The organism is Streptomyces sp. SID3343, from assembly GCF_009865215.1.
GTDB lineage: Bacteria > Actinomycetota > Actinomycetes > Streptomycetales > Streptomycetaceae > Embleya.
Genome location: NZ_WWJX01001516.1, coordinates 1 through 40,711 on the forward strand (window position 1 = coordinate 1; position 40,711 = coordinate 40,711).

Here is a 40,711-nt window from a genome sequence, read left to right on the forward strand (position 1 = left end):
CGGTGGGGGCGACAAGGTGGTCGGGGTCGGGGACGGGGACGACAAGGGGGTCGGGGACGGCACGGCGGGTGGGGTCGAGGTGGGACGGGTGGTGGTCGAGGGCGGTGGCGAGTTGTTTGCGCGCGGCGTGGACGTGGCTGCGGACGGTGGAGATGGTCACTCCCAGGTAGTCGGCGACGTCCTGGAGAGGCAGTTGCATCACCAGGTGCAGGCGGGCGCAGGTCGCCCGCCTGGCGGGCATCGCGGCGATGGTCCGGTCCAGGACGTCCAACTGGGGGACGAGGACGCCCGGGTCGGCGGTGGTCGCCGCGGCGATGTCGGGGGCGCCGGGGGCGGTGAAGTCGGTGAGGATCTCGGGGGCACGGCCGCGGCGGCGGCGGATGTCGACGATCCGGCGGCGCAGGATCTTGTACGCGAGCGCGCGGGGCGGGCTCGCGTGACGCACGATCTCGTTCCAGCCTCGGGAGAGCACGAGCAGGACGTCGGCGACGGCTTCCTCTGCGTCCTGGGCCGAATCGAGGTGTTTCCAGGCGTGGTTGGTCAGCGCCTGTTGGTGATCGCGGCAGAACCGTACGAAGTCGCCGGGGGCGTCGCGCACGGGGCCGCCGGGGGCTGCGTGCCACCGTTCGTCGGGTCCGTGCAGGTCGCTGCGCAGGCGGCGTTCCTCAAGGGCGTCGGTGAGCATGCGCAGCGCGCGCTTGATCGGCGGGGAGCTTTCGCGCAGGACGTCGTCCCAGCCCTGGAACAGGGCCAGTAGGACGCCGTCGACGATGTGCTCGGCCTCGGGAAGTGCGCCGAGGTGGTCGAACGCGAAGCGGGTGAGCGTGAGTTGGTGGCTCTGGCAGAACGCCACGAAGTCGTTGCGCAAGAGGTCCACCAGATCCACGTCTACGGCCTGGACCTGCTCGGGAGGCTGGTCGGTCACCGTCCGCCGCCCTTCCCACGCGCCGGGCGCATGACTATGCACCCGTCGGCGTGGAAGCGGATCGGCTCCGGGTATGCCGAGCCGCGCAACAGGGCACCCAGCGGCGCGCGTACCACCACGATCAACACGCCTACGACCAGCCACAGTTGTCTGGCCTCGGGGCCGAGGAATTCGTTCAAGGCAACGGTTCCTTCCATGAAGTGCCGGCGCGAACTCCCCCGGCCGTCGACAGCGTGCGCCCGGAGGTGTCCATGAGGCCCGAAGACCTCTCACCCCGGATCTCGCTCGGGAGGGGCCCGGCGTCCAGGGCGCAACGGCAAAACCTGGCCTCCGGCGGCCGGACGACTACACGTTGTCGACCCACCTGGCAGGACACCGACGAGGTGGCCCGAGCACGCGAGTCGTCGGACCGGAATCCATGTGCGGGCCGGCGCGCACGGCTGGCCGGGGCACCCGTGAGTTCGAAGCCGGCGTGCGGCGCGGCCGTCGTCTGGTCGACGGCACACGGACGCCCTGCGGCGGCACACCACGCGGGGCTCGGGTACTGCGGCACCCGTCACTCGCGGCGCCCGGACGCGCGGCACCCACACTCGCGGCACCCACACTCGCGGCGCCCACACTCGCGGCGCCCACACGTAAGCCGGTGAACGGGACAGTCGCTCGGGACGCCGATACACGCCCCGTCGGCAGTGTCGCTCGACACAGTCGCCCCCGGCGGGGTGACTTGGTGTGCCGGCCACGGAAAAGGTGGTCGGGATTGGGCGTTTGGACGATGCCGACCGAGTGTGGGCTGTTCTAGCGTCGCCGACATGGCTATGGGAAGGATCCGACGTGAGCCGTGAACTGCACGCCCGCGCCGTCGTGGCGGATACGCACAACGATTTGCTGATGGCGGTGGTCGAGCGGCCGCCGGCTCGGTGGGCGAGTTTCTTCCGGGAGCAGTGGTTGCCGCAGTTGCGTGACGGTGGGGTGGGCATCCAGGTCCTGCCGGTGTTCGTGGACGAGCACTTCCGGCCCGAGGGGGCGCTGCGGCGGACGTTGCGCATGGTCGAGTGCGCGCACGCGATCACCGAGGGCAATCCCGAGGACGTGCGGCTGTGTCTGGACGGCGACGACATCGACGCCGCGCTGTCACAGGGTCGCATCGCGCTGGTACTCGCGCTGGAGAGCGCGCCCGGGGTGGAGGCCGACCTCGAACTCTTCCGTACGTTGTACCGCCTCGGTGTGCGCGTGGCCTCGATCGCCCACTGGGGTCGGTCCGCGCTCGCCGACGGCAGCGGTGAGGATGCCACCGGCAGCAGACTCACCGCCGCCGGCGCCGAGGCGCTGCACGAGATGGAGCGTCTGGGCATCATCTTCGACATCTCGCACCTGGGTGCCTCCGGAGTGGAGCACGTTCTGGAGCTCGCGACTCGCCCTCTGTTGGCGTCGCACTCGGGGGCGCGCGCGGTGCGCGACCATCATCGGAATCTGACCGACGAGCAGATCCGCGGGGTCGCCCGCACGGGCGGGGTCGTGTGCGTCAACTTCGTACCGGACTTCGTCTCCGCCGATCCCGACCGCCGGACGATCGACGGCATAGTCGACCACATCGAGCACGTCGTCGCGGTGGCCGGCATCGATCACGTGGGCATCGGCCCGGACTTCCTGCGCGAAGTCCTCGCGGACATCACCCCGCCGTGTTGCGAGGGCGCCGAGGTAACCGGGGTGGATACCTCCGCGACCTTGCCCGGGCTCGAAGGCCCGGCCGAACTTCCGGCGCTCACCGAGGTGTTGGTGCGGCGCGGTTTCGCCGAGAAGGACATTCTCGCGATTCTCGGCGGCAACGTGCAGCGGCTGTTCCGCGCCGAGCTGGGGCGGGGCCGATGACCGCCGCACGTGGTTTCGACGCCGCGGCGATGCTCGCCGACCTGGAGGAGTTGGTCGTCTGCGAGTCCTTCTCCGCCGACCTGCCGGCCGTCGAGCGCAGCGCGGACGTCGTCGCCGCCCAGGGCGCCCGGCTGCTCGGCGCCGAGCCCGAGCGGATCGTCATCGAGGGGGTGACCCACCTGCAATGGGTGTTCGGCACCCCGCGGGTGCTGTTGGTGGGTCACCACGACACGGTGTGGCCGATGGGGTCGCTGTCCACCCACCCGTGGTCGGTGGTGGACGGTGTCGCGCGCGGGCCGGGCGTCTTCGACATGAAGGCCGGGCTCGTGCAGATGTTCCACGCGCTGGCGTCACTGGATTCCCTCGACGGGGTCTACGTGCTGATCACCGGCGACGAGGAGGTCGGCTCGACCACGTCGCGCACGCTGATCGAGGACGCCGCGCGCGCGTGCTCGGCCACGTTCGTGTTGGAGGCGTCGGCCGACGGAGGCGCGCTCAAGACCGCGCGCAAGGGCGGTTCCCAGTACGAGTTGGTCGTGCACGGCAAGGCCGCGCACGCCGGGCTCGAACCGGAGAAGGGCGTCAACGCGGCGATCGAGGCCGCGCACCTGATCCTCGCGGTGAGCAACCTGGCGGACGTCGTCGACGCCGACGGCGTCGAGGGCGGACGTCGTACGACGGTCACTCCCACGGTCGTCCAGGCCGGGTCGGCGACCAACACCGTCCCCGCCCTCGCCCAGGTTTCCGTCGACGTCCGGGTGCCTACGCTCAAGGCGCAGGCACGCGTGGACGAGTTGATGCGGGGCCTGACCGCGACCGTGCCGGGGGCCAGGGTGGAGGTGCTCGGCGGTGCCAACCGTCCGCCGCTGGAGGACTCGGCGTCGGGTGCGTTGTTCGACCTCGCCGGCCTCGCCGCGACCCATCTGGGGCTGCCTCCGCTGCACAGCGCGGCCGTCGGCGGCGCTTCCGACGGCAACTTCACCGCAGGTGTCGGCTGCCCGACCCTGGACGGCCTGGGCGCGGTCGGCGGCGGCGCGCACGCCGACCACGAACATGTCATCGTCGCCGAGATGGTGCCTCGTTCCCGCTTGTTGGCCGCCTTGATCGAAGCGGTGCGGCGTGAGTGACCCGGCCGGCGCGACCCGCCCGCAGCGCCCGACGACCCGCACTGTCCGCACGCGTGACCTCGCCGCGTGACCTCGAACCTCTCCAGGAGACCGAGCACCATGAAAATCACCGGAATCGAACTTCGCCGGATCGCGATGCCGCTCCGGGCGCCCTTTCGCACGTCGTTCGGCGTGGCGACCTCCCGCGACATCCTCGTGCTTCGGGTGGTCACGCCCGAGGGTGAGGGGTGGGGCGAGTGTGTCGCGATGTCGGAACCGCGCTACAGCTCCGAGTACGTGGACGGCGCGGTCGAGGTGCTCAAGCGCTTCCTGATTCCCGCCCTGCCGGACAACGCCGACGCGCATGCGGTCAAGCGGGCCATGAAGCCGTTCAAGGGCCACAACATGGCCAAGGCCGCGTTGGAGACGGCCGTTCTGGACGCGCAACTGCGGGCGCGGGGGGAGTCGTTCGGGGCCTATCTGGGGGCCGACCGGGAGAGCGTGCCGTGCGGCGTGTCGGTGGGGATCATGGACTCGATCCCCGAACTCCTCGACTCCGTCGGTGAGTTCGTCGACGAGGGCTACGTGCGGATCAAGCTCAAGATCGAGCCCGGCTGGGACCTCGCGCCGGTGCGCGCGGTGCGCGAGCGCTTCGGCGACGACCTGCTGCTCCAGGTCGACGCCAACGCCGCCTACACCCTCGCCGACGCCCGACACCTCGCCGGGCTCGACGCGTTCGACCTGCTGTTGATCGAACAGCCGCTGGCCGACGACGACCTGGTCCAGCACGCCGCGCTCGCCCGGCGACTCACCACGCCGATCTGCCTGGACGAGTCGATCGAGTCGGCCGAGGACGCCGCCGCCGCGATCACCCTGGGCGCCGCGTCGATCGTCAACATCAAGCCCGGCCGGGTCGGCGGCTACCTGGAGGCCAAGGCCATCCACGACCTGTGCGTCGCCCACGGCGTCCCCGTGTGGTGCGGCGGCATGCTGGAGACCGGCCTCGGCCGCGCCGCCAACATCGCCCTCGCCGCACTGCCCGGATTCACCCTCCCGGGCGACACCTCCGCGTCCCGCCGCTACTACGACACCGACATCACCGAGCCGTTCGTCCTCGCCGACGGCCGACTCGACGTACCCACCGGCCCCGGCATCGGCATCGACCCGCTCCCCGAACTGCTGCGCGACGTGACGACGTCCAGCGAGTGGATCAAGCTCTGAGTCGAGCGAACGCGCGCCCGGTCGATCGGGGGAAGACGATCGACCGGGCGCACTCGCCGCCGTGGAGCCGGGCGGCAGCCGCATCCTGAGACGGAGTGGACGACCGTCGCCGGGTATGGAAGGTTCGACGTGATGCGACGTCGGAAGATTATTACCGGCAGCGTGCCGACACCGGGCTGACCAGGACGATCGACTTCCCTGCCGCCCACCGTCCGCACGCAGACCTCTCGCGCTTCGCGAGGGGTCTTTTTGTTTGGCCTCTCGCCCGACGAAGCCGCACCCGACGCCCCTCCACTTCGACAGTTCAGATCTCGACAGGAGTACAGCGACCCATGGTTGACGACGGCACTCAGGTCCTCGAAGCCCCGCGGTACGACGACCACTCTCCGACGATCGACGGCCGGCCAGGGTTCGACACGGTCAGGCTGGTGGCGCGCATGCGGCACGGCCGCGGCGGGCTCGCCCGGGTCGCGGCCACCGTGAACAACTTCGACGTCCGTCAACTGACCTACGTGTCGGCGGAGTTCGACGCGGCCACCGTCGATGTCGTGGTCCACGAGCGGGACGCGGCACGGGTCGAAGCCAAGCTTCGGCGCATGGTCGACGTGATCGACGTGGTGGACGTTTCGTCGGGCTGACGGGCGCTCCCCCGCCGTCTTCGTCGGTCCGCACACATCACCCGCCGGTGCTTCGTCGTCACGGCCGAGGGCGCGGCGCACACGCGGAAATAGCGTGGGAGTCCGCCTGTTCCTCGGCCTTGGAGAACCACCATGACCAGCGCACCGGTACGCACCGACGTCGGCGCCGTCGAGGACCGCCTTCGGGCCGTCTTCGAGGCCGCGGGGACCGAGGGGTTCCTGTACGTTCGCGACGTCGACGACGACGACGAGTTCACCTTCCAGGGTGATTCCCGGGTCGTGCTGGCGTCGGTGTTCAAGATCCAGATCGCTCTGGAGTACGCGCGCCAGGTCGCCGCGGGCAAGCTCGACCGGGCCTCGCGGCACGTGCTCGGCGACGCCTTCAAGGAGGGCACCGGCATCGGCACCGACAGCTTCGCGTACGACGTCGAACTGAGTGTGCGCGACGCCGCCCAGCTGATGATGACCATGAGCGACAACGCGGCCACCGACCTGGTGCTCGGCATCGTCGGCCGCGAGAACGTACGGGCGACGCTCGACGAACTGGGGTTCCAGAGCACCGGTGTCACCGGGTGCCGCGAGCTCTTCGACCAAGTGGCCCAAGAGCTCGGTCTCGACCGGGACAGCGACCTCGACCGGCTGGGCGCGGACATCACCCTCGAACAGATTCGTGCCCTGTCGGTCCGCGACCCCGGGCATGCCGCGACGAGCACCCCACGCGAGATGGCCAACCTGCTCACCGCGATCTGGCGCGACGAGGCCGGGCCGGCCGAGGCGTGTGCCGAGGTACGGGATCTGATGGGTCGGCAGATCTGGCCGCATCGTCTCTCGTCCGCCTTCGAGGACGAGATCAGGATCTCCGCCAAGACCGGCACCCTGTGGGGTGTGCGCAACGAGGCCGGGGTGGTCGAGTATCCCGACGGCAAGCGCTACGCGGTGGCGGTCTTCCTGCGTCCCGAGTCGATGGGTTTTCGCCTGCCGGCGGTCGACGCGGCGATCGGTCGCGCGGCCCGCGAGGTGATCGACCACCTGCGGTCGTAGCCGGCGGGAACGGATGCAGCGGGCCGCCGTCGAGGGGCGCCGCGAGTGCGCGAGAGCCACGGGCAGTGGCTCTCGCGGGCCGCTCCGATCGAGGGGTACGGCCGAGGAACGTCTCGCGCGGGGCACGATCGAGAGCCGGCTCGTGCGAGGTATGGCCGACAACGTCTCGCCCCGGGCGCGGCCCAGGAACGTCGGTGCACGACGTGCGGCCGAAGTCTCGCCGGGACCGCGCCCGGCCGGGCATCACGGGCACGCGCAACCGAGTGGGACCGGTCCCACGTCCCGGCCGGCCGCCGCGCGCTTTTCGCGCACCACCGCCGTGGTCACGTCGTCAACGCCGCCACCGACCCCCCACGGGCACCACGCCGGCCACGCCCGTCCTCGGGTGTCGGCCCCGGCAGTGGCCCCCGGCGCGCACGATCGAGTCGATGCCGGCGGTCCCCGCCGACCGAGTGGATCGGGGGACGTGCACCCACCCGTGACGTGGCTCCCGTCCGTTGCGCCGCATGGGCGCGGCCCGTGGAACACCCCCGCAGAGGATCGCCCGCGGCGGCCCGATTCGGCGTCGGTGATTCCGACAGGTTCGGCGGTGGTTCTTCGTCGGCGACGACGATTCGGGGATTTCGGGCGCTGCCTAACGTGATCGCTCACCGCGGCGCTCACCACCGCCGCCCTACGAGGAGGTACCCGATGACGGGACGTTCCGATGCGCCCTCGGCCGCGGCCGATGCGCAGGCCGCCGGCCCTGGCTCGCAGAACCCCGACACGACCCTCCCGTTGCCGACGCCCGAGTACCTCGCGACCCGGCTCGCCGAGCTGATCCGGCGGGGGAACATCCCCGGCGCGAGCGTCGCGGTGCGTGCCGGGACCGAGACCGTCACCGCCACGGCGGGCGTACTGGGCCTGGCGACCGGCTACCCGGTGACCGCCGACTCGGTCTTCCAGATCGGCTCCATCACCAAGGTGTGGACCGCGACCCTGGTGATGCAGCTCGTCGACGAGGGCGTGATCGATCTCGACGCCCCGGTGCGCACCTACCTTCCCGAGTTCCGGACCGTCGACGAGGCCGCCTCGAAGGCCGTGACGATCCGTCAACTGCTGACCCACACCAGTGGTATCGAGGGCGACATCTTCGACGACCACGGGTTCGGCGACGACGCGGTGGCGACGTACGTCGCGGGTCTGGCCGAGACCGCGCCGCAGATCTTCCCGCCCGGTGAGCGGTTCTCGTACTGCAACAGCGGAATCGTGGTCCTCGGCCGGGTCGTCGAGGTGCTGACCGGCCAGACGTGGGAAGCCACGTTGCGCGAGCGTCTGGTCGTGCCGTTGGGTCTGGCCCACGTGGCCAACGACGCGAACGAGGCGATCCTGCAACACGCGGCCATCGGCCACATGCCCGGCCCCGACGGCACGTTGGTCACGGTGCCGACCTGGCAGATGCCCCGGAGCAACTCGCCGGCCGGCTCGAACCTGGCCATGTCCGCGACGAACCTGCTCGAATTCGCCGCCGCGCACGTCAACCTCGGCCTGCTTCCCGACGGGACACGCCTGCTGTCGGAGTCCTCCGCCCTGGCGATGCGGGTGCCCCACGTCGACGTGCCGGGCCCCGAACCGATCGGCTCCGCATGGGGCTTGGGCTGGAACCTGTACGACTGGGCCGGCGGCCCGGTCGTCGGCCACGACGGCGGCACGCTCGGCCAGAGCGCGATGCTGCGGGTGGTGCCCTCGCGCGGCGTCTCGATCGCGATCCTCACCAACGGCGGCAATCTGCTCGTCATGTACGACCTGGTCCGCGAGTTGTTCGCCGGCCTCGCGGACGTGCGGGTCCCCGAGTTGCCGACGCCGCCCGCCGAGCCCGCCACCGTCGACCCGCGTTACTTCGTCGGCCGCTACGCCTCGCGGAGCTCCGCGCTCGACGTCACCGAGACCGAGGACGGGCTGAACGTGAGCATGCGGTTGCTCGGTTCGATGGCGGCCCTGGCGGGCGGTGACCGCGCCTCGGTCACCAAGGTCGTGGCGGCGGACGCCCGCACGCTCGTGGCCACCGAGCAGCAGGACGGGCGACACGCGGTGTACTCGTTCGTCGGCGACGGTGACCGCGCCGAGTTCCTGTACCAGGGCCGCGCCGTGCGCCGGGTGTCGGCCGGCGAGGCCGAGCAGGATGTCGCGGACCGCTCCGAAGAGGGGCACGAGTGATGAGACGGACCCCGCGCGTGGCCGCCACGGCCCTCGCGCTCGGCCTCGTCGCCGGCGGCTGTGGCGCCGATGCCGGCAGCACCGGCGCCGAGGGCGCGGTCGGCATCAGCATCGGCGGTGATCCGGCGAACCTGTCGCCGCTGACCGGCACCGCCTCGACCACGTTGCTGATGAATCGGTTCGCGTACGACCCGCTGGTGAACGTCGACGCGCGGGGAAACGTCGTCTCGGGAGTCGCCGAGACGTGGAGCGCCGACCTCACCTCGGCGAACTTCACCCTCAAGCGCGGGGTGACGTGCGTGGACGGTACGGAGTTCAAGGCATCCGACGCCGCCGCCCAGTTCAACTACATGGCGAACCCGGCCAAACCCTCGCCCCTCCTGGGTCTGAGTGTGCCCGTCGGCGTCGTCGCCACCGCCGACGACGCCGCCAACACGCTCTCGCTCAGGACCGAACAGCCCGTCGCGTTCTTCCTGCGGATGATCTCGCTCGTGCCGCTCACCTGTGCCAAGGGGCTCGCCTCGCCCGACGCGCTGATCAGCGCGTCGGAGGGTACCGGCCCGTATCGCCTCGCCGAGGCCGTGCCGAACGACCACTACACCTACGTCAAGCGCCCCGGCTACACGTGGGGACCCGACGGCGGCGGATCCGAGTCGGCTCCGGAGAAGGTCGTCTTCAAGATCGTCCCCAACGAGACGACCCGGGCCAATCTGCTTTTGGCCGGTCAGTTGGACATCGCGCGTGTCAACGGCGCCGACCGCCGTCGCCTCGACGCGGCCGGCGTCAAGTCGGAACTCGAACTGGTCCCGGTCGGCCAACTGTTGTTCAACGAGACACCCGAGCACCCCACGTCGGACCAGCGGGTGCGCTGGGCGCTGACCGCGGCGCTCGACCTCAAGCAGTTGGCGGCCGTGGCCACCGGCGGCAAGGCGCGGCCGTCGACCATCCTGGGGGCGAGCATGGCAGTGCCCTGCACCGGCGATTCGGTCACCCCCAACACCCCGCCGCACGACCGCGAGCGCGCCGCCCGAGCGCTCACCGAGGCCGGCTGGAAGAAGACCGGCGGCCGATGGACCAAGAACGGCGAGCGACTGTCGATCACCCTGTCGTTCCCCGCCGCGTCCGGCACCCCGCTCGTCTCCGCCGCCGAACTGGCGGCCAAGCAGTGGAGTTCGTTCGGCGTGCAGGTCGACCGTCAGCCCACCACCCCGGCCACGCTCGGCCAGATCCTGTCCGCCGGTGACTGGGACGTGTCCTGGACACCGATCGCGGTCGCCAATCCCGACATGAACGTGCCCTTCTTCTCCGGACCCCGGCCCCCCGAGGGGAACAACTTCGGCGGCGTCGACAACCCCGAGTATCGACGCCTGGTGTCTGTCGCCGCCACCAAGCCGGACACCGCGGGCTGCGCCGAATGGACCGCCGCCGAATCCGAGTTGGCCAAGCGCGTCGACGTAGTGGCCTTCGCGGACATGCTCATCCCTTATTTCACCAAGGGATACACCTTCAGCTTGGATGGAAACGGACTCTTGCCCACCTCTTTGCGCCCGGTAGGTGACCGATGAGCGCCACGACCATGGCCGCCCGCTTCACCGGCGCCCGCCCCGGCCCTTGGACCGCCTTCCTGCTGCGTCGTACCGGCCGCCTCCTGGTATCCCTCGTCGCACTGGTCACCGCGTCCTTCCTGATGATCCACCTCGTCCCCGGCGACCCGGTCCAAGCCGCCCTCGGCCTCAGCGCCTCGCCCGAGGCGGTCAAGGCCCGCAAGCACGAACTGGGCCTGGACCAGTCGTTGTTCACCCAGTACGGCGACTTCGTCCGCGGCATCTTCGACGGTGACCTCGGTCAGTCGATCACCGCCCGGGTCCCCGTGTCGCAGATGATCGGCGACCGACTGCCCGCGACGCTCGAACTCGCGGTCATCGCGTTCGTGATCGCGATGCTGGTCGCCATCCCGCTCGGCATGGCGATGGCCGTCTACACCCGCAACGGCCGTCGCCGCCGCGGCGAACTCGGTTTCATCGGCGTGACCGGGGCGATCGTGGCGATCCCCGAGTTCCTCCTCGCCGTCGCCCTCACCTCGGTGTTCGCCGTTTCGCTCGGCTGGTTCCCGGTGGCCCTGCGCGGCGGTCCCGACTCGTACGTGCTGCCCGTGCTCGCCCTCGCGATCACCCCGATCGCCGCGCTGTCGCGCATCGTTCGGGTGGAGGCGCTGCGGGTGTTCGACGCCGACTACATGCGCACCGCCCGTGCCAAGCGGCTGCCGGCCCGGTTGGTGTACACCCGCCACGCGTTGCCGAACCTGCTGACCTCCTCGCTCACCCTCGGCGGTCTGCTGCTGAGCGGAATGCTCGCCGGCACCGTCCTGATCGAGAACGTCTTCGCGTGGCCCGGCCTGGGCATGACCATCGTCCAGGCGATCCTGCAGAAGGACTATCCGCTCGTGCAAGGCATCGTGCTCGTGTACGGAGCAGCGGCCCTGGCGATCAACTTCACGGTCGACGTCGCCGTCGCCGCCGCCGATCCCCAATCCACCATTCGCGGGAGCTGACGATGCCCGACGCACCCCGATTCCGCCGCGCCCTGCGTACTCCGCTGGGCATGTCCGCCGCGGTCGCGACCACGATCATCGCGCTGGTCGCGATCTTCGGCCCGATGGTGTTCGGCGACACGGCCGACCGCATCGACACCGACCAGATCGGCCGCCACAGCGGCCTCGAACACCCCTTCGGCACCGACGCGTTGGGGCGCGACATCGCCGCCCGCGTGATGGTCGCCACCCGTCTCACCCTCGAACTGACCTTGTTCGCGACGCTGATCGCGGCCGTCGGGGGCATCGTCCTCGGTGTCCTGCCGACGGTCCTGGGCAAGCGCGCGGGTCGCCTCGTCACCGCGACCGTCAGTCTGCTCGTCGCCTTCCCCGGACTGCTGTTCGTCCTCTTCCTGGCGGTCATCTTCGGAGTGGGCACCTATTCCGCGGCGTTCGCCATCGGGCTCGGCGCCGCGCCGGCCACCGCCAGGCTCGTGCAGAATCTGACGTTGTCCATCGCCGGGATCGACTACGTGGCCGCGGCCCGCATCCTGGGCGTCGGCCGCTTCAAGATCATCGTCCGCCATGTGCTGCCCAACATCGCCGAACCGGTGGTCCTGTTCCTCTCCCAGACCGCTGCGGGCATCCTGGTCGCCTTCTCCGGCCTGTCCTTCCTGGGCCTGGGCGTACAGCCCCCCGACTACGACTGGGGCCGGCTGCTCAACGAACAACTCGACCGGGTGATGATCGACCCGATGTCGGCCGTGGGGCCGGGCTCCGCGATCGTGCTCACCGGCATCACGTTCGGTCTGATCGGCGAGGTCATCGCCAAGATGAGCGGCGGACGCACCGCCCCGCAGGGCGAGGTCGCCGCCGACCCGTCGGGCGCCGAGTCGCCGGTCGTCGACCGGGCACCCGAGGGTCTGTTGCACATCGACCACCTCCAGGTGCGTTTCCCGGGCGGCCACACGGCGGTTCGCGACGTGTGCCTGACCGTGGCGGAAGGCGAGGCCGTCGGCATCGTCGGCGAGTCCGGCTCGGGCAAGAGCCTCACTGCCCTCGCCGCGGCCGGGCTCGTCCCCCACCCCGGCCGAGTCGACGCTCACACCCTGCGCTTCGCCGAGCGCGACATGCGCACCCAGGCGCCGCAGGGTACGTCGATGGCCATGGTCTTCCAGGACCCGATGGCCTCGCTCAATCCGGCTCTGACGGTCGGCCGGCAACTCTCCGAGGTTGCCGAGGTCCACCACGGCGCGTCGCGTGCCGCGGCGACCGCCCGCGCCGTCGCCCGCCTGGGCGCGGTCCGCATCCCCAAGCCCGAACAGCGGGTGGGCCAACGCCCGCACGAGTTCTCCGGCGGCATGCGACAGCGCGTGATGATCGCGATGGGGCTGATGGGCGAGCCGCGGCTGATCATCGCCGACGAGCCCACCACCGCGCTGGACGTGACCGTACAGAGCCGGGTGCTCGGCCTGTTGCGCGACGTGCGCGCCGAATCGGGCGCCGCGCTGCTGCTCATCTCGCACGACATCGCCGTCGTCTCGCAGGTGTGTGATCGCGTCGTGGTGATGTACGCGGGCCGAGTCGTCGAGGAACTGCCCGTCGGCGACCTCGCGGCGGGCGTCGCGCACCCGTACACGGCCGCGCTGCTCGGCGCGATCCCCGACATGACCACGGACCGGGACACCCCGCTCGTGACCATCCCGGGGCGACCTCCCGAGCCCGGCGAGGACTTGGCCGGCTGCCCGTTCGCCCCGCGCTGTGAGCGGGCGAGCGACCGCTGCCGGACCGAGCAGCCGGTCCTGGAACCGATCGGTCCCGGTCGTCGGGTCGCCTGCTGGGACCCGGTCACCACCCACACTCCCGAATCGGAGGAGGCCCGATGACATCCGTGAGCCCCGTGCACTCGGCCGATCCCCCGGCCGCCGTGTCCCGCACGACGGGCGCGACGTCGGGATCGCTCGAACTGCGCCACATCACCGTGCGCTACGGTCGCGGTCGCGGCGCCGTGACCGCCGTCGACGACGCGCAGTTGGAGGTTCCGGCGGGCAGCGTGGTCGGGCTCGTCGGCGGGTCCGGTTCGGGCAAGTCGACGCTCGGTCGCGCGGCGGTGGGCCTGGTGCCGATCGCCGCGGGACAGGTTCTCGTCGACGGCGTCGACATGGGTCGCCGGCCGCGCCGGGGCCCGGTCCAGATGGTCTTCCAGGACCCGTTCGCCTCGCTCGACCCGCGAATGACCATCGGCGCCTCGGTCGCCGAGGCGGTGCCGCGCGGCGGCGATCGGGCGCAGCGGGCGAGCGAGGTCGCCCGGCATCTCGATCTGGTCGGCATCGACCCCGGCATGGGCTCGCGCCTGCCGCACGCCCTTTCGGGTGGCCAGCGCCAGCGGGTGGCGCTCGCGCGGGCGCTCGCGGCGCGTCCCGCCGTGTTGGTGGCCGACGAGATCACCTCGGCGCTCGACGTGTCGGTGCAGGGCGCGGTGCTCAATCTCGTCCGGGATCTCCAGCGCGAGCTGGGCTTCGCCCTGCTGTTCATCTCGCACAACCTGGCCGTCGTGCGCTACATCGCGGACCGGATCGCGGTGATGGACCACGGCGTGATCGTCGAGAACGGCCTCACCACGCAGGTCCTGGAGGACCCTGCGCACGAGTACACGCGCGCGCTCCTGTCGAGCGTGCCCCGGATCGGGCAGCCGCTGCCCGACGCGCAGGTGGAGGCACTGTGACATCGACACCGCAACGCGCCCGAGGCGGATGTCTCTCGCTCGACTCCCCGGACCCTCGTGATCCCCGTGAGCGGGCGGCGGCCGCCGCCGAGCGCGCGACGCAGGCGGCGGGCGTGGAGATCCGCGAGTTGCACTCGCCGGCCGACATGTTCGAAGCGTGTCGACTCTTCGAACGGGTGTGGCGCACCGACTCGACCAGTCCGTTGATGACGATCGAGCTGATGCTCGTGCTGGCGCATTGCGGCGGCTACGTCGTGGGCGGCTACGAGGGTGGGCGGATGACGGCGGCCGCCGCCGGGCTGCTCACCCCGACCGGCCTGCACTCGCATATCGCCGGTGTCGACGAGGGCTCGCGCGGGCGCGACATCGGCTACGCGCTCAAGACCCACCAGCGCGCGTGGTGCCTGGCGCACGACATCACCGAGGTCACCTGGACGTACGACCCGCTGGTCGGCCGCAACGCGTGGTTCAATCTGGCCAAGCTCGGTGCGATTCCGGTCGAGTACCTGCCGAACTTCTACGGGCGCAGGTCCGACGGGCTCAACGGGGACGCGCCGTCCGACCGGCTTCTGGTGCGGTGGGACCTGTCCACCGAGCGGGTCGCGCTCACGGGTGAGGGCGTGTCGCACGGGATCGAGCCGGATCCGGTGGTCGCCGGCGCCGAGGTCGGTGCCGGGGCGACCGTGGTGGGGCTGGACGCGGGGCCCGACGGGCGTCCGATCGTGGGGCGGCTCGACGGTGACGTCGTGCTCGTACGCGTTCCCCGCGACATCGAGACGCTGCGCGGGACCGATCCGGATTCGGCGGACGCGTGGCGGATGGCGATGCGGGACGTGTTGGGCGTGCTGATGGCCGAGGGCCGCGCCGTGTGGGGGTTCAGCCGGCAGGGCTGGTACGTGGTCGGTCGGAGCCCGCAGCCCTGACCGAACCACCCGGCGGCCCATGCCGCTTCGATGGGAACGGTCTCGGAGTCGGGCACGCGCGATGGTGGTTCGCGTGGCTCCGACTCCGAGACCGTTTCGGTGCGTCGGTGGGTGGCCACGGCGCGGCGCGTCGGGGTGTGGCCTGCGGTTTTTCGCCATGTGCGACCGGCCGTTCGAGGTGTGGGTCCGGTGTGGGAGCATCGTCGCTTCCGACTGCGACGGGGAAAGAAAAAGCCATGCTCATCTGGGGAAACAAGACCCTCTTCAAGACGCTGTCCGAAGGCGTCTTCCACTGTCCGCGATGCGGTGTCGCGCGCGCCTATCGGCAGCGGTTGGCCAGGCGCTGGTTCACCCTGTTCTTCATCCCGGTCTTCCCGTACCGGACGGACGACTCGCACGTCGAATGCACCACGTGCAAGGGGACGTTCCACGACGCGGTCCTCCAGCCGTCCGCCACCGCGTAGCACCGACCGGGCCCGAGGCGGCGCGTCGCCACTTGCGACGCGCCGCCTCGGGCTTTGTCGTGTGTCAGGGCTCTGTGGTTCGTCTGGGCTTGTCGTTCGTCAGGGCTTTGTCGCGTGGTCGTACGCGTCGATCACCCGGTCCAGGAAGGCGACCACGGTGGAACGCTCCTGCGGCGTCAGGGCAGCCGCGGCCTCGGTCACGCCGTGGACGATCGGGGCGACGTACGTGTAGGCGGTCGCGCCCCAGTCCTCGGCCGGGGTGACGATCACCTTGCGGCGGTCGGTGGGGTGGGGCTGCCGGGTGGCGTGGCCGCCGGCGACGAGTCGATCGACGATCAGGGTCGTCGCCGCGGTCGACGCCTCGAGGCGGCGGGCGAGTTCGGTGGGGGTCGCCGGGCCGACGTTGACGAGGTGGTCCATCACGGCCAGGCCGGCCGGGTCGACGTGCAGTCGGCGGCTCAGGTATCGCTCGAACCGCTGTTGACGCAGGGTCAGGTTTCGCAGTCGGTCGCGGAGATCCTCGCGCGCCGCGGTCGCGCCTTGTGCGTCGGGAGGCGCGGAAACGGAAGCCGATGCGGGCGCTGACGCGGGTGCGGAAGCGGTCGCCGATGCGGGCGCGTCGGCGTCCGGCGCGCTGCGCTCCGTCTCGGCCGTGGGTACGGCCGCGGAGTCCCGGTTGACATTCATGGGGCCGAGACTACTCTCGATATTGCTAAGAATATTGGTAATCAATGAGATGAGTCACTTTGCGCGCTGAACCGGTCGCCGAGGCTCCCTCCCGGTGGCGCTGGTCGATCCTGGTGGTCATGCTCGTCGCCGAGATCATGGACCTGCTGGACGCCTCGATCGTCAACGTGGCCGGGCCCGACCTCGAACGGTCCCTGGGCGCGAGCCCGGTGGGCCTGCAATGGGTGATCGGCGGCTACGCCCTCACGTTGGGCGCCGGGCTGATCCTGGGCGGTCGCCTCGGCGACCGATACGGACGTCGCCGGATGTTCCTGATCGGCCTGTCCGCCTTCACCACCGCGTCACTGCTGTGCGCGATCGCGCCGAACATCGAGTCCCTGATCGCCTTCCGTCTCGTCCAGGGCGCGGCGGGCGCGATGCTCCTGCCACAGGGTCTGGGGCTGCTGCGGGAGAACTTCTCCGGCGCGGAACTGACCAAGGTCTTCGGCGTGTTCGGCCCCGTCCTGGGACTGGGCGGCATCGTCGGTCCGGTGCTCGGCGGCGCACTGATCGAGGGTGACTGGTTCGGCCTCGGCTGGCGACTGGTCTTCCTGGTCAACGTGCCGATCGGCGTCGTGGCCCTGATCGTCGCCGCCCGCGTCGTGCCCAGGAAATCCGGCGACCGCAGCGTGTCCGTGGACGGCGTGGGAGCGGCCCTGGTCGCGGTGGCCTGCGCCCTGCTGGTCCTTGCGCTGAACCAGGGCCAGGACGCGGGATGGCCGCTGTGGACGTGGCTGAGCATGGCCGCCTCCGTGGTGGGCTTCGCGCTGTTCGCCCGCCGGCAGCGCAGCACCGCCGCACTCGGGCGCGAACCGTTGGTGACGCCCGCCCTGCTGCGCAAGCCCGCTTTCACCGCGGGACTGGGCGGGATCGCCCTGTTCTTCGCCGGGCTGATCGGCAGCCAACTCGTGCTGACCCTCTACCTCCAGATCGGGCAGCGGTTCACCGCCGGCGAGGCCGGACTGGGCAACCTGCCCCTCGCCGTGGGTACGGCGATCGGCGGCGCCGTCAGCGGCGCGTTCCTCGCGGACAAGGTCGGCCGCAAGGTCCTCCAGATCGGCCCGCTCGTCCAACTGGGCGGCGCGGCACTGCTGTGGTTCGAACTCGACGACGCGGGATCCTTCTCCGCGTGGGACATCGCCCCCGGGGTGGCCGTCTCGGGGATCGGCGCGGGAATGGTCATCGCGGCCCTGTTCAGCTTCATGCTCGCCGCGGTCGACGACGACGAGATCGGCTCGGCCTCCGGCGTACTGTCCGCCGTCCAGTCCATCGGCGGTTCCGTCGGTGTGGCCGTCTTCGGGTCGTTGTTCTTCGCCCGGGCCGAGAACGGCGACTTCGTCGGCGGGTTCCACCACGCGCTGATCGCCCAGGCGGTCGTTCTGGCGGCCTTTTTGGCCATCACGTTCCTGCTGCCGGAGAAGGCCCGCCCGGAGGGCGAACCGGCGGCCGAGGCCGAACCCGAGACACCCGAAACGCCGAAGAGGGCCGGCGTGTGACGAACCGTCGCGGCCGGGCGGGCCCGACATGAGAACACCTCCTCCCTGGTCGGTGGGGAGGAGGTGTTCCGCTCATCGTCGGGCTCGTCGCCCGAACCCACGCCGCCCGTCGAGGAGACGGTCGCCGTGCCACACCCCTGCCCCCACCGGGGCGTTTCGCACTCGCCCGATCGGGTGAAACCCCCGAGTCCGGCGCCGGGTCGGCGGGTCGGGGGGTTCGACGTCGGTCGGCACCCACCTACCGGAGTCGTTCTTCGAGCAGACGACGTCGTGGGGGCGGTGGTCAGCTGTGGGTGAGTTGTTTGTCCGGGGTGCGGGCGTGGGCCGTGTCCTCGGTGTGGCCCACTCGCCAGTAGCCCATGGACGCGATCGAGCGGCGGTCCATGCCGCGGTCGTCCTTGAGGTGGCGGCGGAGGGCGCGCACACAGCCGGCTTCGCCGGCGATCCACGCGTAGCCACCCTCCCGGGGCAGGTCGGTGTCGCGAACGGCTTCCAGGAGGGGGTTGCCGGTCGGCGCGCGGTCCCCCGGCTCCGGGTGCAACCAGTTCACCCGTACGCCCGGCGGGGCGGTCAGGTGTTGGCGGTCCGCCGAGGTGGCCACCTCGACGAACACGTGCCCCTGCGCGTCGTGCGGCAGCGACTCGACGATGGAACCGATGGCGGGCAGGGCCGCGTGGTCGCCGGCCAGCAGGAGCGGGCTGCCGGCGGGCGGCGCGAAGCTGTATCCACCGTTGCGCTCGCCGGTCGGGCCGAGCAGGTCGATCGTGTCGCCGGGACACGCCGAGCGGGCCCACCGGGACGCGGGTCCGCCCTGGGCGTGCAGGGCGAAGTCGATGTCGATCTCCGGGGGTTCCGTACGGTGGGCGCGCACGGTGTAGGTGCGCTGGTACGGGCGATCCGGCTCGGGGATGCGCTCCCATGCCTCGCGCCAGGTCAGGCCCCGCCGCACGATGGGCGGCGCCGGGCGACCCGCGCGGGGTACGAAGAGCTTGACGCGTTGGTCGGGCGCGCCGGCCACGAAATGGGCCAGGTCGGGACCGACCAGGGTGATGCGACTGGCGTTGCGAGTGATCGGGGTGTTGCGCACCACGGTCAGGTGGAAGGGCCGGTACAGCTGCGCGCGGCGTTCACGTTCGGTGGAGATTGGAACTCGCCCTCTCGGACACGAAGCGATGTCGGAGTTAGGTTAGCCTAACCATGGACCCAGGCATGCGCGGCTCGCCACTCGCCGGCGGAACCGGACCCGAACGGCCCCATCCGACACCGGATTTGGCCGCCAAGTATGCCTACCCTAAGTTGTTCCGCGTCCGGGACGGCGTGTCCGAGGGGGGACCGATCACGTATGCGGTTGTATCTGCTCGCTCTCAACCCCACCGACTCGGTGACCGAAGGCTTCCTGCCGGCCGCCGGCCGGCTGGGACTCGACGTCACACTGCTCACCGAGCCCGCCCACGCGGCACGCCATCGTGACCTGTGCGCGGGCGCGTTCGCGTCGGTCGAGGTGCTGGAGTGCGACGTCCGTGACTTTCGTGAGGTGGTCGGCCGGATCTCCGCTCACCATCCGCCTGCGGCGGTGTTCACCAACAGCGACCACCTCCAGGTTCAAGCGGCCTTGACCGCCGAGTACTTCGGTCTGCCCGCCAAGGACTGGCGAGCCGCGCTGCGGGCGAAGAACAAGGCGCAGATGCGGCATCGGCTCGCCGCGTCCGGGATCGACACCGTGTGGTCGGCCGAACTCGCACCCGCCCGGCGGGCCAAGGACCTGCTCACGCACACGCGCTGCCCGTACCCGTGCGTGGTCAAGCCGCGCGAGGGTGTCGCGGGCGAGGACGTGGTGCTGGTCGCCGACGACGCCGAACTGGTGGCGCGGTGCGACGAGATCCAGGCCCGACGGCCCGGCGCGGCGTTGCTGATCGAGGAGTTCCTGCCCGGCGAGCTGTACACCCTGGAGACTCTCGGCGACCGGCACGGCACCCGGGTCGTGGCCGGCTTCCACACCCACGTGTCGCCGCCGCCGTACTTCGTCGAACTGCGCCTGGACCTCGTCCCCGACCCGCCGCGCGCGACCACCGCCGCCGTGCTCGCCCGACTCGACGCGCTCGGGGTGGGGTTCGGGGCCTGCCACACCGAGTTCGTCGTCCACGACGGTCGCGCCCGGATCGTCGAGGTGAACTACCGCGCGATCGGCGACCAATGCGACCTGCTGCTTGCCGAACTCCTGGAAATCCCGCTGTTCGAGTACATCCTGCGCATCCACCTCGGCGAGGACCTCCCCGCCGATCTCGGCGCGCGTGGGGACCGACACGCCCGCGTGGACTACCCGTGCGCCGCACGCGCGGGTGTGCTCACGGCCGCCCCGGACCGCCTCGACGTCGCGGTCACGGACCCGGCGGGCGACGTCCGCCGGACCTACCGCCCGCTGCGCGCGATCGGCGAACGTCACGAGCACCACCACTCCAACCGGGACTACCTCGGCGTCCTGCGCACCACGGGCACCGATCGGGCCGCGGTGGACCGCGCGGCCGAGCAGTTCCTGACCGGGCGGCACTGGAGGATCACCCCGTGACGGATCGCGCCGCCGGCGACGCGTCCCCGTCCCGGGCGCGGGCCCTGGTCCCGCGCTCGCCCGACATGCCGTCTTCGACCGACCTCCCGGTCCGGGCCGACACCCTCGCCCGGATCGACGTCGCGCCCCCGACCGACGGATCCGACCCCGCCCTCCCGAGCACCCTCGACCCGGCCACCGGCCCCGTCGACCCGGTCGACGCCTCCGTCGACCTGCTCGACGCCCCCGTCGATTCGCTCGACGCGCCGGCCGACCGGGAAGTGCTCCGCCGGGTGCTGGACACCGTGCTCCGCGAAGACGTCCTGGCCCTGCGCTCGACGGCCGAACTCGTGCGGCGCCCGGACGGGCCGTGGCTGCGCCTGACCCGGCCGCCCCACGCCGGCGCCTGGCTGCTGCCGGTCCGGGCGGACGGATTCCAGTGCGAGTACGCCGCCCGGCTGCCCCTCCTGGAAGCCGAGGCCGACGGCGCCCGACGCACCGACACCGCCGGCGTCCTGGCGGCGCTGCGAGACCTGGCCGACCCGCAGGACCGGTCCGGCTTCGACGACTTCGCCCACGAGTGCCGGCAGGCCGTAGCCGTCGCTCGCCTGCACGAGAGCGCCGGCCCCTCGGTCCGGGCCGCGCTCGCCGACCGTCACGGCCCGGACCCCAGCGCGTGGACGGGCCTGCGCGCCTCCCCCGCCCTGGACACGCTGGCCGCCTACCTCCAACACCCCGTCTACCCCACCGCGCACGCCCGTTCGGGCCTCGACGCGGCGGCGCTGCGCGCACACGCGCCCGAGTTCCATGCCGCCTTCCAGCTGCGCTGGGCCGTGGTGGCGCGCGAGGCACTGACCCTTGCCGGCGCTCTGCCCGCATGGTGGCCCGACCCTGCGGCGCTCGGCCTGCCGCGACTCGCGGCGAGCCATCTCGCCCTGCCCGTACACCCGTTGACGTTCGACCGACTTCCCGATCCGGCGATCCGCGTCGAACGGCCGTACCTGGACGTGCTCCCCACGCTGTCGATGCGCACGGTCGCGTCTACCGCGGATCCGAGCGTGCACCTCAAACTCCCGCTGCCCACCGCCAGCCTCGGCCTGCTCAACCGTCGCACCGTGAGGCCCGGCTCGCTCGTCGACGGCGCGGCCGGCCAACGCCTCCTGGCCGCCGTCCTCGATCGCGAACCCCGGTTCCGCGACCGGGTGTTGCTCGCCGACGAACAGAGTTACCTGCACGCGGGGCACGAGTTGCTCGCGGTGATGGTGCGCCGATACCCACCCGTCCCCGAGGGCGCGCTCGTCCTGCCGCTCGCGGCGCTGCTCGCCCGCGGGCCCGACGGCGCCCTCGTCCTGGACCGGGTCGCCCAACGCTTCCACGGCGGCGACCGGTTCGCCCTGATCGACGCCTACCTGAGTCTGCTCCTGGACTGGCAGACCACGCTGTACCGCTACGGCATAGCGCTCGAATCCCATCCGCAGAACGTCTCGCTCGTGCTGACCGAGGGTCGGCCGCCGCGACTGTTGTTCAAGGACAACGACGGCCCGCGCGTCAACTCGGCCCGCTGCCCGCTCCCCCACGACGACTTCGCCGACCCCCGGACCCTCACCACGCACGACGGGCCGCTCGCCGACGTGTTCGTCACCATCACCGTGCACCTGTGCGCGGGCGCCGTCGCGTTCGCGCTGCCCCCGGCCGAGCGCGAGCGCGTACTCGACCTCGTGCGCGACCGCGTGGCCGCGACCGCCGATCCGGACCTGCGCCGCCGGGTCCTGGCCGCGACACGCCTGCCGGTCAAGGCGATGGTCACGGCCGGCACCCTCCTGAGCAAACAGCGCTCCGGCGCGGCCGACATCAACAAGCATTACGTCACCGGGCCGAACTACCTGCGCCGGCCGACCGCCACCCGGTGACGGTCGGGCCCGTTCGTAGCACGCACCACCCTCGAACCGCTGGAGTCGTCCATGCCGTTTCCGTCGGCCCGCCCCGGAGCCACGACCGCGCCCGCCTTGCCCGTCGCGGCCTCGCCTCCCTCGCTCCCCTCGGCCGAGGACGCGGTCGCGCACACCCTGCTCAACTGTCTGCACCGCGAAGTCTCGGGCCCGGAACGGCGAACGGCCGTGGAGGCCGCCACGGGTCGCTCCGCCGATGCCGGACACCTGCGGCTGCGGCTGGCCCGATCCGGCACCGTGCTGCGCGTACGACTACGGCGCACGTCCCTGCTCGGCGACCACCGCTTCCTGGGGCCGGTCGCCGAACGCAGCGGACACGCCTGGCACGAGCTCACGTGGCAGGATCTGGCCGAGCGCGTGCACACCGAACTGGGCCTGCGTACCGGGGTGGACAACGACGAGTTCCTGGGCCAACTGGCCGCCAGCCACGCGGGCGTGGCCGCCGGCCTGGGGCGGCGCGCGCCCGCCCCCGCGTCGCGCTACCTCGAATCGGAACAGGCCCTGGTGTTCGGGCACCGCTTCCACCCCACGCCCAAGGCCCGCAGCGGCGACCTCGCGACGTGGGCGGCCTACGCCCCCGAGGCTCGGGCGACCTTCCGACTGCGCCACCTCGCGGTGCGCAGCGAACTCGTCGCGCAGGACCGGGTTTCGCCGGCCGCCACCGCCGTACTCGACCGGCTGCGTCGCGTCCCCGACGGCTACACGCTGCTGCCCGCGCACCCGTGGCAGTACGAACTCCTGCGCGACGACCCGCGTCTGCGGGCCGCCCTCGCCCGCGGCGACGTGCTGGACCTGGGCGAAGGCGGCGCGCACTTCACCCCCACGGCGTCGGTGCGCACGCTGTCCGGCGCCGGGGCGTTCCTGAAATTCAGCCTGAACGTACGGATCACCAACTGCATCCGCAAGAACGCCGCGTACGAGCTGTCGGGCGCGGTCGCGCTCACCCGTGCGCTCGCGCCGATCCTGGGCCGGCTCGCTCGGCGGTTCCCCGGTCACGCGGTGCTCGGCGAGCCCGCCTATCGCAGCGTCTCCGCGGCCGTCGCGCCCGATCTGCTCGAAGGGTTCGGCGTGATCGTCAGGGAGGGTCTCGACGCGCACGTACGCCCGGGAGCCACACCGCTGTTGGCCGCCGCCGTGGCCGACGAATACCCCACCGGGGCCGCGCACATCTCCCGGCTCCTCGACGGCGGCGGGCCGCGCGACGCGCTGCGGTGGTGGGACGCCTACCTGCGCCTGCTCGTGCCACCCGTGCTGTCCGCCTACCTCGACCACGGCGTCGTCCTGGAACCGCACCTGCAGAACGTGCTCGTCGCGGTGGACGACGACGGGCTGCCCTCGCGGGTCCTGTTGCGTGACATGGAGGGCACCAAACTGCTCCCCGAACCGCACGCCGCCACCCTCGCCGCATTGCCGACGTCGGTCGCCGAACCGATGACCTACGGCGCGCGACGCGGTTGGGACCGGGTGACCTACTGCCTCCTGGTCAACAACGTCGCCGAGGTCCTGGCCGCGCTCACCGATCTGCACCCGCGCCTGGAGGCGCACCTGTGGGCCCGGGTGCGCGCGGTCCTGGAGGGTTGCCGGGCCGAGCACGGCGACCGGGCTCCCCTGCGGGCCCTCCTCGACGGTGCGCCGCTCCCGGCCAAGGCCAACCTGCTCGCCCGGTGGGAGCGCCGCGCCGATCGCGAGGCCGAATACGTCCGTATCCCGTCTCCGCTGGCCCGATCGGTCCTCGGCGGCGCCCTGCGCACCCGCGTCCGGAGAAGCTCGTGATCACCCCCGCCGTCCGGGCCCGCGTCGAGAACCTCGGCACCCACGAACTCCCGTGCTACCTCTACGACACGAGCGGTCTCCGCGACCATGTGGCGGCAGTACGGGCCGCGTTGCCGCGGCGCGTGGAGTTGTACTACGCGGCCAAGGCCAATCCCGCTCCCGAGATCCTGGCCGCGCTCGCGGGCCTCGTCGACGGCTGCGAGGTGTCCTCCGGCGGCGAACTCGCCCACGTGCGACGCCGACTGCCCGGCACCGCCCTCGCGTTCGGCGGCCCCGGCAAGACCGAGGCCGAACTGGCCGACGCGCTGCGGTTGGGCGTCGCACGCTTCCACGTGGAGAGCCGGCACGAACTGCACCTGTTGGCGGCGCTCGCGGCGCGGGTGGCGCCCGGGCGCGACGTCGACGTACTCCTGCGGGTCAACCTTCCGCTGGGTCCGGGCGTCCTGCGCGGCGCGGCGCTCGCGATGGGCGGCGATCCGTCGCCGTTCGGCCTGGACCCGGACGGCGTCGAGTCGTGCCTCGACGTCTTCGCCGGACCCGACGCGGGCCGGCTGCGCGTGCGCGGCATCCACGCCCACCTGGCCAGCGGCCTGGACGCCGAGACGCAGGTCGACGTCGGCGCCCGTATCGTCGCGTGGACGCGCGCGCTCGCGAACCGCAGGCGCGTGGAACTGCGCGAGGTGAACATCGGCGGCGGCATGGCGGTCGACTACGCGAACCCGACCGAGCGCTTCGACTGGCGAGCCTTCGGCGCGGGGCTCGCGCGCATCCTGGCCGACGACCCGGCACTGGTCCTGCGAATCGAGCCGGGCCGGGCCCTGACCGCCTACTGCGGCTGGTACGCGACGGAGGTCCTCGACGTGAAGCACAGTCACGGCGAAGCCTTCGCCGTCCTGCGCGGCGGAACCCACCACCTGCGCACCCCCGCCGCCAAACAACACGACCAACCCTTCACCGTGGTCCCCACCGCCACCGCCTGGCCGCACCCGTGGCCCCGCCCCGAACTGCACGAAGCCCCGGTCACCCTGACCGGCCAGCTGTGCACCCCCAAGGACGTGTTCGCCCGGCGCAAGCCGGTCCACGTGCTCCGTGCGGGCGACCGCATCGCCTTCGCGATGGCCGGCGCCTACGCGTGGAACATCTCCCACCACGATTTCCTGATGCACCCACACCCCACCTTCCGACAGGTGTGACGGCCTGCGACCGGGCCACCGGGCCACCGGGCCGTCGGAGCACCGGACCGTCGGAGCACAGCGCCCGGATCCCGGTCGAGGAATTCCGGTCGAGAAAAGAATTCCTGTCGAGTGATGTCGCGATCGGGCCTTCCGCCTCGACCTTCGATATGCGGGGCCCACTCCGGGTACCGGCGGACACAGCGTCGATGCGTCGACGCGGACGGGAGCGATCATGGGAATCAAGGGACAGGCCGTGGTGCACTTCGAGATCGTGGGAACCGATCCGGCGATGCTTCGCGACTACTACGGCAAGCTGTTCGGGTGGGAGTTCGATGTCGGGGACGCGGCCACCGAGGCCATCTCCGAGCCCGGCAACTACGGCTTCGTGGACGGCGCGAAGACCGACGCCGGGGGCGGGAATCCCGGCATCAACGGCGGCGTCGCCGGCGGCGCGGACCACGAGCGCCGGGTGCTGTTCTACGTGGGCGTGCCCAGTGTCGAGGCCGCGCTCCGCAAGGCGGAGAGCCTCGGCGGGACTCGCACGATGGGCCCCGAGCCGGCCTCGGCGGCCGACTTCGCGGTCGGGCACTTCACCGACCCCGAGGGGCATCTGATCGGCGTCGCGGGTCCGGCCTGATCGGCCGCGCCCACAGCGCCGCACCCGCGGCCCGAACCGGCCGAACCGGCCGTGCGAGTCGGCCCGCCCACCGCGAGAACCACAGGGAGTCGAGATGAAGTATCTGCTCTTGATCTACAGCAACCCGAAGAACTGGGGACACCCGATCTTCGCCCGCACCCCGGAGTTCCTGGCGCTGCCGCAGGACGAGCGGGACGCCCTGAGCGGGCAGGCCGACGCGTTGTTCACCGAGATCTCCGCTTCGGGCGAGTTGGTCGTCGGCGCGGCGCTGGCCGACCCCGTGCTCACCCGCACGGTGCGGGTGCGCGAGGGCGTGCCGGCGACCACGGACGGTCCTTACGTCGAGGCCAAGGAGCAGTTGGCCGGGTATTTCGTGGTCGACTGCGACAGTCCGGAACGGGCAGCCGAGATCGCCGCGCGCTTCCCCGACGCCCGGTTCGCCGCGCTGGAGGTCCGTCCGATCATGGACATGTCCGGCCAGGAGATGTGAACACGCAACCCGACGTCGAGGACCTGCTGCGCCGCCTGGCGCCGCGGGTCCTCGGCGCGCTCGTACGCCGACACCCGGACTTCGAGGCCGCCGAGGACGCGGTCCAGGAAGCCCTGTTGGCCGCCGCCACGCAGTGGCCGAAGGAGGGTGTGCCGGATCGCCCGGAGGGTTGGCTGGTCACCGTCGCGTCCCGGCGGATGACCGACCGTTTTCGCAGCGACCTGGCGAGTCGGCGCCGCGAGGAGCGGTCGGCCGCGCTGACCCCGACGGACGAACTCGTCGCGCCGGCCGCCGACGCCGGGGAGCCGGCGGGCGAGGACGACACGCTCACCCTGCTGTTGCTGTGCTGCCACGACGATCTCGGCCCGTCCTCCCGGGTCGCCCTGACCCTGCGCGCCGTCGGCGGTCTGACCACGGCGGAGATCGCCAACGCGTTCCTGGTTCCCGAGACGACGATGGCCCGACGGATCGGCCGCGCCAAGCAGCGCGTCAAGGCCGGCGGCGCCCGATTCCGCAGGCCGCCCGAGGACGAGCTGCCGGAGCGCCTGCGCGCCGTCCTGCACGTGCTCTACCTCGTCTTCAACGAGGGGTACACCGCCACGTCGGGCCCCGACCTGTACCGCACCGACCTCGCGCGCGAGGCGATCCGGCTCACCCGGACGGTACGCGCCCTGCGCCCCGACGACGGCGAGGTCGCCGGCCTGCTCGCGCTCATGCTGCTCACCGACGCGCGACGGCCGGCCCGTACCGACCCCGAAGGCAACCTCGTCCCCCTCGCCGAGCAAAACCGCGACCGATGGAACCGCGCGTACGTCGACGAGGGCATCGCCCTGATCACCGACACGCTGGCCCGCGCCCCGATCGGCCCGTACCAGGTCCAGGCGGCCATCGCGGCCGTGCACGCGGAGGCCGCCCACGCTCGGGACACCGACTGGCCGCAGATCGTCGAGTTGTATCGCGTCCTGGAAGACCTGGCCCCCAATCCCGTGGTCACCCTCAATCACGCGGTGGCGGTCGCGATGACCCACGGCCCGCGGGCCGGACTCGCGCTCCTGGAGCCCTTGGACGCCGACCAGCGCATGTCGGGCCGGCACCGTCTACCTGCGGTCCGCGCGCATCTGTTGGAGTCGGCCGGCGACATCGAGGCCGCGCGAGCGTCCTACCGCATCGCCGCCCGACTGACCACGAGCCTGCCCGAACAGCGCTACCTCCAGGACCGCGAGGCACGCCTGGCCCGCCGGTAGTTCGCCGAGCACGGCCGCGCGGTCGCTCCCGTTCACGGCTCGATGAGGCCGGCGCGGATCGCGTAGCGGGTCAGTTCCAGGCGGTCGCGCAGGCCGAGCTTGTGCAGCAGGTTGGCGCGGTGGCGTTCGACGGTCTTGACGCTGATCACCAGGAGGTTCGCGATCTGCCGGGACGTGTGCCCCTCCGCGACCAGCTTGAGCACCTCTTCCTCCCGCTCGGTGACCGCCCTGGCCGGCAACGGCTCGCCTTGGCGGGCGCGGTCGAGGTAGCTGCGGGTCAGGGTGGTGATCGCGCCGGGGTAGACGAAGGGCTCGTCGCGCATCGCCGCTCGGCACGCTTCGACGAGGTCGCGGTCGGCGACCGACTTGGGCACGTAGCCACTGGCCCCGGCCTTGAGCGCCTCGAAGAAGTACTGCTCGTTGTCGTACATGGTCAGGATGAGGATGCGCAGGTCCGGCTTGAGCCGGGAGAGTTCGCGGGCGGCCTGCAGGCCGGTCATCCGGGGCATCGAGATGTCCAGGATGGCGAGATCGATCCGCGCGGTGCGCGCCTGTGCGACCGCCTGGGCGCCGTCGTCGGCCTCGGCGACGACGGTGAGGTCGGGTTCGTGGTCGAGGATGAGCCGCACGCCGCGGCGCACGAGCGCGTGGTCGTCGGCGAGCAGGATGCGCGTGGGCGCCAACGGTGCGGTCATCGCTCGACTTCCTGTGCGGCGGGCTCGCGTGCGCCGCGACCCCGTACAGCGGACTCCGGGGCAGCGGGCTCGCGTGTGGCTGATCCCCGTGCAGCGGCTGATCCTCGTGCAGCGGGTTCCGGTGCTGCGGGCTCCTGTACGGCGCGTTCCCCCACGGCGGGCTCCGCTGGGGCGTGAGGTTTCGGTTCGGGCACGCGCAGGCGGATCTCGGTGCCGCCCGCCGGACCGGACCCGATCGACAGGTCGGCTCCGGCGAGCAGCGCCCGCTCGCGCATGCCCCGGATCCCGGCACCCTCCGGCGCGGTCCCGATGCCGCGGCCGTTGTCGGCGATCAACAGTTCGACCCCGCCGGCCGGATCCGGGCGCAGCTCCAGCCTCGCCCGGTCCGCGCCGGCGTGCCGGGCGGCGTTGGTCAGGCCCTCCTGGGCGACGCGGTAGACCACGAGTTCGGTGTCGCGGTCCAGCGCGACCAGCCCGGGGGTGAGCCGATGGCGCACGCCCAGCGCGGGCGTGCTCAGCTCTGCGGCCAGCGCGCGCAGGGCGCTGGCCAGGCCGAGTTCCTCCAGGACGCCCGGGCGCAGCCGGCGCGCGATGCGGCGGAGTTCGTCGAGGCTGCCGCGAGTGGTCTCGACCGACAGGCGCAGGTCCTCGCGGATCGGTTCGGGGGCCCGGTCGCTCGCGTACTTGAGCTGGAGGAGGACGGCGGTCAGCGTCTGTCCGATCTCGTCGTGCAGTTCCCGGGCGATGCGTCGACGCTCTTCTTCCTGCGCGGACAGGACTCGGGCGCTGCTGGTGGCGCGTTCGCTTTCCAGACGGTCGAGCATCGTGTTGAACGTGGCGACCAGGACCGCGATCTCCCCCGATCCGGTGACCGCCGGGCGGGAGACGGGGCGCAGCAGGTCGGCCGTGCTCATCGCCCGGGTCAGTCGGCGCAGCGGGGCGAGGGCGACGCGCAGGATGACGGCGTTGACGACGAGCATCATCGTCAACCCGGCGGCCAGGACCAGGGCCTGGCCGGGCAGTACCGGGGTGGAGACCGTCACCGGTCCGAGCAACAGCACGGCGGCCAGCGCGAGCACGACCGCGTTGAGCAGGAAGATCCGCCAGAACAACGACACGACCCCACCCTCCCTGGTGGACGGACGCGACCGCTGCCCCACCTCCCGAAACCCGCCGGCCTTCGCCGGCTTACCGCACCCTCACGACCTGCGCGAAGGTGCACAAGCGATCCAGTTTGTCCGGTTGTCGCGGGCCCTGTCCATCCGTACTGACACCCATATCGCCGCACCCCTGTCAAGTGGCAACATGGCGGGCTTGTGCCGGGCGACCACGCCGTGTGCACCCCCGAACACCCTTCGGGATCCGCCCGTGAACGACCAGAGGAGGACGGCCGTGCCCGCCCCGCGGATGAGCACGACACCCTTGCCCGGCATCGGTGTCCGGTACGACCTCACCACGCGAGAACAGCGTCACCTGTCGGTGATCGCGCACCGCGACGGCACCCGGACGGTGAGCCTGTATCGCGCCGACGACCCGGACGCGTGCGGGCGCTCGCTGCACCTGACGGGCGCGGAGTCCGCGTCGTTGATCGACGCGTTGACGCCCTCGCCGCACAGCCCGAACGTGTTGCACACCACCGATCTGGGCCTGGTGGCGGAGCGGATCCCGCTGTCGGCGCACGCGCACTGGAACGGGCGGGTGCTGGGCGAGACGCGTATGCGCACCGATACCGGGGCGTCGGTGGTGGCGGTCCTGCGCCGGGCGCAGGCGATCCCGTCCCCCGCGCCGGACTTTCGGCTGGCCGGCGGGGACACGCTGATCGTGGTGGGCACGCGCGAGGGCATCGAGGCCGCCGCGGCGATCCTCGGTCGAGAGTGACGCCGGTGCATTCCGCGATCTTCCTGATCGAATTCGGCGCGATCATCCTGGGCCTGGGTCTGCTCGGCCGGGTCGCCGGTCGGCTGCGCTTCTCGCCGATACCGCTGTATCTGCTGGCCGGGCTCGCGTTCGGCGAGGGCGGCCTGCTTCCGCTGGGCACGAGCGAGGAGTTCGTGGCGATCGGCGCCGAGATCGGCGTGATCCTGCTGCTGTTGATGCTCGGTCTGGAGTACACCGCCGGGGAACTGGTCTCCAACCTCAAGACCCAGTACCCGGCGGGCCTGGTCGACTGCGCCCTCAACGCGACCCCGGGGGCGGCGGCCGCGCTGCTCATGGGGTGGGGGCCGGTGGCCGCGGTGGTTTTGGCGGGGGTCACCTGGATCTCGTCGTCCGGGGTGATCGCCAAGGTGTTGGGGGATCTGGGGCGGCTCGGCAATCGCGAGACTCCGGTACTGCTGAGCATCCTGGTCCTGGAGGACCTGGCGATGGCCGTGTACCTGCCGGTGGTCACCGCCCTGTTGGCGGGTGTCGGCCTGGCGGCGGGCAGCGTGACGTTGGCGGTCGCGTTGGGCGCGGCGGGGCTCGTGCTGTTCGTGGCCGTCCGCTACGGGCGGTTGATCTCGCGTTTCGTCTCCAGCGACGACCCCGAGAAGCTGCTGCTGGTGGTGCTGGGCCTGACCCTTTTGGTCGCGGGGCTGGCCCAGCAGCTTCAGGTCTCCGCCGCGGTGGGGGCCTTTTTGGTCGGCATCGCCCTGTCGGGTGAGGCCGCCGAGGGTGCGCACACGCTGCTCAGTCCGCTGCGGGACCTGTTCGCCGCGGTGTTCTTCGTGTTCTTCGGTCTGCACACCGATCCGTCCGGGTTGCCGCCGGTTCTGTTGCCCGCGCTCGCGTTGGCCGCGGTCACCGCGGCGACGAAGATCGCGACCGGCTATTGGGCGGCGAGACGCGCGGGGATCGGCGCCACCGGTCGGTGGCGGGCGGGCGGTGCGCTCGTGGCGCGCGGCGAGTTCTCGATCGTCATCGCCGGGCTCGCCGTCAGTGCCGGCATCGAACCCTCCCTCGGCCCGCTGGCCACCGCGTACGTCCTGATCCTGGTTGTGCTCGGCCCGTTGACCGCTCGCTACACCGAACCGGTCGCCGCGTTCGTGACCGCTCGGGTGCGGCCGTCCTCGCGCACCGCGGACGCGGTCGACGAGGCCCCGGCGGTCGTCGGCGAGTGAGCCGCGGGTCCGGTCCGATCGAACGTCGCCCGCACACGAGTTCCGGGAGTCGCCCGCGTATGGGTTCGGATCGTCCGCCGCCCCCGGCCGGGGCCGCGCAGCCGCGCCGGTTGAGCTGGGACGTGCTCCGGGCGTCGGCGGTGCTTTTGGTGATGCTCTACCACGCGACCTGGCTGGCTCCCCGCTGGCATCCGGAACTGGCGTCGCACGGCGTCGAGTTCGCCTATCCGGTGGGCGCGAGTGTGTTGTTGGTGGTCTCGGGTTACTTCGCGGGCGTGTCCGTGCGTCGCGGAGAGCCGCTGCGGTGGTGGATCGGCCGGCTGTGCCGGATCCTGCCCGCGTTCTGGGTCGCGGTGCCGGTGACGGCGCTGCTGACGGTGGTGTTCTCGCCGGCCGACTGGTGGTCGCCGACCTGGCGTGACGTCGGCGCGAACCTGCTGATGTTGTGGCAGTGGAAGCCGCAGAGCCACCCGTTCGTGGACTCCTCCTACTGGACCCTGCCGATCCAACTCGTGGGTTTCACGGCCGTGCTCGTGGCCGCTCGCCGCCGGCGCGGCGGCGCGGTCCGGTTGCTGCTGTGTGGCCTGGTGGTCGAGGTGGCGCTGTGGCCGGTGCGGGTGTACGCGGCGGCGGAGCCGTTCCGGATGGTGTACGACGGCCTGGGCCTGTACCGCATGCACCTGCTCGTCGCGGGCGTCGCGGTGTATCTGCTCGCGGCCGGGCGCGTGGGCCGGGTCCCCGGCTTCGCCCTGGTCGCCGCGTGCCTGGCGGCGCACGCGTTGCAGACCCTGGAGGTGGGCACGACGATCGGCGTGGCGTTCGGGATCGGCGCGGTGTGTGCCGCCGCTCTGGGGCCCGACTGGGACGTCGTGGTCCCGGCCGTGGTGCGGCCGGGGGTGCGATGGCTCGCCGGGATCGGCTACGGCGTCTATCTGATGCATCAGGCCGCGGGCACCGTGGTGATGCGGCGGCTGCACGATCTCGGGGCCGGGCGGTCGGTGCAGGTGCTCGGCATGCTCGCCACCGGGATCGTGTTGGGGTGGGCGCTCACCGTGTGGGTGGAACGGCCCGCGTATCGGGCGTTGACCCGGCTGCGGGATCGGATGCTCGACCGGCGCTCGCCACGTCCGGCGCGGCGGTAGCGCGCTCGCGGCCGATGGCCGGTTCTGCCCTGTACCACCTCTGGGCGTGGTCGGAGGATCGAGGCGACGGTAGTACCGCGAGGCCGAGCATCCTTGGGGGAATCGTGACCGCGTCCGTACCTGTGTCCATCCGTCCGTTCGGGAATCGTGCGGTGCCCACCGGCCGAACCCTGATGATCCATCCGCCGTACGTGCACGACAACTATCTCGCCCAGGGCACCCCGTTCGTGACGGATCGTCAGCCCTTTCTTCCGGTCGCCCCGCTGTACGCGGCCGAGCTCCTGGAACTGCACGGCTTCGCCGAGACGCGTTTGTTCGACTGCCAGTTGCACGACCTGCGCGACGCGTCCGACGTGGCGGGATACGACTCGTACGGCATCTCCGTGATGGGGGCGCAGAACATCACCCCGGCTTATCACGTGTTCCGTTACCTCGCCGAACGCGTCGACTCCGGGCGGATCCACGTCGGCGGACAGGGCATCGAGAAGCTGTCCGAGGAGGAGTTTCAGCGGGTCTTCCCCGGCGGACACAAGACCGACCGTCAGGCGCTCGCGGGGCTTCCCGGGGCGATGGACGTCGACCTCGAACGCCAGGTGGCGAAGCTGAGCGACGCGGACCTGCGCGTCTACCTCGCGAACGAGATGACGCTGCCCTTCTCGCAGGGATGTCTGTTCGGGTGCAGTTTCTGCGGTGCGCAGATCCAGCGGCGCGAATCGTTCTTCGACGTGCCCACGCACCTGGATCTGCACTGCCGGTTGGCCAAGCGGTTCGGGGTGTCCTCGATCGACCTGTACTGCACGTCGCTCGACTTCTTCCAACAGGCGTTGCCCGGCGGGGACATCGCGCGGTTGACCCGGCTCCTGGAGGGCGTGATCGAGTTGCGCGAGCGGCACGGTCTCGACATCGGGCTGCGCGCGCTGACCCGTGCCGATTCGTACAACGCCGCGATGAAGTCCGAACAGATCCGCGACCTCACCGCCGGCGCGGGCTTCTCCCGGTTCGGGTTCGGGGCGGACGGGGCCGCGTCGGCCGACGTGGTCCGGGCGATGCGCAAGCACGCCGACGGGCTGCGTTCGGAACTGCTGCGCGCGTTCGAGCACATGGAGGCGAACCGGTTCGTTCCGGAGATCTTGTACGTGTTCGGGATCCCCGAGGACACTCGGGACACTCTCGCCGAGACCCGGGAACTGTGTGGTCTGCTCCTGGAGACCTTCCCGAACTCCGAGTACCGGGGTTTTCCGGCCAAGAACGAGATCCCGGGGAACTCCAACTGGAATCGTCGGGGCTGGCAGGGATCCGCCGCCCACACTCGCCTGCTGGACGAGCCCGACCTGTTCCTGAACCTGGGGTTCGAGACGCTCGCGAACGAGATATCGCACCCCGACCCCGACAAGCGCCTGATGGTCAATCGCTTCGCCGTCGACATGAGCCACCTCGCGCACGAACTCGGCCGGGTGGGCAGCTATCTCACCGTCCCGGTCGCCGACGAGGGCGTGGAGATCATGGACGACCCGACGATGTCGCGCTACCGCGAGATCGTCGCGAACTACGCCCCGGATCTGGCCCCGGGACTGCGGCCCGACAATCTGGTCGCGCAGCGCACGGAGCTGAACTCGGCGATCCCGAAGGACACGTGAGGCAGCCGTGAGGCAGCCGTGACCGACCCGCGCGTGAGCGGGAGCCGGCCGGGATCGGTACGGTGATCGGCGCGGCGGGAGTCGGTGTGTGGCGACCGCCGCGCCGCCGCGCCGCAGGGCGCAACGGGACGGGAACACGGGGGTCGGGGTCACATGACGCAGCCATATCCACCATCGCGGGAAGCGTGGCCCGCGGGCGGTCCCGGCGGACCGGAGGCGCCGCTGCCGCTGCCGCCGCGGAAGGCGCTCGTCGTCGTGGTGAGCGTGCTCATCACGGCCGCGTCGGCCGCGGTGATCGTGTTCCTGGTGCTGTGGATGCACAACGTGAGCCAAATCGCCGGGCCGGTGGGCCGCGACGACCTGAAGGAGTTGCCCGGTCCGCGCCACGTGGGGCTGGGCGTCCCGGCGGCACCGGGGACCGGAGGCGGCGCGTGAGCACGCCGGACCACCCGTGGGAGACCGAAGAGGAACGGCGGGCACGGACCGGGCGGGAGGGGGCGCAGCCGCCGCCCTTCATGCCGCCGCCTTTCCTGCCGCCGCAATCGCCGCGACCTGCGAACCCGCAGCCGGGGCAGGCGGGGCGGGCGCACGCCCAGCCGCCGTTCCAGCCGCCCCAAGCACAGCCGCAGCAACCGTCGCACCCGCAGCCCCACCCGCCCGCGCAACCGCAACCACCCCACGCTCGCACACCGTCCTCGCCGCCGCCGCAGCCGCAGCCGCATGCGCAACGGCAGGCCCACGGCCAACCGCCGTTCATGCCGCCCCAAGCACAGCCGCAGCAACCGTCGCACGCTCGGACACCGTCCTCGCCGCCGCAGGCGCAGGCGCAGCAGCCTTCGTACCTGCAACCCCACCCACAGCCGCAGCCGCATTCGCACCCGAACCCGAATCCGCAGCAGGCCACGCCCCGCCCCGTGCCGTTTCCGAACGCGTCGCAGGGCGGGTTCGTGGTCAACCCCAGCCTGCCGCTGTTCGATCCCGCTCCCCAGGCCACGCCCTACCCGTACTCGTCGCCGCCCTACGGCGGACCGAGCGGACCGACCGGCCCCACCGCCCGACCGACGGCCGGGCCCGCCCCGGCCCAACCCACCCCCCACGGGCACGGCTTCGTCTTCGGGCCGCCCCTCGACCCCACTCGGATCCGGACCCCACGGACGCGCCCCATCCTGCTCCGAAGCACCGTCCTGGCCCTCGCGGTGCTCGCGGTCGCCGGGGTCGGGGCCGTGCGGCAGGCGGGAAAGGACACCACCGACTACGACAACACCGGCCGCCGTAACAGGGTCGCCTGGGCGTTGAAGGACGGCCGCGACGGCCCCCCGATCACGCGGACGCCGGTCGCGGACTCGCGCGTACTGGAGGGCACGTGGTTCCGGGGGGACACCGTGGTGCGCTCCGAACTCTCGCGCGTGGTGGCGTACCGCGTCGACACCGGGGCCACGGTATGGGAGTCGCCGCTGCCGGACGGCGCCGCGATGTGCGCCGCCGGTGACGCGACCGACGGTCCGATCGCCGTGGTCGTCTACGGCGTCGGGGGTGCGTGTGACCGGATCGCGGGCGTCGACATCTCCTCGGGAAGGGAGGTGTGGGTCAAGCCGCGCCCCGACAAGGACTCGCTCACCGGCGGCGGCGAACGCCTGGCGGTGTCGCAGGGGGTCGCCGTCACCGCCGACACGGCGTTCCGGATCAAGGACGGTGCCCGGCTCTGGGCCGCGGATCGCGGTTTCGGGGCCGGCTGCCACGTCTCCGCGTTTCGCGGCGGGGCCGCGTTGGTGGCCAACGGGCGCTGTGGCACCACCGATACGGTCTGGGCGGTAAACCCGGCGACCGGAAAACCGGCATGGGCGCACGCCCTGCCCAAGGGCGGCACGATCCTCGGGTCACCGGTGGTCGCCACATCACCGGTGATCGTCGACGAACCGGTCACCACCGGCGTGCCGCGCCTGACCGTGTTGACCGACAAGGGCGAACCCGCCTACACGATCGAGACGGGCAACCCGGTGATCTCGAACGCCCTGGGCCCCACACCGCGCATCCTCGCGGACGAGCGCACGATCTACATCCCCGGCAACAACGGCCAGTCCCTGCACACTTCGGCCAAGCTGTGGGCCAATCAGATCGTCGCGGTCGATCGCGCGACCGGCAACGTCCGCTGGGTGTCGGCGCTCCCGGCGGCCGTCAAGGCGCTCGGCATGAGCGTCGACAGCAAGGCCGCGCCGATCCGGATCGACGAGGACGGCGGTCTGCGGGTGTGGGTGAACGCCGGTATCGGCAAGCCGCCGCGGCTGGTGCGATTCGCTGCGGGCGACGGTCACATCCGGGTCGTCGACGAGTATCCGCTGCGCTTGGGTGCCGCTCTCGCGCTGGACATGCCCAAGCCGTTCGAGCAGGACGGCCGGCTTTTCCTGGTCAAGGAGGACGTCGGCGACCAGGCCCTGGGCTACCGGCTCATCGTCGGCGGGTAGCTTGCGGGTGCCTGTGGGGTCACGGCCGGGACGGTGTCCTCATGCCCCACGGGCCGCTGCGCCAGGTGATCCCGTTCCACCGTCCGAGCCGCCGGATCTCCCAGACGCTCAACGCGGTGATGATCGCCGAACCGCCGATCCCGACCACGGCCTTGAGGTTGTCCGGCACGATGTCGGAGCCCGCGAACAGCATGTTGTCGGTCTTGAGGAACAGGTCGGTGCACGTGAACGTCCAGGCCAGCCACATCGCCATCAGCGCGGGCAGCATCGGGTGGCCGTCCGCCGCCGAGAACAGGTGTTGAGCCACCTGCCAGATGGCCACGATCGCGAATCCGAAGACCCACAGCGCCGTCACCATCGACACCCACGACAGCGCGAGTTGGACCGTGGTCCCGTCGGTGCGCAGCGTGTTGGTGTTGGAGCCCAGTCCCGCTCCCTTGCGAGTCCCCCACGCGAGCGCCGTCCCGAGTACGGGCACCACCATGAACAGCCCGACCGCCCGGACCGGATGGATCAGTTGCCGCAGGGTCGGCCCGCGCATCTCGGGGCGGGCCAGCATCACCATGAGGCAGCCGATCAACAGGATCCCGACGATGCCGTACAGGGGCAGCAGCACCATCCGCCGGACCAGCGCGGACACCAGCTCGCTGAAGATCTGCAGGCCGCGGGGTTTGGTCGACGTGCCGGTCGGGTGGCTGCTCTCCTTGTACAGGGCGCGCAGGAACACGGCCAGCACGATCGTCAGGCCGAGCCACGCGCGGACCCGGTTGAGGTTGCCCATCAGCCGGTCCGGGCGTCCGATGCGGTGCGACGGCCGCAGGATCCGGTGGGCCAGGACGCCCGGGACCACCACCGCCGTCACGATGCCGATCCACCGGCGCTCGATCCGATTGCGCGCGATCAAGGCCGCCTGGTGGGCGGATTGCGCCTGCACGGACGGGTCGGCGGGTGGGTGTGCGTGCGGATGCGGTGGTGTGTACGGATGCGGTTGTGCGTGCAGTTGCTGGCCGGCATGGGCCATCGGTCGGATCCTCCCCGCAGAACGACCGGCTCGGGCCGCACCAAGGTAGCAACGTGGGTCCCCCTGCCGACGGCCGGCGGCGCTAAATCCAGGTGACCGCACCCGGCGCCGGGCCCTAGGTTGGCGTCATGGATGCGACGTTCAAGGGGATCGGTGAGCGGCGCTTCGCGTTCGGCACCCGCCCGCGAAGCGCGCATCCGGCGACGAACCGGGAGCCGTGGAAGGGCCGTTGGCCCGATCGCTCCGGGTCGCCCCGCGGTTGAGCCGCCGTCTCGGTAGGTAGGTCGACGTCCGTCGCCCCGCCCGCCGGCCCGCGGCCGAAGACCGTCGCCGAAGCCGACCCGAAGGCCGTCGGGACTCCCTGAGCCCGGCCTGTCCAGGCCCCTGACGTCGCACGTCGCTTCCCGTCCCCCGCCCGCGGTTCGCGCCGCGTCACGCCGGTGCGGGGTGTCGTGTCGCCGTCGGCCTCGACGTGCCGGGCGTGCCGCCGCGTCCCCGTCGGGGGATCCGGCGGACCCGGCATGCGATGTTCGTCCTGCCCCGACCCGCGCGTACCCGATCGACCTGTCCGGATATCCGTACGGGCGGTTCGCCGTGCGCTCGGCGAGGCGTGCGCTCGGCGAGGTCGCCGGCCGGCTGGGCGTCGCGCCGTGTACCCCCGTACAACGACTCCGGTCGGCGCTCCGAGGCCGACCCGTCGGTCGATCGATCCGTTTCGTCGCCGCGTTCATCCGCCCGCCCGTCATCGAGAACCGAGAGAAGAACGAACCGTTATGGTCACCACCACGCGCAACCTCGCCGATGTCCGCAACATCGGGATCATGGCCCACATCGACGCGGGCAAGACCACCACCACCGAGCGGATCCTGTTCTACACGGGCGTCTCGTACAAGATCGGCGAGGTGCACGACGGCGCCGCCACGATGGACTACATGGCCCAGGAGCGCGAGCGCGGCATCACCATCACCTCGGCCGCGACGACCTGCCACTGGACGCTCGACGGCGTCGATCATCCGATCAACATCATCGACACCCCCGGGCACGTCGACTTCACCGTCGAGGTCGAACGCTGCCTGCGCGTGCTCGACGGCGCGGTGGCGGTGTTCGACGGCGTCGCGGGCGTCGAGCCGCAGTCCGAGACGGTGTGGCGCCAGGCGGACCGCTATCGCGTACCCAGGATCTGCTTCGTCAACAAACTCGACCGCACCGGAGCCGAGTTCCATCGCTGCGTCGAGATGATCGGCGCGCGGCTCGGCGCGGTGGCGCTCGTGCTGCAACTGCCGATCGGCGCCGAGGCCGGCTTCCGGGGCGTCGTCGATCTGGTGCGCATGCGCGCGCTCGTCTGGTCCGCCGAGACCGGGCTCGGCGAGGCGTACGACGAGGTCGACATCCCGGATACGCACGTCGAGGCCGCCGCCGAGTGGCGGGGACGGTTGCTCGAAACCGTCGCCGAACACGACGAGGCGTTCATGGCGGCGTACCTGGAGGGTGTCGAGCCCACCGAGGCGCAGTTGCACGCCGCGATCCGCCGGGTCACCGTCGTTTCCGGCAGCGGCGACGGCACCACGATCACTCCCGTGCTGTGCGGAACGGCGTTCAAGAACAAGGGGGTTCAGCCGTTGCTCGACGCGGTCGTGCGCTACCTGCCGTCACCGCTGGACGTCGACGCGATCGAGGGACACGCGGTCGGCGACCCGACCGCGGTGGTCGGTCGCAGGCCCGCGGAGGACGAGCCGTTCGCGGCGCTCGCGTTCAAGATCGCGAGCGATCCGCACCTGGGCAAGCTGACGTTCGTCCGGCTGTACTCCGGTCGGCTGGGCGCCGGCGACCAGGTGTCGAACCCGATCAAGGGCAGGAAGGAGCGAATCGCCAAGATCTTTCGGATGCACGCCGACCAGCGGGAGGACATCGCGTCCGCCGGTGCGGGCGACATCGTCGCCGTCACGGGTCTGAAGCAGACCACCACGGGCGAGACGCTGTGCGCGCCGGCGCATCCGGTGATCCTGGAGTCGATGGACTTCCCGGCCCCGGTCCTCGAGGTCGCCATCGAACCCAGGTCCAGGGTCGACCGGGAGAAGTTGGGCGTGGCCATCCAACGCCTGGCGGAGGAGGACCCGTCCTTCCTCGTCAAGACCGACGACGAGACCGGTCAGACCATCGTCGCGGGCATGGGCGAACTGCACCTGGATGTACTGGTCGACCGGATGCGCCGGGAGTTCGACGTAGCGGCGGACGTGGGCCGACCGCAGGTGGCGTATCGCGAGACGGTGCTCGCGTCGGTGGAGCGCCACGACTACACGCACCGGAGGCAGAACGGAGGCAAGGGGCAGTTCGCGAAGGTACGGATCGCGCTCGAACCGTTGCCGGGAGGCGGCTACGAGTTCGTCGACAAGGTCGCCGGCGGGCGCGTCCCGAGGGAGTACATCCCGTCCGTGGACGCGGGCTGTCGGTCGGCCCTGGCGTTCGGGGTGCTGGCCGGCTTCCCGCTGACCGGGGTTCGGGTGACGCTGCTCGACGGTGCGTATCACGACGTCGACTCGTCGGAGACGGCCTTCGAGATCGCCGGTTCGATCGCCTTCAAGGAGGCCGCGCGGCTGGCTTCGCCTGCCTTGTTGGAGCCGATGATGGCGGTCGAGGTGATCACCCCGGAGGACTACATGGGTGATGTGATCGGCGATCTCAACGCCCGTCGGGGCCACGTACGGGGCCTCGCGGAGCGTTCGGGAGCCAAGGTGGTCACGGCCTTGGTGCCGTTGGCCGAGATGTTCGGCTATGTGGGCGATCTGCGCAGCAGGACCTCCGGACGGGCCGGCTACTCGATGCAGTTCGACTCGTACGCGCACGTGCCGCGGCACGTCGCGGACGAGATCGTCGGCAGGGCCCGGGGGAAGTAGAGGGAAGGGCTCCCGCCGGCCGGGTGACGGCTCGACCGGCCGCCCCGTCGCGATCGTCGCGGCGGGGCGGCCGCCGGCCGCGCGGGCGG

34 protein-coding genes are annotated in these 40,711 nt (G+C 71.5%); 27 read left to right on the forward strand and 7 right to left on the reverse strand.

What is annotated here, in order from left to right; translation table 11 throughout:
- On the reverse strand, window positions 1-925 hold a 925-nt coding region (locus GT354_RS47865; RefSeq protein ID WP_161364143.1), incomplete at its 3' end, for a sigma-70 family RNA polymerase sigma factor.
- Window positions 922-1,104 (reverse strand): hypothetical protein, encoded by a 183-nt coding sequence (locus GT354_RS47870; RefSeq protein WP_161364144.1) that lies wholly within the window; start codon window positions 1,102-1,104, stop codon window positions 922-924. The genes GT354_RS47865 and GT354_RS47870, both read right to left, overlap by 4 nt.
- A gap of 652 nt (window positions 1,105-1,756) precedes the next feature.
- Here GT354_RS47870 and GT354_RS47875 point away from each other — a divergent pair.
- The 12 genes from GT354_RS47875 (at window position 1,757) to GT354_RS47930 (ending at window position 15,638) form a co-directional block, all read left to right on the forward strand.
- Window positions 1,757-2,794, forward strand: a complete 1,038-nt coding sequence (locus GT354_RS47875) for a dipeptidase (protein WP_161364146.1) — start codon at window positions 1,757-1,759, stop codon at window positions 2,792-2,794.
- Window positions 2,791-3,921 (forward strand): M20 family metallopeptidase, encoded by a 1,131-nt coding sequence (locus tag GT354_RS47880; RefSeq protein ID WP_237536180.1) that lies wholly within the window; start codon window positions 2,791-2,793, stop codon window positions 3,919-3,921. Before GT354_RS47875 ends, GT354_RS47880 begins: the two co-directional genes overlap by 4 nt.
- 99 nt (window positions 3,922-4,020) lie before the next feature.
- On the forward strand, window positions 4,021-5,121 hold the full coding sequence (gene menC, locus GT354_RS47885; RefSeq protein ID WP_161364148.1) for an o-succinylbenzoate synthase: 1,101 nt from the start codon (window positions 4,021-4,023) through the stop codon (window positions 5,119-5,121).
- 332 nt (window positions 5,122-5,453) lie between these two features.
- Window positions 5,454-5,759 (forward strand): hypothetical protein, encoded by a 306-nt coding sequence (locus GT354_RS47890; RefSeq protein WP_161364150.1) that lies wholly within the window; start codon window positions 5,454-5,456, stop codon window positions 5,757-5,759.
- A 132-nt stretch (window positions 5,760-5,891) separates the two neighbouring features.
- The gene (locus GT354_RS47895; RefSeq protein ID WP_161364152.1) at window positions 5,892-6,800 is read left to right on the forward strand and encodes a serine hydrolase; all 909 of its coding nucleotides are present in this window, start codon (window positions 5,892-5,894) and stop codon (window positions 6,798-6,800) included.
- Window positions 6,801-7,490: 690 nt separating this feature from the next.
- Window positions 7,491-8,996 carry a serine hydrolase domain-containing protein gene (locus tag GT354_RS47900; protein ID WP_161364154.1) on the forward strand — a complete coding sequence of 502 codons (1,506 nt, stop codon included), beginning with the start codon at window positions 7,491-7,493 and terminating at the stop codon, window positions 8,994-8,996.
- Window positions 8,996-10,561, forward strand: a complete 1,566-nt coding sequence (locus tag GT354_RS47905; protein WP_161364156.1) for an ABC transporter substrate-binding protein — start codon at window positions 8,996-8,998, stop codon at window positions 10,559-10,561. Before GT354_RS47900 ends, GT354_RS47905 begins: the two co-directional genes overlap by 1 nt.
- The gene (locus GT354_RS47910) at window positions 10,558-11,547 is read left to right on the forward strand and encodes an ABC transporter permease (protein WP_202513119.1); all 990 of its coding nucleotides are present in this window, start codon (window positions 10,558-10,560) and stop codon (window positions 11,545-11,547) included. The genes GT354_RS47905 and GT354_RS47910 overlap by 4 nt, the downstream gene beginning before the upstream one ends.
- 2 nt (window positions 11,548-11,549) lie before the next feature.
- Complete coding sequence (locus tag GT354_RS47915; protein WP_161364158.1) at window positions 11,550-13,412, forward strand: dipeptide/oligopeptide/nickel ABC transporter permease/ATP-binding protein; 1,863 nt, start codon at window positions 11,550-11,552, stop codon at window positions 13,410-13,412.
- Window positions 13,409-14,251: an ATP-binding cassette domain-containing protein gene (locus tag GT354_RS47920; protein WP_161364160.1), complete on the forward strand. Its 843-nt coding sequence runs from the start codon at window positions 13,409-13,411 to the stop codon at window positions 14,249-14,251. The genes GT354_RS47915 and GT354_RS47920 overlap by 4 nt, the downstream gene beginning before the upstream one ends.
- Window positions 14,248-15,174: a GNAT family N-acetyltransferase gene (locus GT354_RS47925; protein ID WP_161364162.1), complete on the forward strand. Its 927-nt coding sequence runs from the start codon at window positions 14,248-14,250 to the stop codon at window positions 15,172-15,174. Before GT354_RS47920 ends, GT354_RS47925 begins: the two co-directional genes overlap by 4 nt.
- A gap of 236 nt (window positions 15,175-15,410) precedes the next feature.
- Entirely contained in the window at window positions 15,411-15,638 is a 228-nt protein-coding gene (locus GT354_RS47930; RefSeq protein WP_161364164.1) for a zinc-ribbon domain-containing protein, read from the forward strand.
- A 99-nt stretch (window positions 15,639-15,737) separates the two neighbouring features.
- Here the strand turns inward: GT354_RS47930 and GT354_RS47935 are convergent, their stop codons facing one another.
- The gene (locus GT354_RS47935) at window positions 15,738-16,325 is read right to left on the reverse strand and encodes a MarR family transcriptional regulator (protein WP_161364166.1); all 588 of its coding nucleotides are present in this window, start codon (window positions 16,323-16,325) and stop codon (window positions 15,738-15,740) included.
- Window positions 16,326-16,444: 119 nt separating this feature from the next.
- Between GT354_RS47935 and GT354_RS47940 the strand changes: the two genes are divergently transcribed.
- Window positions 16,445-17,860: an MFS transporter gene (locus GT354_RS47940; RefSeq protein WP_161364205.1), complete on the forward strand. Its 1,416-nt coding sequence runs from the start codon at window positions 16,445-16,447 to the stop codon at window positions 17,858-17,860.
- A 283-nt stretch (window positions 17,861-18,143) separates the two neighbouring features.
- Here GT354_RS47940 and GT354_RS47945 read toward each other — a convergent pair whose 3' ends face one another.
- Entirely contained in the window at window positions 18,144-18,950 is an 807-nt protein-coding gene (locus tag GT354_RS47945; protein WP_161364168.1) for a siderophore-interacting protein, read from the reverse strand.
- 252 nt (window positions 18,951-19,202) lie between these two features.
- On the opposite strand from GT354_RS47945, the gene GT354_RS47950 reads away from it, so the two are divergent.
- The 7 genes from GT354_RS47950 to GT354_RS47980 all read left to right on the forward strand — a co-directional run bounded on the left by GT354_RS47950 (window position 19,203) and on the right by GT354_RS47980 (window position 27,673).
- Window positions 19,203-20,426 (forward strand): ATP-grasp domain-containing protein, encoded by a 1,224-nt coding sequence (locus tag GT354_RS47950; RefSeq protein ID WP_161364170.1) that lies wholly within the window; start codon window positions 19,203-19,205, stop codon window positions 20,424-20,426.
- Window positions 20,423-22,315 (forward strand): IucA/IucC family protein, encoded by a 1,893-nt coding sequence (locus GT354_RS47955; RefSeq protein ID WP_346012508.1) that lies wholly within the window; start codon window positions 20,423-20,425, stop codon window positions 22,313-22,315. The genes GT354_RS47950 and GT354_RS47955 overlap by 4 nt, the downstream gene beginning before the upstream one ends.
- Window positions 22,316-22,366: 51 nt before the next feature.
- On the forward strand, window positions 22,367-24,127 hold the full coding sequence (locus tag GT354_RS47960; RefSeq protein WP_161364172.1) for an IucA/IucC family protein: 1,761 nt from the start codon (window positions 22,367-22,369) through the stop codon (window positions 24,125-24,127).
- On the forward strand, window positions 24,124-25,320 hold the full coding sequence (locus GT354_RS47965; protein ID WP_161364173.1) for a type III PLP-dependent enzyme: 1,197 nt from the start codon (window positions 24,124-24,126) through the stop codon (window positions 25,318-25,320). Before GT354_RS47960 ends, GT354_RS47965 begins: the two co-directional genes overlap by 4 nt.
- Before the next feature lie 214 nt (window positions 25,321-25,534).
- Complete coding sequence (locus GT354_RS47970) at window positions 25,535-25,939, forward strand: VOC family protein (RefSeq protein ID WP_161364175.1); 405 nt, start codon at window positions 25,535-25,537, stop codon at window positions 25,937-25,939.
- 94 nt (window positions 25,940-26,033) lie between these two features.
- Window positions 26,034-26,429, forward strand: a complete 396-nt coding sequence (locus GT354_RS47975) for a YciI family protein (protein ID WP_161364177.1) — start codon at window positions 26,034-26,036, stop codon at window positions 26,427-26,429.
- On the forward strand, window positions 26,426-27,673 hold the full coding sequence (locus GT354_RS47980) for a sigma-70 family RNA polymerase sigma factor (protein WP_161364179.1): 1,248 nt from the start codon (window positions 26,426-26,428) through the stop codon (window positions 27,671-27,673). Before GT354_RS47975 ends, GT354_RS47980 begins: the two co-directional genes overlap by 4 nt.
- A gap of 32 nt (window positions 27,674-27,705) precedes the next feature.
- Here the strand turns inward: GT354_RS47980 and GT354_RS47985 are convergent, their stop codons facing one another.
- Window positions 27,706-28,368, reverse strand: coding sequence for a response regulator transcription factor (locus GT354_RS47985; protein WP_161364181.1), 663 nt, complete (start codon window positions 28,366-28,368; stop codon window positions 27,706-27,708).
- Window positions 28,365-29,486 (reverse strand): histidine kinase, encoded by a 1,122-nt coding sequence (locus tag GT354_RS47990; protein ID WP_161364183.1) that lies wholly within the window; start codon window positions 29,484-29,486, stop codon window positions 28,365-28,367. The genes GT354_RS47985 and GT354_RS47990 overlap by 4 nt, the downstream gene beginning before the upstream one ends.
- Before the next feature lie 289 nt (window positions 29,487-29,775).
- Between GT354_RS47990 and GT354_RS47995 the strand changes: the two genes are divergently transcribed.
- From GT354_RS47995 to GT354_RS56955, 6 genes are all read left to right on the forward strand, one after another.
- Window positions 29,776-30,246 carry a cation:proton antiporter regulatory subunit gene (locus tag GT354_RS47995; protein WP_161364186.1) on the forward strand — a complete coding sequence of 157 codons (471 nt, stop codon included), beginning with the start codon at window positions 29,776-29,778 and terminating at the stop codon, window positions 30,244-30,246.
- 5 nt (window positions 30,247-30,251) lie between these two features.
- Window positions 30,252-31,466, forward strand: a complete 1,215-nt coding sequence (locus GT354_RS48000) for a cation:proton antiporter (protein WP_346012509.1) — start codon at window positions 30,252-30,254, stop codon at window positions 31,464-31,466.
- 59 nt (window positions 31,467-31,525) lie between these two features.
- Complete coding sequence (locus GT354_RS48005) at window positions 31,526-32,608, forward strand: acyltransferase family protein (RefSeq protein WP_161364188.1); 1,083 nt, start codon at window positions 31,526-31,528, stop codon at window positions 32,606-32,608.
- Window positions 32,609-32,760: 152 nt separating this feature from the next.
- Window positions 32,761-34,245 carry a radical SAM protein gene (locus GT354_RS48010; protein WP_161364190.1) on the forward strand — a complete coding sequence of 495 codons (1,485 nt, stop codon included), beginning with the start codon at window positions 32,761-32,763 and terminating at the stop codon, window positions 34,243-34,245.
- A gap of 153 nt (window positions 34,246-34,398) precedes the next feature.
- Entirely contained in the window at window positions 34,399-34,680 is a 282-nt protein-coding gene (locus GT354_RS48015; protein WP_161364193.1) for a hypothetical protein, read from the forward strand.
- Window positions 34,681-35,159: 479 nt separating this feature from the next.
- Window positions 35,160-36,707, forward strand: a complete 1,548-nt coding sequence (locus tag GT354_RS56955) for a PQQ-binding-like beta-propeller repeat protein (RefSeq protein WP_161364195.1) — start codon at window positions 35,160-35,162, stop codon at window positions 36,705-36,707.
- Between the two features lie 19 nt (window positions 36,708-36,726).
- Here GT354_RS56955 and GT354_RS48025 read toward each other — a convergent pair whose 3' ends face one another.
- Complete coding sequence (locus GT354_RS48025) at window positions 36,727-37,728, reverse strand: hypothetical protein (protein ID WP_161364197.1); 1,002 nt, start codon at window positions 37,726-37,728, stop codon at window positions 36,727-36,729.
- 773 nt (window positions 37,729-38,501) lie between these two features.
- On the opposite strand from GT354_RS48025, the gene fusA reads away from it, so the two are divergent.
- Complete coding sequence (gene fusA, locus GT354_RS48030) at window positions 38,502-40,622, forward strand: elongation factor G (RefSeq protein ID WP_161364199.1); 2,121 nt, start codon at window positions 38,502-38,504, stop codon at window positions 40,620-40,622.
- Window positions 40,623-40,711 lie beyond the last annotated feature (89 nt).

Excerpts from the sequence above, each read along its gene's own strand:
- menC (WP_161364148.1), top strand. The coding sequence starts at position 4,021 with ATGAAAATCACCGGAATCGAACTTCGCCGGATCGCGATGCCGCTCCGG.
- GT354_RS47895 (WP_161364152.1), top strand. The coding sequence starts at position 5,892 with ATGACCAGCGCACCGGTACGCACCGACGTCGGCGCCGTCGAGGACCGC.
- GT354_RS47910 (WP_202513119.1), top strand. The coding sequence starts at position 10,558 with ATGAGCGCCACGACCATGGCCGCCCGCTTCACCGGCGCCCGCCCCGGC.
- GT354_RS47960 (WP_161364172.1), top strand. The coding sequence starts at position 22,367 with ATGCCGTTTCCGTCGGCCCGCCCCGGAGCCACGACCGCGCCCGCCTTG.
- GT354_RS47950 (WP_161364170.1), top strand. The coding sequence starts at position 19,203 with ATGCGGTTGTATCTGCTCGCTCTCAACCCCACCGACTCGGTGACCGAA.
- fusA (WP_161364199.1), top strand. The coding sequence starts at position 38,502 with ATGGTCACCACCACGCGCAACCTCGCCGATGTCCGCAACATCGGGATC.
- GT354_RS47995 (WP_161364186.1), top strand. The coding sequence starts at position 29,776 with ATGAGCACGACACCCTTGCCCGGCATCGGTGTCCGGTACGACCTCACC.
- GT354_RS47940 (WP_161364205.1), top strand. The coding sequence starts at position 16,445 with ATGCTCGTCGCCGAGATCATGGACCTGCTGGACGCCTCGATCGTCAAC.
- GT354_RS47880 (WP_237536180.1), top strand. The coding sequence starts at position 2,791 with ATGACCGCCGCACGTGGTTTCGACGCCGCGGCGATGCTCGCCGACCTG.
- GT354_RS47970 (WP_161364175.1), top strand. The coding sequence starts at position 25,535 with ATGGGAATCAAGGGACAGGCCGTGGTGCACTTCGAGATCGTGGGAACC.
- GT354_RS47935 (WP_161364166.1), bottom strand. The coding sequence starts at position 16,325 with ATGAATGTCAACCGGGACTCCGCGGCCGTACCCACGGCCGAGACGGAG.
- GT354_RS48005 (WP_161364188.1), top strand. The coding sequence starts at position 31,526 with ATGGGTTCGGATCGTCCGCCGCCCCCGGCCGGGGCCGCGCAGCCGCGC.
- GT354_RS47930 (WP_161364164.1), top strand. The coding sequence starts at position 15,411 with ATGCTCATCTGGGGAAACAAGACCCTCTTCAAGACGCTGTCCGAAGGC.
- GT354_RS48015 (WP_161364193.1), top strand. The coding sequence starts at position 34,399 with ATGACGCAGCCATATCCACCATCGCGGGAAGCGTGGCCCGCGGGCGGT.
- GT354_RS47905 (WP_161364156.1), top strand. The coding sequence starts at position 8,996 with ATGAGACGGACCCCGCGCGTGGCCGCCACGGCCCTCGCGCTCGGCCTC.
- GT354_RS47915 (WP_161364158.1), top strand. The coding sequence starts at position 11,550 with ATGCCCGACGCACCCCGATTCCGCCGCGCCCTGCGTACTCCGCTGGGC.
- GT354_RS47975 (WP_161364177.1), top strand. The coding sequence starts at position 26,034 with ATGAAGTATCTGCTCTTGATCTACAGCAACCCGAAGAACTGGGGACAC.
- GT354_RS48025 (WP_161364197.1), bottom strand. The coding sequence starts at position 37,728 with ATGGCCCATGCCGGCCAGCAACTGCACGCACAACCGCATCCGTACACA.
- GT354_RS47920 (WP_161364160.1), top strand. The coding sequence starts at position 13,409 with ATGACATCCGTGAGCCCCGTGCACTCGGCCGATCCCCCGGCCGCCGTG.
- GT354_RS47900 (WP_161364154.1), top strand. The coding sequence starts at position 7,491 with ATGACGGGACGTTCCGATGCGCCCTCGGCCGCGGCCGATGCGCAGGCC.
- GT354_RS47890 (WP_161364150.1), top strand. The coding sequence starts at position 5,454 with ATGGTTGACGACGGCACTCAGGTCCTCGAAGCCCCGCGGTACGACGAC.
- GT354_RS47985 (WP_161364181.1), bottom strand. The coding sequence starts at position 28,368 with ATGACCGCACCGTTGGCGCCCACGCGCATCCTGCTCGCCGACGACCAC.